Source organism: Jongsikchunia kroppenstedtii DSM 45133, assembly GCF_000380485.1.
Taxonomy (GTDB): Bacteria; Actinomycetota; Actinomycetes; order Mycobacteriales; family Mycobacteriaceae; genus Jongsikchunia; species Jongsikchunia kroppenstedtii.
Map to the genome: position 1 here is coordinate 57,672 of NZ_AQYG01000048.1, position 56,317 is coordinate 113,988.

A 56,317-nucleotide genomic window follows, 5' to 3' on the forward strand; every position below is an offset into this window, starting at 1 on the left:
ACGACTACTCCGGTGAGGTCAACAGTTCGACCCAGCTCGACGAGGTGCTTGTTCCGGGTATCAAGGTCTCCAGTGCCGACCGGGACGGCAAGCCGGCCATCGTCAAGGACGGCGCGGTCGGCGTGCAGCCGGGCGCCCCGATCGTGGTGTCGGCCGTCGACGGCCGACTGACCTCGGTCCGCATCGACAAGGCGGACGGTTCTCCGGTCCGCGGCGCGTTCAGCGAGGGAGGCCGTGTCTGGACCAGTGCGGAGCCGTTCGGCTACAACCGCTCCTACAGCGTGGTCACCGAGGCCCGCAGCGTGGGCGGTACCGCGAAGTCGCGCACGGCGTTCACCACCAAGGCGCCGAACAACTTGACGCAGGCATACCTGACGCCCTCGCCGGGCGAGACGGTCGGCGTCGGACAGCCGGTGTCGGTCAAGTTCGACGAGCCGATCAAGGATCGCAAGGCCGCCGAGGCCGCGATCAAGGTCACGACCGATCCGCCGGTCCCCGGTGCGTTCTACTGGATCAGTGACACGGACGTCCGGTGGCGCCCGGCCGAGTACTGGAAGCCGGGCACCAAGGTGTCCGTCGACGTCCGCACCTACGGAATCGACCTGGGCGATGGCCTATTCGGCCAGGAGAACGTCAAGACGAACTTCGTGGTTGGCCGCAAGCAGATCTCTCGCGTCAGTGACAACGACAAGATCGTGCGCGTCGAGCGTGACGGCAAGGTGATTCGCTCCATGCCGACGTCGATGGGCAAGCCGGGCGACGAGACGGACAACGGCATCTATTTGGTCGCCGACAAGCACGACATGATCATCATGGATTCGTCGACCTACGGCGTCCCCGTCAATTCGTCGAACGGCTACCGAACCCCAGTCAACTACGCGACGCGGATGTCCTTCAACGGCATCTTCTTCCACTCCGCACCGTGGTCGGTGTGGGCGCAGGGCAACACCAACACCAGTCACGGGTGCCTGAACCTGAGCCCCGATGATGCCCTGTGGATCATGGAGAACTCGTTGCGGGGCGACCCGGTGATCGTCACGGACACCACCGGCGGCACGCTCGCCGGCACCGACGGTCTGGGCGACTGGAACATCCCGTGGGAAATCTGGCAGCGCGGTAACGCCAGCTAGTCACGTGGTGACGGGCTGGAGCTCTGCTTCGATGAGGATGGTCGGTACGGTGAGCGCTCGATCGCGCACGGTGCAGACTCGGGTGCCGGGCTTGCGGCCGTCTCGAATCTCCGAGACCGGCACTCCGGCAGCCGTCAGGCGGGCGTGAGTCGCGTCCAGATCGACACTGCGCCAGGCGATACCCCAGATGGCGTCATCCCCAGGGCCGGCCGATGACACCTCCGTGCCCGCGGTGACGAGCAGTTCGAGGAAGCCGTCGCCGCAGCGGAAGAAGAGTTGCCGCATGCCCTGGAACTTCGTCTGGTCCAGCCGCAGATCCAGGCCCAGTCGGGCGCCGAGCGTCGCGACCGCCCGGTCCGGCTTGGCGGTCGTGTACACGATGTGATCGAGGCCGACGATGTCCACCGGCGCCGCGCCACTGCTCAACGGCTCGCCACGGGTCTCGTCGGTGATGGACAGCGTCACGCCGTGGATGCCGACGGCCGGCGCCGGATCATCGCTGAGGGCGAGGCCGCGTCGCCGGAGCAGACGGGTCGACGCGTCCAGATCGTCGACGGTGAAGCGCACGGCTGATGCGCCCGCAGTATCTCCGGAGATGAGTTGCACTGCTCCCGTGGTGGTTTCGGCGTCCACCGCCGGCCCGAACAGGGTGCGATAGGCGGCATCCGCGGCAGTCACGTCCGGTGTGGTGAGTGTGACGCTGTGGAATCCGGTGATGTTCATGGGCTCCATGCAAGCACACGGGCGGTGTCAGGAGACGGCCGATGTCAGGACGGATGCGATGTCAGGACGGATGCTGTGCGGTCGCGTGCGCGATGAAGTCGGCGAGGGTAGAGCTTTGCGCCGAACAACACGGTCTCCCAGAAGTCACACATCACAGGCAGATGAGACTCCAGGCCCTTCGCGCGGATCTCCTGGAACGGTTCGGCGAGAACGTGATCGACCAGCACTCGGCCGTAGAAACGGCGCAGCAGTGCCTCGATGGCTGCGCGATCCGCCAGGTCGGTGCGTTGCTCGAGTGCCCGGAGTGCGTCAGTGCTCACGCGCCGGCTCCGATCGCGGCGAGATGCGCCACGCACAGATCGGGCTGCACGAACGGCTCCAGCCGGTCGACTGTGAGCGGGGCCGACCGGGCCTCGAGTACACCCTTCATCAAGCCGAGATGGATCGGGCAGACCACGGATCGATCGGCGGCACCCATGTCGAGAAAAGGGCAGTGGCGCAGGTTGATTCGCGTGGTATTCGCTGCAGACTCCGGTGCGAACCCGAGATCGTCAAGAACCCGCACCAGTTCGGCGGCGGCCGCACCCGCGTCGGGGTTCTTGGTCGGCGACGACGTCAGCCCGCGACCCCACGATCGGCCGGCTTCGATGGCGCGAGCGGTGCCGCTCGGCTCGTCGGCGAGCTGGGCGATGAGGATGTCTGCGAGCAGGCGATAGTTGCGCGGCCCGGCCGGATCCATGCCGCGGTGGGCGCGGAACATCTGGGCCGGCCTACCGGGGCCGGTCGGCCCGGCCTCGACGCGTTCGGCCTGGCCGTCGGCGAGGAGGGCCTCCAGGTGGAACCGGACGGTGTTGGGGTGCACAGCCAGCTGTTCGGCGATCTCCGCGATGCTCATCGGCGCCCGCGCATCCCGGAGCGCGGCCAGTACCCGTGCTCGGCGGCCGGTGCGTGCGGGCTGTGGCGTCATTGCGTCATCACCTCGATTCGCGGCCCGACAGAGTCCTGGAGGAGCGCAGCTCTAGTTTATACAAATCTAAATTGTATAAACTAGGCAGGCGTGGTCCGGGAGCCTGATCAGCGTGATGCGGCGTCGGGCGCTCACGACGCCATCTTCGGTGGACTTCGGTGAGGTGCGTCAGCGACTCGGGATTGCATGTCGATGAATTTGTCGCGTGAGCAACGGGTTTCATGCCAGCGGGCCGGCCGCGGAGACCGCTGGCGAAGCGTCGGGCTAGTTGAGCCAGTCGGCCACGCCGCCGTGACCGGAACATGTGCCCTTGTGATGCTGTGAGAACGACCAGTCGCCGTCGCGGCATTGTGCCGTCGCCCCGGCCGGCGGACTACCGCCGCCTGCTTGCGGGTCGGGGACGCAATTGCCGTCTGAATTGCTGTAGTCCCCGGCGGGGCAATCGGATATGCCGCTGTCGGCGTTCGCAACTGCTGGGGCCACGAGAAGCGCCCCACCCAAGGTTAATGCTGCGATGAAACTGACCATGGTTCGTTTCATGGTCGCCCCCTGACCTGGTGTAATGCTCGACTGAGCATAGCGCCGGCCAGGCCAGCACGAACACAGCGCGTGTTGTGCGCGATTGATGTGAATCGGCACCGGGCAAGGATCACTTCCGCCCGGAAACGAAATGAGCGGACCGCCTCGGCGAGCCGCTCATTTCGAAGTTTGGGGTGGACGACGGGACTCGAACCCGCGACAGCCAGAATCACAATCTGGTGCTCTACCAACTGAACTACGCCCACCATCGACCCCGTTGCCGGAGCCAGGGAGTTACTTTAGCGTCTCTGCGGTCGCGATTGCCAATCGATACCGTCAGGCCGGTCCGAGCTGCCCGACGGCGGCGTCGATACTGTCCTGGTCGGGTCCCGGGTCGGCGACGAAAGCCGTTGCGCGGTAGTACTTCAGCTCGCGAATTGATTCGCGGATATCGGCGAGCGCACGGTGCGCGAGACCCTTTTCCGGCTGGCTGAAGTAGATCTTCGGATACCAGCGCCGGCAGAGTTCTTTGATCGAGCTCACATCGATCATCCGGTAGTGCAGAAACGTGTCCAGCTCGGGCATGTCCCGGGCGATGAAACCGCGGTCGGTGGCGATGGAATTGCCTGCCAGGGGCGTCTGCCCGGCGACGGGGATGTGTTCGCGCAGATACGCCAGCACCTGCTGCTCGGCGTCCGCCAACGTCACCGTCGAGGCACGTACCTCCTCCGTGAGGCCGGAGTTCGCATGCATCTTCTGCACCACGTCCGGCATGTTGGCCAGTGCCTCGTCGTCGGCATGGATGACCAGGTCGACGCCCTCGCCGAGAATGTTGAGGTCGCTGTCGGTCACCAGCGCGGCGATCTCGATCAATTTGTCACCGGCCAACGACAATCCGGTCATCTCGCAGTCGATCCACACCAGTTTGTCTTGCACCCGAACAACCATAGGCGACTACGCGATCGGGATAGTCTGCACATCGGTAAATGGCAGTGCATTGTTGGTGAATCACCACCAAGGGAAGCAGGAACGGTATGGCAGACGCATCGAGCGCGGCACAGCAGATCGCAGCGGGTTACGAGACCGGTGGAACGGCTCTCGAGCTCGGCACCGTCGTCGTGAACGGCGAGGTCGATCCGGCCGCCCGGGTGCGGATCCCGCTCGCGATGATGAACCGGCACGGGCTGATCGCCGGTGCTACCGGCACCGGCAAGACCAAGACACTCCAAGTGGTCGCCGAGCAACTGTCGGCGGCGGGCGTGCCGGTCGTCATGGCCGACATCAAGGGCGACCTCTCCGGGCTGTCGGTTGCGGGGGAGTCGAACGACAAGGTCACCGAGCGGGCCAAGGACACCGGCGACGACTGGCAGGGTGCTTCCTATCCGACCGAGTTCGTGTCGCTGGGCACCGGCGGCATCGGTGTACCGATCCGCGCGACCATCACCTCGTTCGGTCCGATCCTGCTATCGAAGGTGCTGGGGCTCAACGACACTCAGGAATCGACCCTCGGTCTGATCTTCCATTGGGCGGATACTCAGGGACTGGCTCTGCTGGACCTGAAGGACCTCAAGGCCGTCATCACCCATCTGACGAGCGACGAGGGTAAAGCCGACCTGAAGGGTATCGGCGGCGTCTCGGCCGCCACGGCTGGCGTCATCCTCCGTTCGCTCGCGAACCTGGAGGCAAACGGCGGCGACACGTTCTTCGGCGAGCCGGAGATCGACCCGGCCGACCTGATCCGGACCGCGACGGACGGTCGCGGTGTCATCACGCTGTTCGAACTCGGCGATCAGTCGGCCCGCCCGGTGTTGTTCTCCACCTTCCTGATGTGGATCCTCGCGGACCTCTTCCAGTTCCTGCCCGAGGCGGGTGACCTCGACAAGCCGAAGCTGGTGTTCATCTTCGACGAGGCGCATCTGCTGTTCGCCGACTCGTCGAAGGCGTTCGTCGAGCAGGTCGTGCAGACGGTGAAGCTGATCCGTTCCAAGGGCGTGGGCGTGTACTTCTGCTCGCAGATGCCGACCGACATCCCGAACGATGTCCTGTCGCAGCTGGGTGCCCGCATCCAGCACGCCCTGCGCGCCTTCACCCCGGACGATCAGAAGGCTCTGAGCCGCACGGTGAAGACCTACCCGAACACCGACGTCTACGACCTCGAAAAGGATCTGACGGCACTCGGGATCGGCGAAGCGATCGTCACAGTGCTGTCGGAGAAGGGGGCCCCGACGCCCGTGGCGTGGACGCGGCTGCGGCCGCCGCATTCGCTGATGGACACGATCGGCGACGACAAGATCAAGGCGGCCGCCGCGGCCAGCTCACTGCAGGACAAGTACGGCGAGACGATCGACCGCGAGTCCGCCTATGAGAAGCTGAACGCGAAAATGGCTGCGGCCCAGCCGGAATCCGGTGACGGCGCCGCGCCGGCCGGTGATTCGCCGTTCGCGGGCGCCGAGGGCAATGCGACGGCGACGGGCAGCACGCCGCGCGGCAAGAAGCAGGAGGAGGGCGCCGTCGAGCAGGTGATGAACAACGCCGCCGTCAAGAGCTTCATGCGGTCCGCGGGCACCGCCATCGGGCGCGAGATCACCCGGTCGCTGTTCGGCGCCGCGCGGCGCCGCTGACCGTCAACAACAACGGGCCGACTCGAACGAATCGAGTCGGCCCGTTGGTCATTGAGCGTGGCGACTACTCCGACGGCCCGACCTGTCCCCGGAATGCCTTGCCCGCCACGAATGCCGAGATCTTGCGGGGCGCGTAGGCGGCCGCGGTCGAGATGGCTTTGCTGAACGTTCCCGGCACGATGCGCTGCTTGTTGCGTTCGAGCGCGTCGATGCTGTCGCGGGCGGCCTTGTCGGCGGGGTACCAGGCGAAATCCGGCACGCCCTCCATGTCGGTGTTGCCCTCGGTACGCACCGGGCCGGGTGCCAGCAGGGTGATGTTGACACCCTTCTCGGCGACCTCGACGCGCAGGGCCTCGGCCAGGTTGTTGACGAAACCCTTTGTGGCCGAATAAGTGGCGTTGCCAGGGATCGGCAGATTGCCGGCGATCGAGCCGACCATCAGGATGCCGCCGGAGCCGCGCTTCACCATCTGCGGCAGCACCGCGAGCGTCAGCTCATGCGTCGCAACGGCATTGACGCGCACGATCTGCCGCTCGAAATCGTGGTCCAGATCGACGATGTCGCCGAAGCTGCCGACACCTGCGTTGTTGCAGAGCACCGACACCTCGGTGCTCTGCAACGTCGACACCACGTTGGCGAGTGACTCGGGATCGCCCAGATCCGCGGCGAGGACGTCGGCGGTGACGCCGAACCGCTTGTGCAGGTCATCGGCGAGCTCGGTGAGCTCGGCCTCGCGGCGGGCGATCAGCAGCACCGAGTGGCCGCGACGGGCCAGTTCGGTGGCGAGCTGACGCCCGATACCGGCGGAGGCGCCGGTGATGACGGCACGTGCGGACGCGGACGGAGCAGGGATCGGCATGCGCTAAATGCTAACGGCTAGCTGGCGCCAGCTGAACTACCGGCTGCGTTATGACGAAGCCCCGCATACAAAAGCGGTATAGCGGGACTCCGCCAACCTTGCCGGATCGTCCAGGGATCGCCAGCTAGATGCTTGCGGCGAGCTCGGTGCCTTGGCGGATCGCCCGCTTGGCATCCAGCTCGGCGGCCAGATCCGCACCGCCGATCACATGCGTGGTCACGCCGGCGGTGGTCAACGGGTCGATCAGGTCGCGTACGGATTCCTGGCCGGCGCACAGGACGATCGTGTCGACCTCGAGCACCCGGGCGTCCTTGTCCTCGAAGCTCAGGTGCAGGCCCTGGTCGTCGATCTTGTCGTAGCGGGCGCCGCTGATCTGTTCGACACCCTTCATCTTGATCGTCGCCTTGTGCACCCAGCCGCTGGTCATGCCGAGGCTCTTGCCCTGGCTGCCCGGCTTGCGCTGCACCAGGTACACCTTGCGGGCGGGCGTAGTCGGGCGCGGCTTGTCGACGAAACCGGGGACGGTCATGTCGTCGGTGACACCCCATTCCTGATTCCATTCCTTGACGTCCAGGGTTGGGGAGTCGTCGACCGTCAGGAACTCGCTGACGTCGAAACCGATTCCGCCGGCACCGATTACGGCGACGGTCTTGCCGATCTCCTTGTGGCCCAGGACCGCATCGGCATAGGTGACCACCTTCGGATGGTCGATGCCGGGGATGTTCGGGATGCGCGGCGTGACGCCGGTGGCGACGACGACCTCGTCGAACTTCTCCGCGATCAGCGTATCGGCGTCGACGCGGGTGTCGAGATGCACGGTCACGCCCTTCACCTGGAGCTGGCGCGTGAAGTAGCGGATCGTCTCGGTGAACTCCTCCTTGCCGGGAATCTTTGCGGCGATGGAGAACTGGCCACCGATCGACGATCCGGCCTCGTAGAGATGCACCTTGTGGCCGCGTTCGGCTGCCGAGACGGCGGCAGACAGGCCAGCCGGACCGGCGCCGATGACCGCGACGCGCTTGGCCGTCCGGGTCGGCCCGAGCGTCAGCGTGGTCTCGCGACCCGCGCGCGGGTTCAGCAGGCAGGAGACCTTCTTGCCGACGAAGGCGTGATCGAGGCAAGCCTGGTTGCAGGCGATGCAGGTGTTGATCTCGTCGTCGCGGGCGTCACGGGCCTTGTTCGCCAGCTCCGGATCGGCCAGCAGGGGACGCGCCATCGATACGGCGTCGACGCGACCGCGTTCCAGCACGGCTTCGGCCAGATCCGGGGTGTTGATGCGGTTGGAGGCGATCAGTGGGATCGACACCTCCTCGCGCAGCTTCTCGGTGTAGCCGACGAAGGCGGCGCGCGGCACGGAGGTGACGATCGTCGGGACCCGGGCCTCGTGCCAGCCGATGTCGGTGTTGATCGCGTCGACGCCATGCTCTTCGAGTTTGCGTGCCAGCAAGGCGATTTCGTCCCAGGTCTGGCCTTCGCTGACCAGGTCGGCGATCGACTGGCGCATGATCACCATCAGATCCTTGGGTGCCCGCTTGCGGATCTCCTTGACGATCTCGACGACCAGGCGCTGCCGGTTCTCGGTGGATCCGCCCCACTTGTCGGTGCGCTTGTTGGTGCGCTCGCACAGGAAGGTGTTGATCAGGTAGCCCTCGCCGCCCATGATCTCGATGCCGTCATAGCCGGCCTCGGCGGCGAGCTTGGCGCAGTGGCCGTACGACCGGATCGTCTGCCGGATGATCAGCTCGTTCATCTTGAGCGGCTGGAACGGGTGCACAGGCGACTTCTCCCAGCCGACGCTGACCTTGACCGGGGTGTATCCGTATCGGCCGGCGTGCAGGATCTGCAGGGCGATCTTGCCGCCTTCGGCGTGCACGGCATCGGTGTACTTGCGATGCCGCTTGACCTCCATCTGGTTGGTCAGCTTGCCGCCGAACGGCATCAGCAGTCCCAGGCGGGTCGGGGCGAAACCGCCGGTGATGATCAGGCCGACGCCGCCGCGTGCGCGTTCGGCGTAGTACGCCGCGAGCTTGTCGGCGTCCTTGGCGCGATCCTCCAGGCCGGTGTGCATCGACCCCATGACGATGCGGTTGCGCAGCGTCGTGTTGTTGATGGTGAGCGGCTCGAAGAGTTTGGGGTACTTCAGACTCATCGGATGGGGCCTTCCTTGTCAGGGCTGATGGAAGTGGAATTCAGTTATCGCCGAAGTCGGGCTTGGAGCGCGTCGATGACCTCGTCGCACCAGTCGAGGAACGCGGTCTGGACCGCGATGCCACCGCGCAGCACCAGGTACTGGTTCAGTCGGCGGCCGGTGAGTACGGACGGGTCCGGATAGTCGTCCTTCTCGAACTCCTGGTACAGCCGTAGACGCGCGGTATGGATCTCGCGGTGGCGGCGCATCTCCTCGATGACCACGTGCGGGTCGCCGTGTTCGGCGGCGCGTAGTTTGACGCTGAGCTCATCGCGCAACCGGTAGGGCTCCGTGGGTGATTCCACCCACTCGCGCAGCGCTTTTCGGCCCGCATCGGAAAGCTGGTACACCTTCTTGTCGGGCCGGCCGTCCTGAGGGATCGACTCGAATGTGACGAGGCCTTCGGAATGCAGCTTCTTGAGCGTGCGATAGATCTGCTGGTGCGTCGCCGACCAGAAATGTCCGATCGAACGCGTGAACTGCTGGCCGATCTCGTACCCGGATCCCGGGCGTTCGGCTAGCGACACCATGATTGCGTGCTCCAAGGCCACAACAGCAGCTAACCATGCACCAGTGCACTATGCAACTGTGTGCATAGTGCACTGGTGCATTGTCAGGTCAGACTGCGCGGCTCGAATGGTGCAGCACGACCCGGATGTTGCCCTCCGATTCGCAGACGGCGTAGCCGAAGGCCTTGCCGTAGATCTCCCAGGACTGAGCGTCCGGCAGCGGCGGCACGACGATGCGGTGCCCGCTATCGAACTCGACGGTCAGCGTGCCGTCCTCGTCATAGTCGGCGCTGGTACAGAGCTTGCCCGCGAAGGTGAAGAGCGGGCGCTGCGGATCGATCACCCGCGTTGGGTCGATCTCGACGACCTCGCTCGGCATACCGCCGACGGCCGGCAACGACATCTGCATCGGCGCCGTGATCACCAGCTCACAGTGGCCCTGCCCCTCGATCAGGACGGCGTCGTCGAACCCGATCCGGGTGACGCGCAGTCCGGTCATCCACATGTTCATTGCTGCCTCCCGACGGATGTGCCCTGTCCAGTGCCTGCCTGGTTCCTGTGTCTGCCTGATTCCCAGTGTCTGCCTGATTCGAGGCATCGACAAGGTGTCGCCCGGAGCCCGCCGCGGCCGCCGGCGGCGTGCGGGTCGGCCGGTAGGTTGTTCGGCATGTCTCGCTACCTGGTCGTCGCGGCCACCGCGGCGGAGTCCGCGCATGTCCCGGACGGTTTCGAGGTCTTGATCACCGGGATCGGGAAGGTGGCGGCGACCGCGGCATTGACTCGCCGGCTCGCCGCGGAGGTCGATGTCGACGGGCTGGAGATCATCAATCTCGGGACGGCCGGCGCGCTTCGCGACGGGCTGACCGGGCTGTTCGAAGTCGGCTCGGTGCTCAATCACGAGATCAGCGCGGACGCGCTGCGCACGCTGGGTTACGACGCGCGTGAGCTGCTCGTCGTGGGCGACACCGACACGGCTCTCGCCACCGGCGATGTGTTCGTCACCGACCCCGCCGTCCGGGATCGGCTGGCCGAACGGGCCCACCTCGTCGATATGGAGGGCTATGCCATCGCCTATGTCGCCGGCGAATTCGGTGTACCCGTGCGGCTGATCAAGCATGTGTCCGATGCTGCCGACGCCGGGGCGATGGAGTGGGTGTCCGTGGTCGATGCCAGCGCCCGGGTGCTCGGGGACTGGGTGGCGCAGAATCTGCGCCGCTCCGGATAGCGGCGTCTGCCGCCGTTAGCGCAGCAGCCGATCGAAGGTACCGGCCAGTCGTTCGACGATGCTCGCGTCGGCGACCAGGCCATCGGCGATCGCGCTGCGCGGCACCGTGATCGAGTCCGACAGCACGATCCGCGCGCCGGCGTACGTGAGCACGATGCGCAACGATTCGTGTGCGTCGCGGGCACCGGTCGGGCCGGTGGAGACATTGATCCAGCCGACCGGCTTGCCGCTGATCGAGCGCGGGTCGTTATCGCCGATCAGCCATTCGAGCAGATTCTTGAAGGCGCCGGGCAGCGCGCCGGCGTACTCGGGGGTGCAGATCAGCAGGGCATCGGCGGCGTGGACGGCGTCGCGCAGTTCTTGCACCGGCGGCGGCAGGGGATCGCGGTCGAGGTCGGGATCGAAGTACGGCAGCGCGGCGGTCCCGGAGAATAACTCCGCCGTGGCATCGGCCGGTGCCAGTGCTGCGACGGTCCTCAGCAGCGCGGTGTTCGTGGATCCGCTGCGCAGGCTGCCGGAGATCAGCAGGGCTCGGTGAGCTGTAGACGGCATCTGCTCACCGTAGCCACCCCCGGGCGGCGTGCCTGGCGAGGATGTCTGCGCATCGTGCCGCGGATGGCTATCCTCGGCGTCTGGCGGGTGATCGAACCAAACCCGACATATCAACCACCGCAGGAGAATTCATGCCCACCAGCAATGTCCGGATCTCGACCGCCGACGGCGACTGCGACGCCTTCGTCGCCTATCCGGATGACGGCCGGCAACATCCGGGTGTGGTGATGTACATGGACGTCTTCGGGCTGCGGCCGGTGCTGTGTCAGCTGGCCGAAGAACTGGCGTCGCACGGCTACTACGTGGTGGCGCCCAACGTCTTCTATCGACACAGCGCTGCGCCCGTGGTCGAGCTCCCCGAGTTCATCGACGCCGAGAGCCGGCCGCTGATAGTCCAGCAGCTCATACCGTTGCTGCAGGCGTATAGCACCGATGAGGTGCTGCGCGACGCCGATGCCTTCGTCGAATACTTGACGAACTGCCCGGAGGTCAGTGCCGGACCGATCGGCGTCGTCGGCTACTGCATGGGGGCCGTGCTCGCGATGCGGACGGCGGCGGCACATCCGGGTCGAGTGGCAGCGGTCGGCGGCTTTCATCCGGGCCGGTTGGTCACCGACGCGGCTGACAGCCCGCATCTCTCGATTCCCGATGTGCGGGCGGCGGTCGACCTTCGATTCGCCGAGGGCGACATCGCGCCCGAGACGCTGGCCGTGCTCGAGCAGGCCCTGGACGCGGCCGGGGTCGCGTACTCCTGCGCGACATATCCGGGCGCGCATCATGGGTACACGATGTCGGATACCGGCGCATTCGACGCGGATGCGCGGCAGCGGCACTGGGATGATCTGCTTGCACTGTTCGGGCGCACCTTGTCCGCGAGCTGAGGCCTAACGCAGATCCCGGCGCCGGAACGCAGTCAGTCCGACCGCGATCAGCACGACGTCGATGAACAGCAGCCACAGGACCGGCGTCAGAGTGAACGACGCGCCCGGCACCCGGGGAGTGTGAGCGAACGGTTCGAGGTCGAGAATCCATTGCGGGACACCGGAGATCGACCCGAGCAGGAACAGCGCGACGAATGCGACCAGCACGCCCCAGGCGGCTGTGGCGAAGCGTGGGGCGAGCCCGAACAGCAGGGCGGCCGCGCCGGTGAGCATCCAGATCGCCGGCAATTGCACCGCGGCGGCGCCGAGTACCCGGGGCAGTTTGCCGCTGATGTCGGATGCCGCTATGCCGTAGGCGATTCCGGCGACCAGCCCGCCCGCCAGCATCGCGACCGCCGGGCCGATGATGGCCAGGACGAGATGGCTGCCCGCCCAGCGGACCCGCCCGACCGCGCCGGAGAGCACCAGCTCGCCGCGGGTGTCGGCTTCCTCGCTGTGCAAACGCAGCGTGGACGAGATGGTGATCGCCGCCGCGCCGATCGCCAGCATGGTGAACGCGATCGTGATGAACGAGTCCTCCAGAAGCTGTGATCCGCCCATCCGATTGACGATGTCGCGCACGGTGTCGTTGTCGCCGATCTCGTCGCCGATTCCGTGGACAACGCTGCCCATCAGCAAGGCGTACAGGCAGATTCCGAGAGTCGACGCGATCAGCATGCCGCGCTGTAACCGCCAGGACAGTCCGAATGGCCCGCTGAGGGTGCCGGGTGCGGTGGGCGATCCGAGCCGCTCGGCGATCACCCCGGCGCCGACATCACGGGTACGCAGGATGCCGTACGCGACGACGGTCAGCACGATCGTCGTGACGAGATGCAGGGCGAGCACCCACCAGCGGTCACCGGCATACGGTCGAACCTGTATGGACCAGCCGAGCGGCGACAGCCATGAAAGCGTTCCGGAGCCCACGTCGCCGACGGCGCGCAGCGCGAAAGCCGCACCGAGAACAGCGAATGCGATACCTCGGGCCACCCGGGCGCTGGCACTGAGCTGTGCGGCGACCGCCGCCACGGCGGCGAATACGAACCCCGACGCCGCGAGGGCGAGCCCGAATGCCACCGACCCGGCATGCGGGACGTCGGTCGTGAACAGCATCGCGGCTGCGATGGCGCCGGTGAGCAACGATGCGCCGAAGCCCACGATCAACGCGGCCGTCAGCCCGGCGTAGCGGCCGATCGCCGTCGAGTCGACCAGCTCGGTGCGGCCGGCCTCCTCGTCGGTGCGGGTGTGGCGAATGACGGTGAGGATCACGGCGATAGCGATGATCGTGTAGAAGATGCCGGCTTTCCAGATGCCGACCGCGCCGAGACTGTCGTCGTAGACCGGGCCGTACATCGCCCGCTGTGCCGGGCTGCCCATGATCGAATGCGCGAGGGATGCCAGGCCGGCCGGCGTCGAGTAGGCGCTGTCCGTGGCGCCGATGTAGACCGGCGCCACCGGGACCGATAACAGTAATACCCAGAGCGGCAGGACGATACGGTCGCGGCGCAGCGCCAGCCGCAGCAGCAGGGTCGTGCCGGCCAGGTCGAGGATGTGTGCGACGAAGGCTCCGGGTCGTGACCGCGTCGAGACCGCGACGGTGCTCATGCCGGCGCCTTCTCGCCGGCGGGTGCGGCGTCGTCGGCCTCATAGTGCCGCAGAAACAGTTCTTCCAGAGTGGGTGGTTGACTGACCAGGCTGCGGACGCCGATGTCGCCGAGGGTCCGGATCAGCGCGCCGAGGTGGTCGGCGTCGACCTGGCAGTGCAGCGTGCGGCCGTTGATGGAGATGTCGTCGACGCCATCGAGCTGACTGAGATCGACTGAATCGCTGAGCATTTCGGCGCTGATCGAGGTGCGGCTCAAGTGCCGCATGGCGGACAGGTCGCCACTCTCCACGGTCTTGCCGGCACGGATGATGGTCACGCGCTGACACAGCGCCTCGACCTCCGACAGGATGTGACTCGACAGCAGGACGGTGACGCCGCGGGCGGCCGCCTCGGTGACGCACTCGCGGAAGACCTGCTCCATCAGCGGATCGAGCCCGGATGTCGGCTCGTCGAGCAGTAGGAGGCTCGCGTTCGAGGACAGCGCCGAGATCAGGGAGACCTTCTGCCGGTTGCCTTTCGAGTAGGTGCGGGCCTTCTTGCGCGGATCGAGGTCGAACCGCTCGATGAGCTCGGCCCGGCGCGCCTGATCGATGCCGCCGCGCATTCGGGCGAGCAGGTCGATGGTTTCGTCGCCGGATAGCGTCGGCCACAGCGTGACATCGCCTGGAACGTAGGCGATCTCGCGGTGAAGGTTGACCGCGTCGGCCCACGGATCGCGGCCGAGGATGCGGACCTTGCCGGACGATGCACGGAGGATTCCGAGGAGTATTCGGATGGTCGTCGACTTGCCGGAGCCGTTGGGGCCGAGGAAGCCGTGTACCTCGCCCTCGTTGACCTCGAGATCCAAGCCGTCGAGCGCGTGCACCTCGCCGAAATGCTTGTGCAGATTCTGAACATCGACGATGGTCGTCATCGATCCTCCTGGTCGGTGGTCTCGTGATTGATTGTGTCGCTGGCTGTTTCGGCGCGCTGTTGAATCATGGTGTCGAGGAAAGTCGAGTCGATGAACAGCCCCTCGGTGTACAGCTCCAGTGCCGGAAACATCGTCTCGTCGGTGAGTTCACGCACCACCCGGGCCCAGTCCACAGGCCCGTCCTGGTCGGCGCGCATCTGCAGAAACAGCAGGGTGCTGCCGAGTGATTGCATGCTGAGATAGCGGGCGCGGGCGGCCGGATCCCGGCTTGGGCGGAGCGTTCCGGCGGCGACGCCGTCCGCCAGGTACCGCTCGGTGACACCCACCATGTGCTCGAACATCGAGCGCCCGAGCGGCCCGCCCGCCTGATAGCTGCGGATGATGTAGGCGATGAAGGGCGCGTATTCCTCGACTTCTGCCAGCTGACGTAGCAGGCCGGCGGCGCTCGGCCTCGTCAGTGACTCGGTCTTGACCACCCGAATGCGCTCGATGACGTATGCTTCGCATTCCGTGCGGAGGCCCTCTTTCGAGCCGAAATGGTGGTTGACCAGGCCCGGCGAGACCCCGGCGGCGGTCGCCACGGCGCGTACCCCGGCCGTGAATCCCTGTTCGCCGAACACTGTGATCGCGGCGTCCCGAATGCGGGCGCGAGTCGTGAGATCGCCGGACGTTCCCTGACGAGGAGACGCGGTTGAACGCATGTTCAAGACATTAAACAAGTGTTCAATCGAACGCAAGGGTTCGCGGGAGCAACTGCCCGGGTCGCGACGCGCGTCGGCGATGGCGATGACGCGGAGTGGGCCGCGCTGAGCCGTGCCGGTGGTTCTCCTATGAGGCGGCTTTCGTCACCAGCGCGCGGATCGTGTCCTCCGTCGGGGCGTCGAGGGCGGTCACGTTCCATACGATCGGATGCATCGTGGCGCCCTCCTCGTATGCGGGGTTCACCGATTCGCCGAAGCCGAACGCGATGAAGTCCTTGTCCGTCTTGATGTAGCAGATGTCCTTGCCGTCCTTGACGTAGAACGGGATTCCCCATCGGACAATTGGCTCCAACGACGGAGCGCTTTCGCGGATGATGCTGTGCAGCCGTTCGCCGATCTCGCGGTACTGGGCGGGGGCATCGCCGAGCTTCGCGAGGACTGCGCTGTCGCCCTTCTTTGTGAACATGGTTGTCGATGCTCCTTTGACGTCGTGGCCTGGGCACTCCAAGTTAGTCTGCGGCGCCTGGTCCGGGTAGCAGGTCGATGTCGTTGGCGTGCATGGGTTCTCCGCAGTCCGCGCAGCGCAGGTCGACGGTGCTGATGTGTCCGCACGCGTGATGCCGGTACAGCACCGGGGGGCCGGCCTCGCCCGCCATCCAGCGGTCGCCCCACCCGGCCATCACCATCAGCAGGTCGACGAGTTCGGTGCCTTTGTCGGTCAGGTGGTACTCGTACCGCGGCCGGCGGTCGTAGGGGCGGCGTTCCAGGACGCCGTGCTCGACCAGGTGATTGAGGCGCTCGGTCAGCACCTTGCGGGAGATGCCGAGGTCGGCCTGGATGTCGTCGAATCGGTGCATGCCGACCCAGACGTCGCGCAGGACCAGCGGCGACCACGGCTCGCCGATGACGCTCATGGTCCGCGCGATGGAGCAGGCCATCTCGCTGAAGTCCGTTCGTTGCATCGGTCCGGGCCTTTCGATTCGGGGTTCCTTTACGAAACTCTACCTGCTAACGTGACAGAGTCTCTTCGAGAAACTCAGAAAGGTGTCAGCGATGAGCAAGGTCTTTACCTCGATGGCGGTGTCCGTCGACGGTTACATCACCGGGCGCGATCCGCGTCCGGGACACGGTCTCGGCGACGGCGGAGAACTCTTCGACTGGTATTTCAGCGGTGACACGCCGAGCACAGTCTTCGACGGGTTCCGTCTGTCTCGGGAAAGCGCGTCGCTCTTCGACGCGCTGGCCGACCGGGTAGGAGCAAGCGTGGCCGGCCGCAACACCTATGACGATTCCGATCGCTTCGGTGACAGCGGCGCGCCGCACCCGGCCGCGCCGCTGTTCGTGCTGAGTCACCGGCCGGCACCGCAGATGGTGGGGTCTGCGCAAGGCGGGCGTCAGACGCTGGTCGCCGGCGGGATCGAGGAGGCGATCACGGCGGCAAGCGAGGTCGCGGGCGGCAAGGATGTCGCGCTGATGGGTGGCGGCGTCGTCACCGAGGCGCTCAAGGCGAACCTGGTGGACGAGGTCATCCTGCATCAGGTTCCGGTGCTGCTCGGCGCGGGCCGGCCGTTCTTCCAGGAGCTTCCGGCACACATCGAGTTGCGCCTGGTCGACGCGATTTCCGCGCCCGGCGTCACGCATCTGCACTACGAGGTGCGGCGATGATGCTCGAACCGGAGGTGCGTGAAGTCCTCGACGGCGCATCGATCGCTCATCTGGCCACTGTGCTCGCCGACGGTTCGCCGCATGCCGTGCCGGTATTCGTCGGCACCGACGGCGACCGCATCGCGGTCTTCACCGATCCGGAGTCGTTCAAGGCCCGCAACCTGCGCCGCGATCCGCGCATCGCGCTCTCGATCGCTCCGGCCGATAATCCGTTCAATCCCATAGCGATTCGCGGTCGTGTGGTCGACTGGATCAACGGTGAACAGGCTTGGCAGATCATCGATCGGATCGCCATGAAGTACACGGGACAGCCGTACTCGCGAGAGCTGCGTCGGGCGGTCGCCCTGATCGAACCCGACTGGCAGTCGATCGGCGTTCGCTAGCAGGTCCTGTCCGCAGGTGGTGCCTGCGATCATCAGTCCGCGAGATCGTCGAGGTGCCGGCGAAGAATATCGAGCGACTCGGTAGCCGCGTCGGCGTCCCAGAGGGCGTGGATGGCGGTGCCGTCCAGCAGGGCGTGGAGTCGTCGCGCCTCATCGTCAGGGCCGCGGTCGCCGCCCAGCGCACCCGCTTCGTCGAGGATCGTGATGGCCAGCCCGCACGCTTCGCCGACCGCGGCGTTCAGCCGGACTGCGGTCGGGCGCAGGGCGGGGTCCGTGAGGGCGAGGACACCCAGTTGGGTCTGTGCGACCAGCTCGGTTCGCCGTTCCCGGTCGAGGGGGAGAAGCTGCGACAGGATCGCCTCGACCAGCGGGCGCCCGCGCAGTCCCGGTGAGAGTGCCGCGATCCGGTCGCGGGCCTGCTTCTCGATGATGTCCAGGCAATGCTCGCGCAGCGCGTGCTGGGTAGGAAAGGCGCGGCGCAATGAGGCGGTCGCGATCCCGGCCTCCTCGGCGACGCCGCGGACCGAGAGCCCGCCGAGGCCGTCTCGCTCGAGGACCCGCATGGACGCAGCGGTGATGTCCGCGCTGCGGGCCTCCGGATCGATGAGCTTGGGCATGCGACTCAGCTTAGGGACGCCGGCGTGCGCGGTTCTGCGCGATCCTTCTTCGGCCAGATCGTGTAGCTGACCGCCCAGAGGACGTCGACGACGAGGATGATGCCGACGATGCGGAAGTTGGTCGTCAGCTCGCGCGTCCGCTCGGTGTCGTCCACCAGCACGATCAGCCCGCCGGAGATGCCCGAGGCGATCGCCGCCATGAGCAGGGTGCGCAATACGTCCTTCCAGCATTTCAGCGTGTAGGCGGTGCCGCTAAGTCGTTGTGGCGCAGGTCCACCCGCGAAACGATGGACGAATCGGATGTCGGCCCAGGCGACGATCTGTGGCCCGTACGCGACCGAGAAGGCGATGTAGATCGCGGCGAGACCGTGCTGCCACGACGCGGTGCCGCCGTTGAAGAGATCTACTGCGACACAGATCAACAGGAACAGATCGATCGCGGGTGCGGCGATGAGCAGCGCGGCGCCCAGCTTCGGGCGGCGCAGCAGATAGCGGGCGATGAGGCCGGCCACAAGCGTCACCCAGAATCCGATCTCGCATACCGCGATGAGCACTGCGATCATGTCGGCCTCCGATCGTCCGCAGTTTAATTAACACAAGTGTACTCACAAAAATATGTATAGCGCCAAGCGGCAGAGGGCGGGAGGTTAGAGTGAGTGGTCTGCCTCCGTAGCTCAGTGGATAGAGCGACCGCCTTCTAAGCGGTTGGCCGCAGGTTCGATCCCTGCCGGGGGCGCCGAGTCGAACGCCGAAATATTCGGTAGCGTGCATGCGAATTCTCCGTCAGTCTGATTGACGGCCGTCTCGATCGTGACGGCCGGGTGATCGAAACCGGTTGCCCAGCAAAGAGACTGAAGGAGAAGTCGATGACACCGCACGCGGTTGAGGGGCGCAAGCTGCTCAACTTCGCATCCCAGATCGAAGACCTGACGCTGGAGCAGGCCAAGCAGACGGCGGAACTGCCGTTCATCTACCCGCATGTGGCGTTGATGCCCGACGCGCATTTCGGGCGGGGATCGGCGGTGGGCACCGTCATCCCGACCCTGGACGCGGTGATCCCCGCCGCGGTGGGCGTGGACATCGGCTGCGGCATGGTCGCCGTCCGGACGACCGCCGGCGCCGACAGGATTGCGGGCCTCGATCTGGGGGCGTTGCGGAAGTCCATCGAATCGGCGATTCCGCTCTCGCCCGGCAACAACAACCGATCACTGAGTCGGTTCGCGTTCACGGCCGAGCGGATCGCGGCGCTGGAGGAGCTCGCCGAGTCGAACGAGGTCGATCTGGCGCATTCGCGGAAATGGCGGTTCCAGCTGGGGTCGCTCGGCGGCGGCAACCACTTCATCGAGCTGTGTCTGGATCAGGAGGACCGGGTATGGCTCTTTCTGCATTCGGGTTCGCGCGGGGTCGGTAACCGGATCGCGCGCAAGCACATCGCGATCGCGCAGAAACTGTGCGCGCAGTGGCACGTCCAGCTGCCCAACGAGGACCTCGCCTACCTGCCGGCTGGGACCGCCGAGCTCGATGCGTACCTGCGTGATCTCGAGTGGGCGCAGCGTTTCGCCTTCGAGAACCGCGCTGAGATGATCGACCGGTTCCGGCAGGCGTTCGCGCACTGGATCGGTGCCGACGATCCGGCATCGGTCGAGGTCGAGCGGGTCAACTGCCATCACAACTACACGGTCCGCGAGACGCACGCGGGCCAGGATGTGTGGCTGACCCGTAAGGGTGCGGTCAATGCTGCGGCAGGCGTTCGTGCCGTGATCCCGGGATCGATGGGAACGCGGTCGTATGTCGTGCGCGGCAAGGGCCATACCGGCGCGCTCTGCAGCGCACCGCACGGTGCCGGGCGTCGGATGTCGCGGAATGCGGCCCGGAAGCGGTTCACCGAGGCCGACCTCGCCGCCGCGATGGTTGGCATCGAGTACCGCCATGGCGCGGCGTGGATCGACGAGATTCCGCAGGCCTACAAGGACATCGACGTCGTGATGGCCGACGCTGCCGAACTCGTCGAGGTGGAGTACGAACTGCGACAGATCCTCAACGTGAAGGGGACCTGACCCCACGTCGAGATCCCGCGGCTGAGACCCGCGCCACCACTCGGTGGCGCGGGTTTTCGCCGCCGACCTGCACCGGCCTACCCTGGAGGCCATGTCAGACGCCGCCGTCACCAGGCGACCCGGGGGCCCCGCGCCGGACGCCTTGGATCGCCCCATCTCGTCGATCGCCTGGGGCCTTGGCTGGGCGATCGCCTGGGTGGGCGGCATCGTCGGGATCATCGTCACCGCGTCCACGGTGTCGAGCACCCGACTCGCCGGCATCATCGACCCCGGCTGGATTGTCACCTATGGGATGCCGACCGTCCAGATCATCGGCGAGATCGGAGTGGTGGCGGCGATCGGCGGCGCATTGTTCGCGGCCTTCTTCGTGCCACCGCAGCCGGACGGTGTGCTCGATGTCGGCGGCTTCCAGGCCATGCGGTTCGCGACGGTCGGCGCGCTCGTGTGGACGGTCGCATCGCTGCTGCTGGTGCCGCTGTCGTTCTCGTACGCGACCAGTCGCTCGCTGAGCTATGCCATTGCACCGGCGCATTGGGGTACCGTGCTCGACCAGGTCGCCGAGTCGCGATCGTGGCTGTGGACGGCGGGATTCGCCTTGCTGGCCACGGTGCTCGGCCGGGTCGTATTGCGCTGGGGCTGGGCAGTTTTCATGCTGCCGCTGGCGCTGCTGAGCCTCATGCCACTGGCGCTCTCGGGCCACTCGTCGACCGGCGGCGACCACGACATTGCGACGAACTCCCTGATCCTGCATCTCATCTCGGCGACGCTGTGGATGGGCGGATTGTTCGCCGTCGTCGGTTATGTCTTCACCGGCGGTCGCTACGCCGAGCTGGCGGTACGACGGTTCTCCCGGATCGCCTTCTGGGCGTTGATCGTCGTCGGCGTCAGCGGCGTCATCAACGCGCTGGTCCGGATGGATTGGGACCAGCTGTTCTCGGAGACGTACGGCTGGCTGGTGTTCGGCAAGATCAGCGCACTGGTCGTGCTGGGCGGCTTCGGTGCGATGCAGCGCAAGCAGATCATCCGCCGCCTGGCCGACGGGCCGGTCGGGCGTGCGCTCTTCGTTCGGTTCGCCGCCGTCGAGCTGCTGGTATTCGGCGCGACCTTCGGCCTGGCCGTGGGGCTGTCGCGGACGCCGCCACCCGGCAGCGACTCGCTGCCGAGTATCACGAAGGTCGCGCTCGGCTTCGATCTGAACCAGCCGGCCAGCGTCGGACGGATTCTCACCGAATGGCGATTCGACCTGGTCTACGGCACCGCGGCGATCGTGCTGGCGATCGTCTACCTGCGCGGCGTCATCCGGTTGCGCCGTCGCGGCGACGACTGGCCGATCGGCCGCACGGTGTCGTGGCTGGCGGGCTGCCTGATCCTGCTCTTCGCGACGTCGTCCGGCCTGGGCAAGTACTCGACGGCGATGTTCAGCATTCACATGATCGAGCACATGGTGCTATCGATGCTGGTCCCGGTGCTGCTGGTGCTCGGCGGGCCGATCACGCTGGCGCTGCGGGCGCTCCCGGTGGCCGGCAAGGACGCCCCACCCGGCCCCCGCGAATGGATCAACTCGGCGCTGCACAGCAAGTTCTCACAGGTCATCACCAACCCGATTCTGGTCGTGGTGCTGTTCATCGGCAGCTTTTACGTGCTCTACCTGGGCGGCCTGTTCGGCGACGTGGTGAAGTATCACTCCGCGCATGTGCTGATGAATGCGCACTTCCTGCTGTCCGGATACCTCTTCTACTGGCTGGTGATCGGGATCGACCCCGCGCCGCGCACGTTGAGTCCGGTCGCGAAGGTCGGAATCGTGTTTGGCTCCTTGCCGTTTCATGCGTTCTTTGGTGTCGCGCTGATGATGACCGACACAGTGATCGCGAAGTCGTACTACAGCTCGCTGCATTTGCCGTGGTACATCGACCGGATGTCCGACCAGCGGCTGGGCGGCGGAATCGCCTGGGCCGCAGGCGAAGTGCCCTTGGTGCTGGTGATGCTGGCACTGCTCGTGCAGTGGCGCCGGCAGGATGACCGGGCCGCTAAGCGATTCGACCGTCGCGAAGATCGTGACGACGATGCGGAGCTGGCGAGCTACAACGCAATGCTGCGGCAGATGGCGGGGCGTTCGGCGGCGGCGACGCCGGACGAGGCGCCGGTCACCCAACCGCAGGAACCGGTCACCCAACCCCAGACCGCCGACGAGGCCTCACGCGAATCATCCTGATCCGCCCGGTTATCCACAGTTTTCTCCTTCATCCACAGACGGCCGATTTTCGGCCGGTGGCGTCGGGATCGCAGTGCACGCTGATGACACCGCATCCGATAGCGAAGGAGCACGACAATGCACGAGACATTCACGGCGGTAGTGGGCACCGTTCTCAACGAACCGCGCCGGCGCCGCACGGCATCCGGTGACGAGATCATCTCGTTCCGGATGGCCAGCAACTCGCGGAGGTTCGACCGGGAAACTGGCCAGTGGGTCGACGGCGCCAAGCTGTATTTGACGGTCACCTGCTGGAAACGGCTGGTCGCGGGGGTCGGCGCGGCCATCGCGAAGGGGCGTCCGGTGATCGCCTACGGGACCATTCGCACCAACGAGTACACGACGTCGGACGGTGAGAAGCGCGCCGACCTCGAAATGTCGGCCCACGCGGTCGGCATCGATCTGGCGCGCGGATGGGTGACCTACCAGGGGCCGATCCGGCTGGGGGACAACGGGCAACCGATTGAGGTCGGCCAGCCGGAAACACCGGCAGATGCTGCCGCGTCGCCTCTCGAGGTGGCGGCGACGGCTGCCTGAGCTGCGGTGTGCCGCGTGGTGGCGGGGGCCGCGCGGCACACCGAGACTCGCCTTGATTCCGGTCTTTCGATTCTCCTGCTAACGACCAGGTGCCGACTTACGATGCACAAATCGGACACAAACGACAATGCGGTACTGACGAAAGAGGGATGACATGCTGAAACGAGCAGCTGTGTGGGCCGGCGGACTTGCCGGCGCGGCGGCGTTGACGCTGGGCCTGGGCGCAGGCACCGCATCGGCGGCACCGATTCCCGTCTATCAAGTTCCGGCCACCGGACTTGCTGTGAGCGGCCTGGTCGTGCCGGGGCCGTGGTTCGTGAACATCCACGCCGAGACCACGAATATGCCCGGTCAGGTCGCCTTCTCGGCGCCGACGACTCCCTATTACTGCTCGGCCAGTTCTGCCGGGGCGCTGGTGCGTATCGACTACATCAACCTGAGCCGGGGCAACGCCGGTTCGGTCATGGTGAAGCCCTGCTACAACTTCCTCGACCCCACGCCGTTCGTTGCCAACGCGAATACCGGCAGCGGGCAGATCGCATTCACGACCAACATCGTCCCGTCGAAGTACTCGCCTCGCGCCGGGCAGCCGGCAATTCCGGGTGGCGGCACGCTGAACGTCGGCTGACGCAGCACCGGGCGGAGACATATCGCGGCGGCCGCGGAGGCACTTGTGCGGTCGGTGGTAGACGACCTCGACTACGCGCTTGACGGACTTGTGCGGGTGGTGGAACAGCTCCGCCGCGACGACTGGCGTCGTCCGACGGTGTGCGTCGGGTGGTCGGTGAGTGATGTTCTTGCCCATATCGTTTCGGTTACGCGCAAGTTCACGGTGTTCGCGGCCGGCGTCACTGATTCGCCGCGAGGCAGGGTTCTTGATGTGGCCGATTCCGATCTACCGCAGGTGCTCGTCGAGGCGGCCACTGACAGTGCACGGGCGTGGGGCCGGTGCGACTTCACCCGCACCTGTCACCTTCCGTTCGGGTCATTCGATGCCGACGCGGCGGCTGCGATCAACATGATGGACGTGCTGGTGCACACCTGGGATATCGCCGAGGCGGTCGAGGCGGACTACACGATGCCGCCGAGACTTGTCCTGCCTGCGATCGAGATCGCGCAACGCGTGGTTACCCCGGAAGCGGTTGCCGCTCGACAGTTCGCCGCTGCGGTACGGCTGACCGCCGCAGACTCACCGGAAGCCCGGTTGTTGGCGATGACAGGCCGAAGGCCGGTCCGATAGGGGGTGGTGTGCTCGACCCTGGATGGGTTATCGCCGGTGCTGCACTGAGCCTGGTCGGAAGCATCTCGTACGCGTACGCGACACTGATCGGCGCGGCGCGTCCGAACGTTGTGACCTGGTCGCTGTGGGCGGCGGTACCGATGGTGGCCTTCTCGGCTCAAATGGACTCGGGGGTCGGCCTGCCCGCGCTGATGACACTGTCGGCAGGTGTCGGCCCATCGATCGTGCTGATATCGGCGCTACTGTCGCGACATATGCGGGTACGAGTCGGAGTATTCGACGTGGTGTGCGGGGTAGTCGCGACGAGTGCGGTGGTCGTCTGGCTGGGGCTGGGGCGGGCGCCGGTGGCAGTCCTGGTCGCGATCGTCGCGGATTCGGTCGCTTTGCTGCCGACTTTGAGGAAGGCCTGGCGCGACTCAGTTTCAGAGCGGATCGAGTTCTATGCGCTGGTCGCCGTGGGTGCGGCCATCACTCTGTTGACGATAACGAGTTGGGGTCTGCAGGAATGGGCGTTCGCCGCCTACCAACTGGCGGCGTGCATCATTGTGATCGGTGTTCTCGCACGCGGCCGACTGCACATCGGTGAGTCACCGGATACGCGGTCGTACAGCCTCAAGCGTCGCGGCGGACGGTGAGTCGGCGCAAAAACGGCGGCGTGTTCGGGGTCTCTACACTGGATGCCTGTTGTGCGTTGCGCGCTGAGGAGAGGTAAAGCCATTGGCTGAATTTATTTACACGATGAAGAAGGTGCGTAAGGCGCACGGCGACAAGGTGATCCTGGACGACGTCACGATGTCGTTCTATCCGGGTGCCAAGATCGGCGTGGTCGGTCCGAACGGCGCCGGCAAGTCGTCGATCCTGAAGATCATGGCCGGCCTCGATCAGCCGTCCAACGGCGAGGCGTTCCTCGATCCCGACGCGACCGTCGGCATCCTGCTGCAGGAGCCCCCGCTCAACGAAGAAAAGACCGTTCGCGAGAACGTCGAAGAGGGCATGGGCCAGATCAAGGTCAAGCTCGACCGCTTCAACGAGGTCGCCGAGCTGATGGCCACCGACTACTCCGACGAGCTCATGGAAGAGATGGGCAAGCTGCAGGAGGAGCTGGATCACGCCGACGCGTGGGATCTCGACTCGCAGCTCGAGCAGGCGATGGATGCGCTGCGCTGCCCGCCGGGCGATACCCCGGTCACGAACCTGTCCGGCGGCGAGCGGCGACGCGTCGCGCTGTGCAAGCTGCTGCTGCAGAAGCCCGACCTGCTGCTCCTCGACGAGCCCACCAACCACCTCGACGCGGAGAGCGTGCTGTGGCTCGAGCAGTTCCTGGCGTCCTACCCGGGCGCCGTGCTCGCCGTCACCCACGACCGGTACTTCCTCGATCATGTCGCGCAGTGGATCTGCGAGGTCGACCGCGGCAAGCTGCATCCGTACGAGGGCAACTATTCGACCTATCTCGAAAAGAAGGCCGAGCGTCTCGAGGTGCAGGGCAAGAAGGATCAGAAGCTGCAGAAGCGGCTCAAGGAAGAGCTCGCCTGGGTGCGTTCCGGTGCCAAGGCCCGGCAGACCAAGAACAAGGCTCGTCTTGCCCGGTACGAAGAGATGGCGACCGAGGCCGAGAAGACCCGCAAGCTCGACTTCGAGGAGATCCAGATCCCGACGCCGCCTCGTCTCGGCGACGTCGTGGTCGAGGTGAAGAACCTGGACAAGGGCTTCGACGGCCGCGTGCTGATCAAGGATCTGTCGTTCACCTTGCCGCGCAACGGCATCGTCGGCGTCATCGGCCCCAACGGTGTCGGTAAGACCACGCTGTTCAAGACGATCGTCGGACTCGAGGAGCCGGACTCGGGTTCGGTGAAGGTCGGCGAGACCGTCAAGCTCAGCTACGTCGACCAGGACCGCGCGAACATCGATCCGAAGAAGAACGTGTGGGAGGTGGTCTCGGGCGGCCACGACTACATCGAGGTCGGACAGAACGAGATGCCGTCGCGGGCGTACGTCAGCGCGTTCGGCTTCAAGGGACCCGATCAGCAGAAGCGGGCGGAGGTGCTCTCGGGCGGTGAGCGCAACAGGCTGAACCTCGCGCTGACCCTGAAGGAGGGCGGCAACCTGATCCTGCTGGACGAGCCGACCAACGACCTCGACGTCGAGACCCTGAGCTCGCTGGAGAACGCCCTGCAGAACTTCCCGGGCTGCGCCGTGGTCATCAGCCACGACCGCTGGTTCCTCGACCGCACCTGTACCCACATCCTGGCGTGGGAGGGCAATGTCACTGAGGGACAGTGGTACTGGTTCGAAGGCAACTTCGAAGCGTACGAGGCCAACAAGGTCGAGCGACTCGGCGCCGACGCGGCTCGGCCGCATCGCGTGACGCACCGCAAGCTCACTCGCGGCTGACCGCGGTCAGTAGGCTCGCCATCCCGGCGCCGCAGGCGGCGACGGGTTAGCTGCTGGTGGCGCCCCGAATGGCCAGACCGCCGCGCAGAGCGTTTGCGAACGCTCGCGCGGCGGTGCCGGCTGTGGGCGCCGACGCCAACGACAGCGATGTCCGTGCCGAACCCTCGATCCGGATCGCGACCAGGTCGCTGCCCGCGAGCATGGATGCGGTCAACACGGCCTTGCCGACTCCGTGAGATGCCAAGGCGATCAATGCTTCAGGCGAGTGCGCCTCGACCGCCGGCACGACGTCCACACCGCCCGCAGCACAGGTCTTTATCAGTGCGCTGCGCACTCCGGTGCCATTCGGCAGCGTCAGCACCGGTTGCCCGACGAGCCGCGCCACGGGTAGGGACCGCCGATGTGCCCACGGGTCCTGCTGCTGAACGCCCACGGCCAGCGGTTCGTCGACGATCGGGTAGACGTCGAACTCACTCGGCAGTGGACCGGCGTGGGCGACCAGGGCGACGTCGATGTCGCCGGCGAGGAGCGACTGAATCAGCATGTCGGAGTTGCCTTCGCGGGCGCTCACCGCGATATCCGGATGCTCGTCGCGAAACGCGGCGAACGCGGACAGATAGCCCGGGATCGTGCAGCCGACGACGGTGCCCACCCGAACCTCGCCGCGCACGAGCCCGGCGAGATCGGCTGCAGTGGAGTCGATCTGGCTGACGGCCGCCAGAGCGGCACGCGCGTGCGGCAGCAGCGCCGCGCCCTCGCTGGTGGGCGTGGCGATCCGGGAACCGCGGGCGAAGATTCGCACGCCCAGCTCGCGCTCGAGCTTGGCGACCTGTGCCGACACGCCCGACTGACTCACGTGCAATGACTGTGCGGCCGCGGTGAACGAGCCGCGCCGGGCGACCTCGACGACATAGCGCAGCTGATGCAGTTCCATAACCAATGATTGTAGGAACTATCTGAACTATCTGTTAGACATATGTGTCGATCGCGGTGACCATGAAATGCATGACAACCAGTGCCAGCCCTCGCCCGACAAGCCCGCGTGAGATCGCCGAGCTGTATTTCGCCAGCTGGGCCGCCGGGGATCCGGAACCGCTACGTGAATTCCTCTCGCCCACAGTGACATTCGACGGGGCGCTCGGATCGACCAGAGGCCCCGACGAGTTCCTGGCCGGGTTGGCGGGCATGTTCGCCGCCACCACCGCCAATGAGGTGCGCCTGCGGCTTGCCGACGACGCCGACGTCGTCACTTGGTCGGAGCTGCACATCGCCGGCGGCCCGCCGATGCAGGTCGCCAACTGGACACATGTGGTCGACGGTCTGATCGCCGCTGTTCGTGTCACTTTCGATCCCCGGCCGATGCTCTCCGGCGACGCGGGCCAATGACGCGGCGCCATAGGGCCCGGGTCGATTTGATGTCCCGATTGACGGAATGCTGACTCGATTGCGCACACGCGCCGTCGGCGGTGCCTACCATCGCTGCTAGGGACTGCGGACTGAGTCCCGTGCAGCGACGGAGGTAATCCGGTGGCCCGAGACTCAGAACCCGATCCCCACCCCGGCGGGTATTTTCACCGGGACGATGCCGCGCCGGAACGCCGCGCGCGGTTCGACATCCATTCGGAGATGGCCGCGCGCCGGGCTCCGGGCACCATCGAGGTCCGCGGTCGTACCCGCGACGATGCGGGTGTCGACGTCTACGCGGTCGCCGACGACATGCCGCTGCTCGTCGAAGGTGTGCTTTCGGCACTGCATGATTCGGGGCTGAACATCGTCGACGTCGAGCATCCGGTGATTGCGGGGGAGTCCTGGATCTGGGCGCGCACCGACGCGGCCGGAGGCACCGTCGATACCGACGAGATCGCGCGGCGGGTGCGTGCCGTCCTCGGTCGGGTACAGGCGGTCGATGAGGACCTGTCCACCCTGCGACAGCATCTGGTGACGCTCGCGGACGAGCTCGAACCGCATGTGGGCGCGCCCGGGCTCGAGGTCAACGCCGAACACGTGGCCCTGTTGCGCTGGCTCGCCGACAACAGGTTCACTCCGTTGGGCGGCGCACCCGAGAGCGGCGAGGGTCCGCAGCTGGGCATCTGGCGAACGAGCCCCGACGAGGTCGACCGTCCGGGCGACCCGCCGTTCCGTCCGCTGTCCATCGAGCAGATCTATCTGCCGACGGGTGTGCATCGGTCGGACTACCCCTATGCCGTGCGGGTCACCAGGTATGGGTCCGACGGGTCGATCGTCGGTGTGTACCGATTCGTCGGCTGGTTCACGGTCACCGCGGAGAACGCCGACATCACCGAGATCCCGATGGTCTCCCGCCGCGTCGCCACGGTCTTGCGTGACGCGGATGTCCTGCCCGACAGCTACACCGGCCGCATGATGCTGGAGCTGATGCAGGTATTCGGGCGCGGCGATCTGCTGACCACCAGGTCCGACGAGATCGTCCGGATCCTGCATGACGTGCTGGCGGCCATGCCGACGCGCGAGCTGCGGTTGTTCCTGCGGCCGGAACCGGGCGGCCAGGTGATCACGGCGCTCGTCTATGTGCCGCGCGACCGGTACACCACCAAGCTTCGACTCGAGCTGCAGGATCTGCTGGCACAAGAGCTTTCGGGATCGTCGCTCGAATACACGGCCCGCGTGGGCGAGTCTGTGCTCGCGCTGCTGCGCGTCGTGATGCGAGTCCCGGCCGACAAGCATGCCGACGTCGACACGCTGGACACGGGCGGCACCCGGCAGCAGCAGATCCAGCAGGTGCTGACGCTCGCGGCCCGCACGTGGGACGAGCGCGTGCGCGACGCCGCCGCGCAGGACGACGTCGATACGGACCTGGTCGGACGGTATCTCGCCGCTCTGAACGACCGCTACCGGACCGATCGACTCCCGGAGGATGCACTCGCGGACATCATGGCCGTCCACGCCCTGTCCGAGGGGCAGCTGGGCGTTCGGGTCGGGCAGAACATGGCCAAGGTCGCGACGATGGAGGAGGTGCCGCACGACCTGCGCTGGTCGTTCACCTTCTATCAGGCGGGCCAGCATGCGACGCTGTCCGACGTGCTGCCGGTCCTGCAGAGTCTCGGCGTGCAGGTCCTCGACGAGCGGCCGTACCAGTTCGAGCGTCCGGACGGAATGCGCTGCTGGGTCTATGAATTCGGTATCGAGCTGCCCGAGGATCTGACGCCGTATCCGATCGACGATCCCGACCATGAGATCCGGTTCGCCGAGGCCTTCGCGCAGATCTGGCGCGGTGAGGCCGATATAGACGTCTTTAACGAATTGGTGCTCCGCTGCGGCATCTCCGGACGTCAGGTGGCGATGCTCCGGGCATACGGCCGGTATTTGGCTCAATGCGGATTTCCGTATCGCACCGCCAATCTGGCGAAGACACTCGGGGAGCATGTCGTACTGACGCGCGGGCTCGTCGACCTCTTCGCGCGGTCGTTTGATCCGAGTACGGCGAATGACGCTGAGCGCGAGCGGATTCTGGGGCAGCTGTCGGCGGACATCGGCGAGATCATCAGTCTCGACGTCGACCGTATTCTGCGCGCATATGTCTCGGTGATCACCGCGACGGATCGGACCAACTATTACAACGATCACGCGGTGCTGTCGTTCAAGTTGCGGCCCGGGGATATTCCGCAGACCCCGCTGCCGCGGCCGTTGCACGAGATCTACGTCTACTCGCCGCGCGTCGAGGGTGTGCACCTGCGGTTCGGGGCGGTGGCGCGCGGCGGGCTACGCTGGTCCGATCGACTGGTCGACTACCGCACCGAGATCCTCGGCCTGGTCAAGGCACAAGCGGTGAAGAACGCGGTGATCGTGCCGGTCGGTGCCAAAGGCGGGTTCATCGTCAAACGGCCACCGAACCCGACCGGCGACGCGGCCGCCGATCGGGAGGCACAGCGTGCCGAAGGCGTCGCCTGCTATCGGCTATTCATCTCGGGTCTGCTGGATATCACCGACAATCTCGACCCGGCCACCGGCAAGACGATTCCGCCGGCCGGGGTGCGGCGGCGTGACGAGGACGACGCCTACCTCGTGGTGGCGGCGGACAAGGGCACGGCCACCTTCTCCGACATCGCCAATTCCGTTGCCCAGCAATACGGTTTCTGGCTGGCCGATGCATTCGCGTCCGGTGGTTCGGCCGGTTACGACCACAAGCAGATGGGTATCACCGCGCGGGGGGCGTGGGAGTCGGTGAAGCGGCATTTCCGCGAGATGGGTATCGACACCCAGCGCGAGGAGTTCACCGTCGCGGGCATCGGCGACATGAGCGGCGACGTGTTCGGCAACGGCATGCTGCTGTCCCCGCATATCCGACTGGTGGCCGCGTTCGACCACCGCCACGTATTCCTGGATCCGGATCCGCTGCCGCAGAAGTCGTTCGATGAGCGCGCCCGAATGTTCGCGCTGCCGCGATCGTCGTGGGCCGACTACGACGAGACTCTCATCAGTGCGGGCGGCGGGGTCTGGCCACGCGACCGGAAGTCGATTCCGGTCAGTCCCGAAGCCGCCGCGGTGCTGGGGATCGACCCCGAGATCACCGAGATGGCGCCGCCAGATCTGATCAAGGCGATTCTGCTGGCGCCGGTGGATCTGTTGTGGAACGGCGGCATCGGCACCTACATCAAGAGTTCGGCCGAGACGAACGACGAGGTGGGGGACAAGGCCAACGACGCAATCCGGGTGAACGGGAATCAGCTGCGGGCCAAGGTCGTCGGGGAGGGCGGCAACCTCGGCGCCACGGGCCGTGGGCGTATCGAATTCGACCTCGCGGGCGGCCGGATCAACACCGATGCGATGGACAACTCGGCCGGCGTCGACTGCTCCGACCATGAGGTCAATATCAAGATCGCGCTGGCGTCGGCGATCTCCGCCGGGCTGCTGCCCGATGCGGAACGCAATGGGGTGCTCGCCTCGATGACCGATGAGGTCGCCGACCTCGTTCTGGCCGACAACATTTCGCAGAACGCCGAGCTGGGCGTGGCCCGGGCGACGGCGCTCGACCGCGTGGAGGTGCACGCGCGGCTCCTGGCCCAGCTCGCCGGCGACTACGACGTCGACCTCGAACTCGAAGACCTGCCGACCCCCAGGCAGCTGCGCAAACGCGTCGATACCGAGGGACGGGGACTCACGTCGCCGGAGCTAGCGACGCTGATGGCGCACGTCAAGCTGACGCTGAAGGCCGAGATGCTCTCGACCGATCTCGCCGACAATCGGCTGTTCGCCGACCGGCTGCTGAACTACTTCCCGCGCCGACTGCAGACCGACTACCCCGAGCAGATCCGCGGGCACTCGTTGCGGCGCGAGATCGTTGCGACGGTCCTCGTCAACGAGGTGGTCGATCAAGGCGGCATCACCCATGCGTTCCGCCTGGCCGAGGGCAGTGGCACCGGGCCGATCGACGTGCTGCGGTCGTATGCGGCGATCACCGAGATCTTCGGGATGCCCGAACTCTGGGAACGTATCGATGCCGCGCCGGTGGGCGTCGAGACGATCGCCGACATGCGTAATCATGTGCGCCGCTTGCTGTTCCGGGCCTGCCGATGGGAGCTGGCGAATCGGCCGCAGCCGTTGGCGATGGGCGCGGAGATCGCGCGGTACCGGGATCGCGTCGAGCGCTACCGCGAACGGGTGCCGCAGTGGTTGTGCGGCGGCGCAGCGGCGCGCGTTGCGGACCGGACCCGGAGTCTGGTCGAGGCCGGCGTCGATCCGGGCCTCGCGGCCGAGGTGTCGGTGAGTCTCGACGAGTTCAGCCTGTTGGACATCGTCGACATCTCCGAGATCAACGAACGCCGTATCGATGAGGTCGGTGCGCTGTATTTCGCGCTGGCGGACCGGCTGGCGATGGATCAACTGTTGCACGCGGTCACCCAACTCGACCGAAACGACCGGTGGCACGCACTGGCACGCTTGGCATTACGTGATGATCTGCAGGGTGCGGTGCGAGCGCTGACGCAGCGTGTTCTGGAGATCGGTCTGCCCGACGAGTCACCTGAGGTGAAGATTCGCGACTGGGCGTCGTCCAACGCGTCCAGCATCGGTCGGGTCGAATCGACCCTCGCGGATATCCAGGCCACAGGCAGCCTCGATCTGGCCACCCTCTCCGTCGCGGCGCGCCAGATCCGCAGTCTCGTCCGGTGATCTCCCGATGGGTTTGAGGGTGGTCCCTACGATGGAACGATGAGCCAGAACCGTTTGACGTTGTCCGACGTCCGCTCGGCGCCGGATATCGCGGCCTTCCTGGGCACATCCCTGCGCGCCGGCGGCCCCGGCGTGGTGCGCATGAAAGAACGGCCCGACGGTCTGCTCGGGCTCTGGGTGACCACCGGGTTCGAGGTGCTAGCCACCCGCGCCACACCCGCGGAGATCTCGTCGGACGATCTGGTGGTAGACGCGCAGTCACTGCGAGACATGTTGCGGACCAACGGTTCCGAGGAAAGCATCGACGTCGGGATGTCGGTGGCGAGCGCCTGGACCGGGGCGTTGCCGCCCGACGGCGGGTATACGCGGATCGACGACGTCCCCGCGCGCGTTCTGGTGCAGCTGGCGCGCGACGGCGCCGAGGTCGCCCGGACCGAGGGCGGTCCCAAGGGGCCGCCGGCATCGCTGCTCGATCAGTCGGTGCTCACCGTGACCGGTTCGGCCGGTGCGCAGCTGGAGATCCCGATGCGCGCGGTCTTCGCGCTGAGCGCCATGGGTTTCATACGCCTGCCCGGTGGGGATGCGATCACCGAGAACACGGCCGTGGACGAGGTGGCTGCCGACGAGCCGGTCCGCGTGTCGATGGCGGGCAGCTGGGGGCGGCTCGACGCCCGCTACGGCTCGATCTACTTCCGGCGGCCCGGTGGCCTGACCCTGAGCGTGGTCTAGGCGCCCCGGTCGGCGGCTGCGGGCGGGACGAGCCATGCGGCTGAGTCGGGCGGCAGCAGCCCCTCGCCGGTCAGCGGGCTGCTCGACAGCAGCGGTGTGCCGGGCGGCAGGCCGATCGGTTCGGTACCGGCGTTCACGACGCAGATCAGGCCGCCCGCGCTGCGCCGAAATGCCAACGCGTCCGGACGGGATCCGTACCAGTCGATCGAATCGCCGCTGAATTCGCTTCTGCTCTTACGCAGTTCGATGGCTGTCCGATACAGCGACAAGGTCGAATCGGCGTCCTCGAGCTGCGCCTCGGTGGTCAGCGATGCCCAGTCGTCCGGCATGGGCAGCCAGGTGTCGGCGCTGGTGCTGAACTCATACGGCGGCCGGTCGCCGCCCCACGGCAGCGGAACTCGGCAGCCGTCGCGGCCGCGATCGGTGTGCCCGGACCGTTCCCACACCGGATCCTGCAGCGCCGAGTCCGGCAGGTCGACATTCGGCAGGCCGAGCTCGGCGCCGTTGTAGATGAATGCCGTTCCGGGCAGCGCCAATTCGACCAGGATGAGCGCTCGCGCCCGCTTCGTGCCGATGTCGCGGCCGGCGTCCGCGTCGGCGCCCTTGGCCAGCCGCGTCACCTCGCGGTCGACGTCATGGTTGGACAGCGTCCACGTCGGCACGGCGCGGACCGCGTGGACGGCGGCCAGGGATTCGTCGATCGCCGTGCGGATGCGCGCCGCCGACCACGGCGCCTCGGCCAGCGCGAAGTTGAATCCGAGATGCAGCTCGTCGGGCCGCACGTATTGGGCGAATTCGCTGCCGTCGCGGACCCAGATCTCGCCGATCGCCACCGCATCCGGGTAGTCGTCGAGGACGCGCCGGATCTTGCGGTGAATGCGGTGCACGCCGGGATTGTTGAATCGGATGTCGTTTTCGTCGCCGGTCAGCAGTTCTACGACCGATCCGTCGGGGGTGGCCGGCATGTCGGGCAGGCCAGGGGGTTTGGCCATGCCGTGGGCGACATCGATGCGGAAGCCGTCGATCCCGCGGTCCAGCCAGAAGCGCATCGTCTTCTCGAGGTCGGCCCACACCTCGGGGTTGTTCCAGTCGAGGTCGGGTTGTTCGGGCGCGAACAGGTGCAGGTACCACTGGCCGGGGCTGCCGTCGGGCTCGGCGATCCGCGTCCACGCCGATCCGCCGAAGATGCTGCGCCAGTTGTTCGGTGGTTCGGCGCCTGACGGTCCGCGACCGTCGCGGAAGATGTAGCGCTCGCGCGCCGCGCTGCCGGTCGGACTCCGGAGGGCCTCCTCGAACCAGGGATGCTCGCGACTGGTGTGGTTCGGCACCAGGTCCATGACGACTTTGATGTCGCTGTCGTGGGCCGCCGACAGCAGCGCGTCGAACGCCGCCATCCCGCCGAACAGCGGGTCGATGTCGCGGGGATCGGAGACGTCGTAGCCGTGGTCGGCCATCGGGGAGCGGGTCACCGGTGACAGCCAGATGGCATCCACCCCAAGCAGTTCCAGGTAGCCGAGGCGATCGGCGACACCGAGCAGGTCGCCGACGCCGTCGCCCGACAGGTCGGCGAACGAGCGCGGATAGATCTGATAGAAGACCGCGTCCGCCCACCACCGTCGGTCGGAGCGATCGGCGGCAGGCGATTCGGTCATAGCGGAGAGTTCACCAGCATTTGCGCCGCCGAGTCCATGTATTCGACAAGACGGGAGCGATGCTCGTCATCGAGGCGGTCGGAGTCGATCGAGGCGATCGCCGTGTGCATGCAGCGCAGCCACGCGTCGCGTTCGAGCGGGCCGATCTTGTACGGCATGTGGCGCATCCGCAGCCGGGGATGCCCGCGCTCCTCGGAGTACGTCCGGGGGCCACCCCAGTACTGCTCGATGAACAGTAAGAAGCGACGCTCGGCGGGGCCGAGATCCTCCTCGGGATAGAGCGGACGCACGATCGGGTCGGCGGCGACTTCCTCGTAGAAGCGGCCGATCAGCGCCGCGAAGGTGTCGTGGCCGCCGACCGCGTCGTAGAAAGTCTGCTCCTGTTCGCTCACAGTCGCCATTGTTCCATCGCGATCGGGAACGGACCGCGCGGCCGGGTGGGCGCGTGAGGGCCGGACCGTCGCCGCAGGCGTCCGGTTCGCCGACTGTTCATCGAACATCCTGCTGATAAATGCAGATATTGCCGTGCATGGAGGCCGATGGCGTGATCAACTAGCCGTGGCGCGGCCGCCCGGTGCGGCGATGCCGGGGCGCGCCACGCACCGAAGCGCAGATGATCGAAGGCACGTCAGGATGAAGCGAAACCGACCGCATCCGACCAGACCTGCGGCCGTGACGGAACTGCATGTCGCACGTCCGCAGCCCGCAGGCCTCGGGCAGCGACGAGTGCTGCTGCTCAACGCGACCTATGAGCCGCTGCATGCGATCAGCGGCCGTCGAGCGATCGTCCTGTTGCTCCGTGAGCGTGCCGAGGTGCTGCATACCGAGACCGCCGGCGCCCAGGTGCATTCGGCCGGACTCACCCTCGACATGCCGTCGGTGATCCGGCTGCGCACCTACGTCAAGGTCCCGTTCCGCTCGGTCGTGCCGCTGACCAGGGCCGCGCTGATGCATCGCGACGGGCACCGGTGCGGATACTGTGGCGGACGCGCGGACACGGTCGACCACGTGGTGCCGCGCAGCCGAGGCGGGGAGCACAGCTGGGACAACTGTGTCGCATGTTGCGCCAGTTGCAACCATCGCAAAGCCGATCGGTTGCTCTCGGAACTCGGCTGGACTCTCACCACCAAGCTCGCCGCGCCGAACGGCACGCAGTGGCGCCTGCTGTCGACGGTGAAGGACGCGGCTGCGATCGATCCGACGTGGACGCAATATCTCAATGCCGGGGCTGCGTGACTCTACGACAGCCCGTCGGATAGATTTCAAGGGAACATTCCCTGTGTTTGCGGACTCCCCGTGTTGCGGAAGGTAAGGGCGAAGTGGAAAGTCTGATTGTTCCGATCGGCATGCCGGTCACGATTATCACGATCGTTTTCGTGCTCGCGTGCGTCGTGTCCATGTTGTTCGCCCGCGGTTCGAAGTACCCCAAGCAGCAGACGTACTCGCTCGATCAGAAGTGGACGCATGAGCCGCTGCTGCTGAGCGCGACGGAGGACGGGCCGGTCGCCGCGCCTGAGCACGGCCACGGCGACATCGAGATCGGAGGCTCGGCTCATGGCAAGTGGTGATCACGGCGGGTTCTCGCTCCCGGCGCACATCGACCCGAACAATCTGCCCCTGGGCACGGCCATCACCACCAGCGGCCGCCTGTCGATCGCGCGGCAGCCGGGTGCTGACGTGACGACGCCGCCGTTCACGACCAAGGAACTCGTCGCCCTCGACGAGACCCTGTCGAAGGCGAGCGACGAGGCGCTGGTGCGGTTCTCGATCTACATCGGCGACCTGGGCGATGACGCCGTCGCGGGTGCCGAGAAGGTGCTGCCCGGTGTTCCGGAACCGGAACATGCCGCGCTGCTGGCCGTTTCGCCGAATTCCAAGGATGTCGTCGTGGTGTCCGGCGCCAAGGTGGCCGACCGCGTGAACGATCGCGTCGCGCAGCTGGGTGTCACGGCCGCGATCGCTGGCTTCCGCTCGGGTGACCTGGTCGACGGTCTGGTCTCCGGTATCCGGGTGATGGCCAACGCCGCCAAGCGTTCCTGATTCGGACGCAGTCCACTAGCTGACGGACGAACCCCGCAGGTGAGACCTGCGGGGTTCGTCGCATTCTGGACGCGTGGCGCTAGCTCGCGTCGTACCGCCGGTTCCGCAGCGATCGGACGACGCCGTCGCGTCCCTCTGAGATCAGCCGTCGCAGGGCGGGCGGGTGATCTCCGGCGAGAAAGTCGTCGGCGGCCGCGATGGCGGCATCGTCGATGGCCCAGCCCGGGTAGAGGCCGACGATGACCGACTGGGCGACCTCGCTCGTGCGTCGATCCCAGACGTCCTGCGCCGCGGCGAAGTATTGCGCCGTGTACGGGGTGAGGAGCGATTCCTGGCCCGCCCGCGCGAAGCCGCCGATCACGGCGCGGCCCAGGGTGTTCGACAGCTCGTCGTCGAAGACGGCCTGCTGCCAGGCCGCCGCCTTGGCCTCGGCCGACGGGCGTGCGGCCCGGGCGGTGGCGGCTCGCCGTTCGCCGGTGGCCGTGTTGTCGCGGCCGAGTTCGGTGTCGATCACCGGCGTCTCCGCGGATTCCGCGTCGATGCGCCCCGCCGCCGCGAGCGCCGTGACCAGCGACCAGCGCAGGTCCGTGTCGATGACCAGGCCGGGCAAGTCGACCGATTCCGGTGCGGCCCCGGCGACCAGCTCGGCGAGCACGCCCACCACATCGTCGGGCAGCACACTGGACAACAGCGTGTTGACGAATGCCAGCTGATGATCGGAGCCGGCATCGGCGCCGCGCGCGAGTTCGAGCAATCGCCTGCTGAAGGTCGGCCAGCCGGTCTGCGCCGCCCACTCGGGGTGGGCATAGGAGCCGATCGCCGTCTGTGCCTGCAGCAGAACCCGTTGCACCACACCGATTTCGGACTCGGCGCCGATGCCCTGCTGTACCAGGGCGGCGAAGTCGCGGGCCCGCATCTGCGCCTGTCGCGTCATCTCCCAGGCCGCCGACCACACCAGCGTCCGCGGCATCGAGTCGGCGATATCGGCGATCCGGCTGGTGGCCACTGCCAGCGAGTCGTCGTCGAGGCGTACCGAGCAGTAGGTGAGGTCGTCGTCGTTGAGCAGCACCAGCTTCCCGCGCGAACTGCCGACGAGCTCGTCGACGCTGGTGCGCTCGCCCTCGACATCGAGCTCGACCCGCTTGACGCGCACCAGCTTTCCCTGATCGTCGTCGTACACACCGACCGCCAGACGATGCACTCGCGTCTCGCCGGCGCCGGGCGCGGCACCCTCCTGCACGATCTCGAAGCGGGTGAAGTTGCCGTCCGCGTCCACGTCGAAATCGGGTCGTAGCACGTTGATGCCGGTGGTCTTGAGCCACTGCGTGCCCCAGTCGGACAGATCGCGTCCGGACGAACGCTCCAGCGCACCAAGCAGATCCGCGAACGTGGCATTGTCGAACTGGTGCGCGGCGAAGTAGTCGCGCAGGCCGGCGAGGAAATGATCGAGCCCCACGTAGGCGACCAGCTGCTTGAGGACCGACGCCCCCTTGGCATAGGTGATGCCGTCGAAGTTGACCTCGACGGCGGCCAGGTCGGGGATGTCGGCGGCGACCGGGTGCGTCGACGGCAGCTGGTCCTGCCGGTAGGCCCACGACTTCTCGACGTTCGCAAACGTCGTCCAGGCGTTCTTGTATTCGGTGGCCTCGGCCTGACATAAGACCGAGGCGAAGGTGGCGAAGGACTCGTTGAGCCACAGGTCATCCCACCACTTCATGGTGACCAGGTCGCCGAACCACATGTGCGCCATCTCGTGCAGCACGGTCTCGGCGCGGCGCTCGTACAGGTACCCGGTGACCTTGGACCGGAAGACGTAGTCCTCCAGGAATGTCACGGCACCGGCGTTCTCCATCGCGCCCGCGTTGAACTCGGGGACGAAGAGCTGGTCGTACTTGCCGAACGCATAGGGGATTCCGAAGTTCTGGTGATAGAAGCCGAAACCCTGCTTGGTCTCGGTGAACAGGCGGTCGGCGTCCATGTGGTCGGCCAGCGATGCGCGGCAGTAGATGCCGAGATCGATGGTGCCGTGCTCGTCCGTGTACTGATCCGTCCACTTCGCGTACGGACCGGCGATGAGCGCCACCAGGTAGGTGCTCATCAGTGGGGTAGTGGCGAAAACGAAGCTGCCGGAACCGGACTCGGCACTGGGGGCGCCGTTCGAGATCACCTGCCAGTCGGCGGGCGCCTGCACCCGCACGTCGAACGTCGCCTTGAGGTCGGGCTGATCGAAGCAGGCGAACATCCGCTTGGCGTCGGCGGTCTCGAACTGGGAGTAGAGGTACACGGCCTGATCGGTCGGGTCGACGAATCGATGCAGGCCCTCGCCGGTGTGCGAGTACACGCAGTCGGCCACCACGGTCAGGGTGTTGTCGGCGGCGAGCCCGGTGAGCGCGATGCCCGTTTCCTCGTCATAGCCGGACACGTCGACCGGGTTGCCGTTGAGCGTCGCCTCGTGCACCGTGGCGGCGATCAGGTCGATGAAGGTGTCCGAACCCGGCGTGGCGCTGAAGGTGACCGTGGTGGTCGAGCGAAAGTGCTTGTCACCCTGGCTCGTCGCGTCCGGGCGCAGGTCCAGGTCGATCGTGTAGTTGGTGACCGAGACGGTCTGGGCGCGCTGTTGCGCGGCGTCCCGGGTCAGGTTGGGCGCTGCCATGTGTTCTCGCATTCGCTCGCGGGGATCTCGTCGTCACCACCGTAGTGGTCACGCGCTCGGGGTGGGTCGGCTCGTGAACGGTTGTACCTTGGGACGTATGAGTAACCGAGACCGCGCAGACTTCTGGTTCGACCCGCTTTGCCCGTGGTGCTGGATCACCTCTCGATGGATCCTCGAGGTCGAGAAGGTTCGTGACATCGAGGTGAATTTCCACCTGATGAGCCTGGCGGTGCTCAACGAGGGCAAGGACATCCCGCCGGAGTACGCCGAGAGGCTGGCGCGGGCCTGGGAGCCGGTGCGGGTGATCGCGGCGGCGCAGGCGCAGCGGGGCGACGAGATCCTGGCGCCGCTGTACGAGGCGATGGGCACCCGGATCCACAACCGCGGCTATGACGATTTCGCGCCGGTCATCAAGGAATCGCTGGAGGAGCTCGGCCTGCCCACCGAGCTCGCCGCCGCGGCGAGCTCGACCGAATTCGACGAGGCGATCCGGACCAGCCACCATCAGGGCATGGACAAGGTCGGCGACGATGTGGGCACCCCGACGATCCACATCAACGACACCGCATTCTTCGGGCCCGTGCTCTCGCGCATTCCGCGCGGTGAGACGGCCGGACAGTTGTGGGACGCCTCGGTGACGCTCGCGGGTTACCCGCATTTCTACGAGCTCAAACGGACTCGTACCGAGGATCCGGAATTCGACTGAGTCGGAGCTCCGATCGGCTGCTGACCCCGGCGCACAATTGGCCCGACGACCTGCAACAATTGTCGCCATGCGCGTATACCTGGGAGCGGACCACGCCGGATTCGAGACGAAGAATGCCATCGCCGAGCATCTGAAGGCGGCCGGCCACGAGGTCATCGATTGCGGCGCACACGCCTACGACGCCGACGACGACTACCCGGCCTTCTGCATCGACGCGGCCCGCAAGGTGGTCGCCGATCCGGGCAGCCTGGGCATCGTGCTCGGCGGCAGCGGCAACGGCGAGCAGATCGCGGCGAACAAGGTGCCGGGCGCTCGCTGCGCGCTGGCCTGGAGCGTCGAAACCGCGAAGCTGGCCCGCGAGCACAACAACGCGCAGCTGATCGGCATCGGCGGCCGGATGCATCCGCTCGAGGAGGCGCTCGCGATCGCTGACGCCTTCCTGGCGACGCCGTGGTCGGAGGCGCCGCGCCACCAGCGCCGCATCGACATTCTGGCCGAATACGAGACCACCCACACCCCGCCGCCGGTTCCGCAGGCGTAGCGCCGTGCCCGAGGGCCACACGCTGCACCGACTGGCCCGCGACCACAAGAAGCGCTTTGCGGGTCAACAGGTCTCGGTGACCAGCCCGCAGGGGCGGTTCGCGGTCGAGGCGGCGCGATTGGACGGCCGCGAGTTCGTCGGCGCGCAGGCCTGGGGCAAGCACCTCGTCCATGAGTACGCCGGGGGACTGCTCGTCCATGTCCACCTCGGTCTGTATGGCGCGTTCACCGATCACCCGGTGCCGCTGCCCGATCCGGTCGGGCAGGTGCGCATGCGGATCGTCGGTGCACATACCGGCACGGACCTGCGCGGCCCGACCGCGTGCGAGATCTACAGCGCCGCAGATCTTTCCGCACTGACCGATCGGCTCGGTCCGGACCCGCTGCGGCGCGACGCCGATCCGGCTCGGGCCTGGGCACGGATCTCCCGATCGGGTCAGCCGATCGCGCAGCTGTTGATGGACCAGAAGGTGCTCGCCGGCGTCGGCAACGTGTATCGCGCCGAACTGCTGTTCCGCCACCGCATCCCACCGATGACGCCCGGCCGAGAGCTATCGGAGGCGCAGTGGAAGGCGATGTGGGACGACCTCGTCGCCCTGATGCGGATCGGCGTGCGCAAGGGTCGCATGCATGTGGTGCGGCCCGAAGACGACCACGGCGCGCCGTCGTATGCGCCCGACCGGCCGCGCACCTACGTGTACCGCCGGGCGGGCGAACCGTGCCGGATCTGCGGTACACCCGTCATGCTGGCCGAGCTCGCGGCCCGCAAGCTCTACTGGTGCCCGTCCTGCCAGGCTGCGGGCTGATCCGGGCGGCCTGACGCAGGCGGACGGCGCGCTTGTCCGGTGCGATCGTGACAGATGCGGGACAGTTATCGCATGGACCATTTCGATCTGCTTGTCATCGGATCCGGACCGGCGGGACAGAAAGCTGCGATCGCGGCTGCGAAACTCGGCAAACGGGCCGCGGTCATCGAACGCCGCGACATGGTCGGCGGAGTGTGCATCAACACCGGCACCATTCCGTCGAAGACGATGCGCGAAGCGGTGCTGTACCTGACCGGCCTCAATCAGCGGGAGTTGTACGGCGAGTCGTATCGGCTCAAGGACGACATCACGGTCGGCGACCTGTCGTCCCGGACGCAGCACGTGATCGGTCGGGAGATTGACGTCGTACAGAATCAGCTATCCCGCAACCGGGTCCAGATGATCGTCGGCTCGGCTCGCTTCACCGGGCCGCACGAGATAGATGTCGTTACCACCGGCGGCGACCACAAAACGGTGACCGCGGACAATTTCGTCATCGCCGTCGGCACTCGGCCGGCGCGCCCGGAATCCGTCGACTTCGACGGCGCGACCATCGTCGATTCGGATCAGATCCTTGGTATGGACCGGGTGCCGATGTCGATGGTGGTGGTCGGCGCGGGTGTGATCGGCATCGAGTATGCGTCGATGTTCGCTGCGCTCGGCACCAAGGTCACGGTCGTGGAGAAGCGGTCGACGATGCTCGACTTCTGTGATCGGGAGATCGTCGAGGCTCTGCAGTATCAGCTGCGCGATCGCGGGGTCACATTCCGCTTCGGCGAATCGGTGAAGACCGTCGAGAAGCATCCTTCGGGCACCCTGACGATCCTGGAGTCGGGGAAGAAGATCCCGGCCGACACCGTGCTGTATTCGGCGGGGAGACAAGGCGTCACCGACGAGCTGAACGTGAGTGATGCGGGGCTGACCGCCGACGCACGTGGCCGATTGACGGTCGATCCGCACTTCCGCACCGAGGTCAGCCATATCTACGCCGTCGGTGATGTGATCGGGTTTCCGGCGCTTGCCGCCACCTCGATGGAGCAGGGGAGGCGGGCCGCGTATCACGCGTTCGGCGAGCCGGTGGGCGAGTCCGAGGGGGAGCAGCCGATCGGTATCTACTCGATCCCCGAAGTCAGCTACGTCGGCCGTACCGAAGACGAGCTGACGGCTGCCGATATCCCGTTCGAGGTGGGCATCAGTCGCTACCGCGAGTTGGCCCGCGGCGCAATCATGGGCGACGCCTACGGCATGCTCAAGCTGCTGATCGACGCGAATACCCGGAAGATATTGGGCGTCCATGTTTTCGGCAGCAATGCGTGTGAACTCGTGCACGTGGGCCAGACGGTGATGGGCCTGGGCGGGACCGTCGACTACCTGGTCGACGCAGTCTTCAACTACCCGACGCTCTGCGAGGCGTACAAGGTGGCCGCACTCGACGCCGAGAACAAGATGCGCGCGATCAGCCGGGTCTCCACCGTCGGCAACACGGGAGAGCTCGGCCTGGAGAACACCGGATAGCCTCGCTCGACGCGACAGTGGTAGATACATTGGGACATATTGCTGCTATTGTTTCTAACTGCGGTTGTCCCACCAACCTCAACCGCTACCCGGCCCTGTGAGCGGGGCGCTCTCGGGCCGGGTATCTCCAGCCGATCCGGCTGTCTGTGCGAGTCTTTGATGATTCGGATCTCGACGGCAGCTGACCCAAAGGAAAAGGCCAGAAGGCGATGCCTTCTGACCTGCGGAGCGGGTGACGGGAATCGAACCCGCGTAGCTAGTTTGGAAGACTAGGGCTCTACCATTGAGCTACACCCGCGTGCATACGACACGATGGGATCGCCACCGGCCGTGTGCGCAGCAGACTGTACCGCGAACCGGCGTCGGCAACGAAATCGGGTGCGTACGGGCACATGTGCTCAGCTGCTGGCACTCGATTTCTCGCGCTGTGGTCGGGCACGTACTATTTGCGGTTGGCATGCGCCGCGCCTGAATCGCCGGTAGTGCCTGGGGCAGGCCGGAGACCGTTTGTTTGTGACCTGCACCGACGGGATGTGGCGCAGCTTGGTAGCGCATCCGCTTTGGGAGCGGAGGGTCGCAGGTTCAAATCCTGTCATCCCGACCACGCCGATCACCGAAGTCGGTATCCAGTAGGACAACGCATGAGGAGTCAGAGCGCAGTGAAGAGCACCGTCGAGCAGTTGAGCCCGACCCGAGTGAAGTTGAGCGTCGAGGTTCCGTTCGAGGAGCTCGAGCCGGACTTCGCGCGGGCATATCAGTCGCTGGCGCAGCAGGTGCGGATCCCCGGATTCCGGCCGGGCAAGGCGCCGGCCAAGCTGATCGAGGCCCGCGTGGGCCGCGACACCGTGCTGGCGCAGGTCGTCAACGACGCGCTGCCGGCCAAGTACTCGGCCGCCGTCGAGGAGACCGAGACCAAGGCCATCGGCCAGCCCGAGATCGACGTCGCCGACCTCGAGTACGGCCAGCCGGTCAACTTCACCGCCGAGGTCGACGTCCGTCCCGAGTTCGATCTGCCCGAGTACACCGCCCTGTCGGTCGAGGTCGAGCCGGTCAAGTCGGATGACGACGCGGTTGACGAGCAGCTCAAGGCGCTGCAGCAGCGCTTCGGCACCCTCGTCGGTGTCGACCGGGCGGTGCAGGACGGCGACTTCGTGTCGATCGACATGGCGGCCACGGTCGACGGCCAGCCGGTCGAGGAAGCCACCACCAGCGGCCTGTCGCACGAGGTGGGTTCGGGCCAGCTGATCGACGGTCTGGACGAGGCGCTGATCGGGCTCAAGACGGGCGAGGAGAAGCAGTTCGAGACCAAGCTCGTCGCCGGTGAGCATTCGGGCGAGGACGCGACCGTCACGGTCACGGTGAACTCGGTCAAGGAGCGCGAGCTGCCGGCCGCCGACGACGATTTCGCGCAGATGGCAAGCGAATTCGACACCATCGACGAGCTGAAGGCCGACCTGGCCGAGCGCGTCGCGCGTTCGGGCCGCATGCAGCAGGCCGGGGAGGTCCGGGATGCGGTGCTGGCCAAGCTGATCGAGTCGGTCGACATCCCGTTGCCGGAGAAGGTCGTCGACGCCGAGGTCGAGGCGCAGCTGGAGCCGATCTTCCACAGCCTGGGGCATGACGACGAGCAGATCGCGAAGCTCTTCGAGGCACAGGACACCACCCGTGAGGAATTCGAGAAGAAGGCCCGCGAGACCGCCGAGGAGTCGATCACCCGCCAGCTGCTGCTGGACGCGATCGCCGATCAGCAGGAGACCGAGGTCAGCCAGGACGAGCTGACCCAGCAGATCCTGTTCCAGGCGCAGCAGTACGGCATGGCCCCGCAGGAGTTCATCAACCGTCTGCAGCAGGCCGGCCAGGTGGGCGCGGTGTACGCCGATGTCCGCCGCGGCAAGGCGCTGGCGTCGGTGGTGAACAAGGTCGCCGTCAAGGACACCGCCGGGACCGTCGTCGATACCGACGAGTTCTTCGGTGAGCCCGCGAACGAAGAAGACGCAGCCGAGTAATTCTAATTCTTCTGCTGTCAGCGAAGAAGGGCGGTGCCGGGACTCCGGCGCCGCCCTTCTTCGTTAGGGTCGGTGTCAACACCAGACACACCGCGTGTCCCACAAGTAAGGCATTTCCGAGCGAAGGTAGGCATTCGTGACTGAGTTCTCCCCGGCGCATTCGCTGTCGCAATCCTCGTTGTCGCCGACGGCGACGTCCGGCGTCAGCGGCCTGAGTCTGTCCGACTCGGTCTTCGAGCGGCTGCTGCGCGAGCGGATCATCTTCCTCGGCACCCAGGTCGATGACGACATCGCGAACCGACTGTGCGCGCAGATCCTGCTGCTCTCGGCCGAGGATCCGACCAAAGACATTCACATGTACATCAACTCGCCCGGTGGTTCGGTGAGCGCCGGCATGGCGATCTTCGACACCATGCGTCTGGCCGAGTGCGACGTCGCGACCTACGCGATGGGCCTGGCCGCGTCGATGGGGCAGTTCCTGCTCGCCGCCGGGACCAAGGGCAAGCGCCATGCGTTGCCGCACGCGCGCATCATGATGCACCAGGGTTCGGCCGGCATCGGCGGCACCGCGGCTGACATCGCGATCCAGGCCGAGCTGTACGCGTCGACCAAGGTCGAGATGAACAAGCTGATCGCGGAATTCACCGGCCAGACGGTCGAGAAGATCGAGGCCGACTCCGATCGCGACATGTGGTTCACCGCCGAGCAGGCGAAGGACTACGGCATCGTCGACCACATCATCACCCGCCCGGTCCACTGAGCCGCGCTCGAATTCACCGAACCAGGAGCATTTCCATGAACGATTACTACGGCGCCAACGGGCCGCAAGCGCGCTACATCATGCCGGAGTTCATCGAGCGCACGCCGAACGGCGAGCGGGTGATGAACGCCTACGCGAAGCTGTTCGAAGAGCGGATCATCTTCATCGGCACCCAGATCGACCCGGTGCTGGGCAGCGACGTCGTCGCGCAGCTGCTGGTGCTCGAGTCGCAGGATCCTGACCGAGACATCACGATGTACATCAATTCGCCCGGCGGCAGCGTGTCGGACATGCTGTCGATCTACGACGCGATGCAGTATGTCCACTGCGACATCGCGACCATCTGCCCGGGCGAGGCCGCGTCGGCTGCGGCGATCCTGCTGGCCGGCGGAACGCCCGGCAAGCGTGCGGCGCTGCCGAACGCCACCGTGCTCATCCATCAGCCCCGGACCGGCGGATCGATGCGCGGCCAGATCTCCGACCTGGAGATTCAGGCCGCCGAGATCGAGCGGTTGCGCAACAGGCTCGACGAGATCCTGTCGCTGCACACCGGGCAGTCCGTCGAGCAGATCCGCAAGGACACCGATCGCGACAACATTCTGACCGCCGAAATGGCCAAGGAATACGGGATCATCGACGAGGTGTTCGAGTACCGCAAGAAGTCTGCGCTGCGTAAGTAGTCGGCCGCGTCGCCGCCGGCCCGGCTCGAGCGATGCCGGGCAGGCGTGGCCCGACACCCCGGGTTCGGCGTGTCGGTCAGCTTTATCTGTCGAACTTGGGCCTGCTCACGGGTACGGTCTTTGATAGCGGTCCCGCGATGTGGGAACGGGTAGAGGGAAGTAGGTAGCACGGAACATGGCTCGTATCGGTGACGGTGGTGACCTGCTCAAGTGCTCGTTCTGCGGCAAGAGCCAGAAGCAGGTGAAGAAGCTCATTGCCGGCCCCGGCGTGTACATCTGCGACGAATGCATCGACCTCTGCAACGAGATCATCGAGGAAGAGCTCGCCGAGACCAGCGATGTGAAGCTCGATGAGCTGCCCAAGCCGGCCGAGATCCGCAACTTCCTCGAGAACTACGTGATCGGGCAGGACACGGCCAAGCGCACGTTGGCGGTGGCGGTCTACAACCACTACAAGCGAATTCAGGCCGGCGACCGCAAGGACGCCCGCGGCACCGAGACGGTCGAGCTCGCCAAGTCGAACATCCTGATGCTCGGTCCCACCGGCTGCGGCAAGACCTATCTCGCGCAGACCCTGGCCAAGATGCTCAACGTGCCCTTCGCGATCGCTGACGCCACCGCGCTCACCGAGGCCGGCTACGTCGGCGAGGACGTCGAGAACATCCTGCTGAAGCTGATCCAGGCTGCGGACTACGACGTCAAGCGCGCCGAGACCGGCATCATCTACATCGACGAGGTCGACAAGATCGCCCGTAAGAGCGAGAACCCGTCGATCACCCGCGACGTGTCCGGCGAGGGCGTGCAGCAGGCGCTGCTGAAGATCCTCGAAGGCACCCAGGCGAGCGTGCCGCCGCAGGGCGGTCGCAAGCATCCGCATCAGGAATTCATCCAGATCGACACCACCAACGTGCTGTTCATCGTCGCCGGCGCGTTCGCAGGTCTTGAGCGGATCATCTCCGATCGAATCGGCAAGCGCGGCATCGGATTCGGCACCGAGGTGCGCTCGAAGGAAGAGGTCGACACGATCGATCACTTCGCCGAGGTGATGCCGGAGGATCTCATCAAGTTCGGGCTGATCCCGGAGTTCATCGGCCGGCTGCCGGTCGTCGCCTCGGTGACCAACCTCGACAAGGACTCGCTGGTGTCGATCCTGTCGGAGCCGAAGAACGCGTTGGTCAAGCAGTACGCCAAGCTCTTCGAGATGGACGGCGTCGAGCTGGAATTCAAGCAGGACGCCCTCGAGGCGATCGCCGATCAGGCCATCCACCGTGGTACCGGAGCCCGTGGCCTGCGCGCCATCATGGAAGAAGTGCTCCAGCAGGTCATGTACGACATCCCCAGCCGTGACGATGTCGAGAAAGTCGTCGTCACCGGGGAGACCGTGCGAGACAACGTGCTGCCGACCATCGTGCCGCGCAAGCCGAGCCGCGACGAGCGTCGCGACAAGTCCGCCTGACTTTCTCAGCGCTCTAGTAATTCACGGCGGGGGCTGCAACACCTGTGGCGGTATCACGCCGATTGATCATTTGATGTGCGTTGCTGGCCGCAGTCCCATCGAGCCGGAACTGTCGGTTGGCTGCGCGACGGCCCGTCGCGAAAGTTAGCTTGGGACAAGACTTTTCGCATATGCGCGATTTGAGTAATTCATCTCTATGGGTTGCGCAACCCACTTCCCGGTGAGTGGGCATATTTCTCAGATCGCCATTTTTCTGTGAGTAGCCTCACGCTGCGCGCGACCCACGGAGGGCGGCGTAGCAGACATCGGCCGACCGGCCGACTGCGTCGGAAGGGGACTATTCATGGCATTACGCGCCTTACGCATTGCCGCCGGGGCAACGATGGCTTTATCTATCGGCTTGATCGCACCGTTGGCGGTGCCGACCGCCTCGGCGACACCGGCCGGTGCCGGTGCATCGATGGGCATCACGCCGGCGAACGCCCGAGACATCGGTGGCTACGACGGGCTGTTCGGTTCGACGGTGAAGACCGGACTTGTCTACCGGTCGAACGCGATGACCAACCTCAATGCTGCTGACCTGGCGAAGTTGGCCACGACCGGGATCACGGACATCATCGACTTCCGCTCGCCGGCGGAGGCCGCGGCGGCACCGGATTCACTGGTTCCGACCGCCTCGAACACCAAGCGTCCGATTTACGATCCGAGCAACGACTTCTACGCGTTGGTCGGAAGCATTCTTGCCGGAGGCGCCAGCAACATCCAGGCGAAGCTCGGCAACGGCGGCGGAGCGACGATCATGGAGAACTACTACCGCTGGGTTATCGCCACTCCCGGCCCGACCGCGCGCAATCAGCTCGCGGCGACGTTCAAGGAGGCCGCCACCTCCCCGACGCCCATCCTGTACCACTGCACCTCGGGCAAGGACCGCACCGGCATGATGACCGCGATCCTGTTGACTGCACTCGGGACCCCGAAGAATGAGGTCTACGAGGACTACCTGAAGTCGAACGCGAACCTGGCGGCATCGAACGCGGCCACGATTGCGGGGCTTGAGGCGGGTTACCATCTCGACGCCGCGACAGCGCATCTGATGGACCCGATTCTGGGTGTGCAGGCCAGCTTCCTCGATGCGGCCTTCGATCAGATGAACAAGTCGTTCGGGTCGTTCGCCAACTTCGTGCGTACCGGGCTCGGCATCGACGATGCCACGCTGGCCGCGCTGCGGAAGAAGATGTTGAATTCGCCGGGCAACTCGGGCGGCGGGGCCTTCGGCTCGTCGGCCGGCAACGGAATCGGTTTCGGTTCCTGATCGACCGAATTCAGTAGCACACAAGGCCGGTGGGCCGGACTCGATGAGTTCGGCCCACCGGCTTTTGTGGTGTTCCACCAGATGGGTAGTTGTGCCGAATTGTGGTAGTTGCGTGAGTAGCGTCACCCCTCACGCGACCGACCCGGTCGCGTGACGAATGTCGGCCGATCGGTCGGCACTGGAAGGGGAACTATTCATGTCGTTACGCGCCTTACGCGTTGCCGCCGGGGCAACGATGGCTTTATCAATCGGATTAATCGCGCCGCTCGTGGCGCCGACAACCGCCACGGCGGCGACCGGGGGAGCATCCCTCGGCATTTCAGCAGTCAATGCTCGTGACATCGGTGGTTACGACGGGCAGTTCGGTTCGAAGGTTCGTACCGGCCTGGTATTCCGTGCGAACGCGCTGAACAACCTCAACGTGGCCGATCAGGCCAAGCTGGTGTCGCTCGGGATCAAGGACATCGTCGACTTCCGCGCACCCTCTGAGGTGGCGGCCAGCCCGGACGTGATCCCGGCAGGCATCACCTATACCAAGCGGCCGATCTGGGACACGTCCAACGACTTCTACGCGATGGTGAACGGCTGGATCGGCGGTGGCCCGACCGTGCAGCAGGCCCAGATGGGCAACGGCAAGGCGGCCCAGATCATGCGCGACTACTACCAGTGGATCATCAAGACTCCGGATCAGCGTGCCCAGCTCGCGGCGACGTTCAAGCAGATCGCCACTTCCCCTAACGGTCTGCTGTACCACTGCACCTCGGGCAAGGACCGCACCGGCATCATGAGCGCGATCCTGCTGACCGCGCTCGGTACGCCGAAGAACGAGGTCTACTCGGACTACCTGCTGTCGAACGATCGTCTGAAGGCCAGCAACGACGCGACCCTCGCACAGCTGCAGGCCGCCCATCTGGTGACCGACCCGTCGCTGTGGTGGCCGATCCTGGGCGTGCAGGCCGACTACCTGGATGCCACGTTCGCTCAGATCAATCAGTCCTTCGGTTCCTTCGACAACTTCGTCCGGACCGGACTCGGCGTCGACGCGACGACCCTCGCGGCGCTGAAGAAGAAGATGCTGACCACGCCCGGCAACGGTGGCGGCGCCTTCGGTTCGTCGGTCGGCAACGGCATCGGGTTCGGTTCCTGATCAACCCGTAGCAATGATCGATGTCGCCGGTGGGTCGGGCTCAATGAGTCCGGCCCACCGGCCTTTTCGGCTTGCGCGGGTCGTACACGATTCGGCGATACCGGCCCCATCGTGGGGACTGCGCGGGCAAGATGGCTGGCGTGACTGAAACGGTGCGCCCTGCGGCGCTGATTCTGGCCGGGGGCGCCTCCAAGCGCATGGGACGCGACAAGGCGGCGCTCGAGTGGGACGGCGAGCCACTGCTGGAGCGGATCGCGCGGATCGCCTCCGAGAGCTGCGAACCGATCTATGTCGTCGCTCCCGAGGATTCGGCGGCGTCGCGGCTGCGCGGCACGGGACCGACGCCGGTCACCTGGATCACCGACGAGCAGCCGGGCATGGGCCCGCTGGGCGGCTTGGCCGAGGGGCTCGCCGCGGCCGAGGCCGACGGCGCTGAGCTCGCATTCGTGTGTGCCACCGACATGCCGCTGATCGGCACGGGGCTCATCGATGAGCTGCTGGTGGCGCTCGGCGAGTCCGACGATGCCGCGATCGCGGTCGATGAACAGCGCAGCCATCCGCTGGCCGGCGTGTACCGGACGCGATGCGCCGCGCAGCTGCGTGAGCTGGTCGCGGGTGGGGAGCGGCGGATGCTTGCGGCGGTCGATGTTCTGCGAACCCACCGCGTCACCGTCAGCGACCCGGACTGGCTGACGAACATCAACGCGCCGGAGGATCTGCACCGCCTGCGGGCCAGCTGACCGCAGCTCATAGAATTGCCTGGTGACCGAAACCGCTGCCACGCGTCCTGACCTGCCCGCGACCTGGGAACCGGGTGAGTATGAGAGCGACCTGTACCAACAGTGGGTAGACGCGGGTTACTTCACCGCCGATGCCGCCAGCGACAAGCCGGCGTTCTCGATCGTCATCCCGCCGCCGAACGTCAACGGTTCGCTGCACATGGGCCATGCGTTCGAGCATGTCCTGATGGATGCGCTGAGCCGGCGTCGCCGGATGCAGGGCTACGAGGTGCTCTGGCTGCCGGGAATGGATCACGCCGCGATCGCCATGCAGGCGATGGTCGAGAAGCAGCTCGTCGCGGACGGATCTTCGCGCCACGACCTGGGCCGTGACAAGTTCATCGAACGCGTCTGGCAGGCCAAGGAGGAGATCGGCGGCACCATCGGCGAACAGATGCGCCGCCTCGGCGACAGCGTCGACTGGTCGCGCGAGCGTTTCACCATGGACGAGGGCCTGTCGCGGGCCGTGCAGACCGTCTTCAAGAAGATGTACGACGACGGGCTGATCTACCGGGCCGAGCGCCTGGTCAACTGGTCGCCGACGCTGCGGACCGCGATCAGCGACATCGAGGTGAAGTACCAGGAGGTCGACGGCGAGCTCGTCAGCTTCCGGTACGGATCGCTCGATGACGCCCAGCCGCACATCGTCGTCGCGACCACCCGGCTCGAGACGATGCTCGGCGATACCGCGATCGCGGTGCATCCCGACGATGAGCGGTACCGGGATCTGGTGGGGACGTCGCTGGAGCATCCGTTCCTGGATCGACGGATTCCGGTGATCGCCGACGACTACGTCGATCCCGAGTTCGGATCGGGCGCGGTGAAGATCACCCCCGCCCATGACCCGAACGACTTCGCGATGGGGCAGCGGCACGACCTGCCGATGCCGACGATCATGGACGCCACCGGCACCATCGCCGACACCGGAACCCAGTTCGACGGTCTGGACCGGTTCGAGGCCCGCAAGGCAGTCCGTGAGGCGCTCGCGGAGCAGGGACGCATCGTCAAAGAGGTTCGGCCGTACCGGCATTCGGTCGGCCACTCCGAGCGCACCGGGGAGCCCATCGAGCCGCGGCTGTCGCTGCAGTGGTGGGTCAAGGTCGACACCCTGGCGAAGGCCGCCGGCGACGCCGTCCGCAACGGCGACACCGTCGTGCACCCGAAGTCGTTGGAGCCGCGGTGGTTCGGCTGGGTCGATGACATGCACGACTGGTGCATCTCGCGTCAGCTGTGGTGGGGTCACCGCATTCCGATCTGGTACGGCCCGGACGGCGAAGAGATCTGCGTCGGACCCGACGAGCAGGCGCCCGAGGGGTATGTGCAGGACACGGACGTTCTCGACACGTGGTTCTCGTCTGGCCTGTGGCCGTTCTCGACGATGGGCTGGCCGGATGACACGGCCGACCTGCGCAAGTTCTATCCGACCTCGGTGCTGGTCACCGGCTACGACATCCTGTTCTTCTGGGTCGCCCGGATGATGATGTTCGGCACCTACGTCGCCGACACGTTCGGCGATCGCGACACCCCCGTGCCGTTCCGGGATCTGTTCCTGCACGGCCTGGTTCGCGACGAACGCGGCCAGAAGATGTCCAAGTCCAAGGGCAACGGCATCGACCCGCTCGACTGGGTGCAGAACTATGGCGCCGACGCCCTGCGGTTCACTCTGGCGCGCGGTGCGCGGCCGGGCGCCGACCTGTCGGTCGGCGAATCGAATGCCCAGGATTCGCGCAACTTCGCGACGAAGCTGTTCAACGCCACGAAGTTCGCGCTGATGAACGGCGCCCGGGTGGACGAACTGCCGTCGCCCAGCGAACTCACCGACGCCGACCGATGGATCCTGGGTCGGCTGGAAGAGGTTCGGGCCGAGGCGGATTCAGGCCTGGAATCGTATGAGTTCGGCAAGGCCTGCGAGGCGCTCTACCACTTCGCGTGGGATGAGTTCTGCGACTGGTACCTGGAGATCGCCAAGGTGCAGATCGCCTCTGGTGCAGCGGATTCCACCGCGATCGTGCTTGGTGTGGTGCTCGACAAGCTGCTCCGGCTGCTGCATCCGGTGATTCCGTTCGTGACCGAGACCCTGTGGCGCTCGGTGACGGGCGGCGAGTCCGTGACGATCGCGCAGTGGCCGACGCCCGACGCCGAACCGGTGGACGCCGCGGCCGCGGGCCGCATCACCGACATGCAGCGGCTGGTCACCGAGATCCGCCGGTTCCGCAGCGATCAGGGACTCAAGCCGGGACAGCGGGTGTCGGCGCGCATCGTCGGCCTCGACGCGGCCGGGTTGGCAGAACAGGCGGCCGTGATCGACGCGCTCGCCAAGCTCAATCAGCCGGATGAGGCGTTCACGGCTACGGCGACGGTCGAGGTGGCGCTGTCGAGCGGAGTCACCGAGGTACAGATCGACACGTCCGGCAAGGTCGACGTGGCGGCCGAGCGCAAGCGGCTGGAGAAGGACCTCGCGGCGGCCCGCAAGGAGCAGGCCGGCTGCGAGGGCAAGCTCGGCAACGAGCAGTTCCTGTCGAAGGCGCCCGACGCGGTGGTCGACAAGATTCGGACCCGGCTCGCGGTGGCCATCGCCGACGTCGAGCGGATCGAGCGGCTTCTGGACGGGTTGCCCGTCGCGTGACTGAACCGGTAGATCCGAAAGACACGGCCCGGCAGCGGGATTCGGCCGATGATCTGGCCGAGCTGGCCGTCGTCGAGGCCGAGCTGGATCAGCGCTGGCCGGAGACCAAGATCGAGCCGTCGCTGACCCGGATCACGGCATTGCTCGATCTGCTCGGCTCGCCGCAGCGCGGCTATCCGACGATCCACATCGCCGGCACCAACGGCAAGACGTCGGTGACCCGGATGATCGACGCGCTGCTGATCGCGATGCATCGCCGGACGGGCCGCTACACCAGCCCGCATCTGCAGTCGGCGACCGAACGGATCGCCATCGACGGCGCGCCGATCTCCGCGCGCGGCTATATCGACACCTACCGGGAACTGCTGCCGTACATCGAGATGATCGACGATCGGTCGACCGACGCCGGCGGTCCGCGGATGAGCAAATTCGAGGTCCTCACCGCGATGGCCTATGCCGCCTTCGCCGAGGCGCCGGTGGACGTCGGCGTGATCGAGACCGGACTCGGCGGCAGGTGGGACGCCACCAATGTGATCGATCCGCAGGTCGCCGTCATCACCCCGATCGACATGGACCACGCCGACTATCTCGGCGACACGATCGAACAGATCGCGGGGGAGAAGGCCGGCATCATCAAGGCGGCCGCGGCCGATGCGCTGTTTCCGAACGACCCGGTCACCATCATGGCGCAGCAGCGACCGGAGGCGTCCGACGTACTGCTGCGGGCCGCGGCCGAGGCGGAAACAATTGTGGCGCGCCAGGGTTCCGAGTTCGACGTCATCGAGCGACGAACTGCGGTCGGTGGTCAGGTGCTGACACTGCAGGGCCTCGGCGGGCGATACGAGGACGTCTTCCTTCCGCTGCACGGCGAGCATCAGGCGCGCAACGCATCGGTCGCGCTGGCCGCGGTGGAGGCCTTCTTCGGCGCGGGCGCCGACCGCCAGCTCGACACCGAGGCGGTCCAGGCCGGATTCGCGTCGGTCACCACACCCGGTCGGCTGGAGCGAGTTCGTTCGGCGCCAACGGTTTTCATCGATGCCGCGCATAATCCGCACGGTGCCGCCGCCCTGGCCGCCGCGCTCGCCGACGAGTTCGACTTCCGTCGGCTGATCGGCGTGATCGGGGTGCTGGGCGACAAGGACGTAGCGGGGATCCTCGCCGCGCTGGAGCCGACGTTCGATTCGATCGTGCTGACGCACAACGGTTCTCCGCGAGCGCTCGATCCGGAGCGACTCGCCGACCTGGCCGAGCCGATCTTCGGTGAGGACCGCGTGGTCGTCCAGCCGTTCCTGCCGGATGCGGTGGAGACGGCGATCGCCATGGCCGAGGAACTGGCCGACGAGGGGGAGCCGATCTCCGGTGCCGGCGTCGTCATCACCGGGTCCGTCGTGACCGCCGGTGCGGCCCGCTCGCTGTTCGGAAAGCTGCCCCAATGAATCCCACGCCAAGTAGACGAGGTCGGACCCTGTGACTGAATCGAACTCGGACGCACCGAAGTTCACGCCGCCGCCGAATGACCCCTGGAAGGGTTTGCGGGGCGTGATGGCGGGCACCCTCATCCTGGAGGCGATCGTCATCGCCTTGGCCTTCCCGATCGTCGCGAAGGTCGGAGGCGGCCTGACGGTCGCGTCCGGCACGTATCTCGGGGTGCTGGTCGCCCTGCTGGTGCTCGGGTCGGGTGTTCAGGGTCGACCGTGGGCGCTGCAATTCAATCTGGCGCTGCAGGTGATCGCGATCGCCGGGTTCGCCGTGCACTGGGCGATCGGCGCGGTGGGCATCTGTTTCGCCTGCGTGTGGCTGTACATCGTGTATGTCCGGCGCGACGTGATGCGGCGGATGGAACGCGGCGAGCTGCCGGGCCAGGAGCCCATCGAATAGTCCGTCGGGACCCTGCGGGCCGCAGAACCGGCACCGCTACGCTGTGCGCCATGACTGAACGCAGCCTGGTACTCATCAAGCCCGACGGCGTCGAGCGCGGACTGACCGGCGAGATCCTCGCCCGGATCGAGCGCAAGGGACTCACCCTCGCGGCGCTCGAGCAGCGCTTGGTGACCGACGAGGTCGCGCGGGCCCACTACGCAGAGCACGACGGCAAGCCCTTCTTCGACTCGCTCCTCGAATTCATCACCTCCGGCCCGGTCGTCGCCGTGGTCGTCGAGGGGCCCCGCGCGATCGCGGCGTTCCGGCAG

Annotated in this window: 55 protein-coding genes and 4 tRNA genes (2 of these 59 only partly in view); 36 read left to right on the forward strand and 23 right to left on the reverse strand. The window is 66.3% G+C overall.

From position 1 onward, the window contains the following. Positions 1 to 1,130, forward strand: the 3' portion of a protein-coding gene (locus G341_RS0112820; protein WP_018179549.1) for a L,D-transpeptidase. The gene continues 79 nt to the left of window position 1, outside the view; the window shows 1,130 of its 1,209 coding nt (coding positions 80-1,209); its start codon lies beyond the left edge, outside the window; the stop codon is at positions 1,128 to 1,130. On the opposite strand, the gene G341_RS0112825 is transcribed toward G341_RS0112820, so the two are convergent. The 6 genes from G341_RS0112825 to orn all read right to left on the reverse strand — a co-directional run bounded on the left by G341_RS0112825 (position 1,131) and on the right by orn (position 4,275). Further along, positions 1,131 to 1,853 carry a VOC family protein gene (locus G341_RS0112825; RefSeq protein WP_162140715.1) on the reverse strand — a complete coding sequence of 241 codons (723 nt, stop codon included), beginning with the start codon at positions 1,851 to 1,853 and terminating at the stop codon, positions 1,131 to 1,133. It lies immediately after the preceding gene. Between the two features lie 44 nt (positions 1,854 to 1,897). Then, complete coding sequence (locus tag G341_RS22005) at positions 1,898 to 2,173, reverse strand: globin family protein (RefSeq protein WP_018179551.1); 276 nt, start codon at positions 2,171 to 2,173, stop codon at positions 1,898 to 1,900. Then, a complete protein-coding gene (locus tag G341_RS0112835; RefSeq protein WP_018179552.1) occupies positions 2,170 to 2,820 on the reverse strand; it encodes a helix-turn-helix transcriptional regulator in 651 nt (216 codons plus the stop codon). The genes G341_RS22005 and G341_RS0112835 overlap by 4 nt, the downstream gene beginning before the upstream one ends. 264 nt (positions 2,821 to 3,084) lie before the next feature. Beyond that, positions 3,085 to 3,360 carry a DUF3761 domain-containing protein gene (locus G341_RS23525; RefSeq protein WP_187329180.1) on the reverse strand — a complete coding sequence of 92 codons (276 nt, stop codon included), beginning with the start codon at positions 3,358 to 3,360 and terminating at the stop codon, positions 3,085 to 3,087. 169 nt (positions 3,361 to 3,529) lie between these two features. Continuing rightward, positions 3,530 to 3,605: transfer RNA gene (locus tag G341_RS0112840), tRNA-His, on the reverse strand. 70 nt (positions 3,606 to 3,675) lie between these two features. Then, the gene (orn, locus tag G341_RS0112845) at positions 3,676 to 4,275 is read right to left on the reverse strand and encodes an oligoribonuclease (RefSeq protein ID WP_026303620.1); all 600 of its coding nucleotides are present in this window, start codon (positions 4,273 to 4,275) and stop codon (positions 3,676 to 3,678) included. A gap of 98 nt (positions 4,276 to 4,373) precedes the next feature. On the opposite strand from orn, the gene G341_RS0112850 reads away from it, so the two are divergent. Then, complete coding sequence (locus tag G341_RS0112850) at positions 4,374 to 5,960, forward strand: helicase HerA-like domain-containing protein (protein WP_018179554.1); 1,587 nt, start codon at positions 4,374 to 4,376, stop codon at positions 5,958 to 5,960. 64 nt (positions 5,961 to 6,024) lie between these two features. Here G341_RS0112850 and G341_RS0112855 read toward each other — a convergent pair whose 3' ends face one another. From G341_RS0112855 to G341_RS0112870, 4 genes are all read right to left on the reverse strand, one after another. After that, a complete protein-coding gene (locus G341_RS0112855) occupies positions 6,025 to 6,819 on the reverse strand; it encodes an SDR family NAD(P)-dependent oxidoreductase (protein ID WP_018179555.1) in 795 nt (264 codons plus the stop codon). A 124-nt stretch (positions 6,820 to 6,943) separates the two neighbouring features. After that, positions 6,944 to 8,968, reverse strand: coding sequence for an NADPH-dependent 2,4-dienoyl-CoA reductase (locus tag G341_RS0112860; protein ID WP_018179556.1), 2,025 nt, complete (start codon positions 8,966 to 8,968; stop codon positions 6,944 to 6,946). A gap of 44 nt (positions 8,969 to 9,012) precedes the next feature. After that, positions 9,013 to 9,558: a PadR family transcriptional regulator gene (locus G341_RS0112865; RefSeq protein ID WP_018179557.1), complete on the reverse strand. Its 546-nt coding sequence runs from the start codon at positions 9,556 to 9,558 to the stop codon at positions 9,013 to 9,015. 67 nt (positions 9,559 to 9,625) lie between these two features. Further along, positions 9,626 to 10,027, reverse strand: coding sequence for a DUF6188 family protein (locus G341_RS0112870; RefSeq protein WP_018179558.1), 402 nt, complete (start codon positions 10,025 to 10,027; stop codon positions 9,626 to 9,628). Positions 10,028 to 10,183: 156 nt separating this feature from the next. Between G341_RS0112870 and G341_RS0112875 the strand changes: the two genes are divergently transcribed. Beyond that, the gene (locus G341_RS0112875) at positions 10,184 to 10,741 is read left to right on the forward strand and encodes a nucleosidase (RefSeq protein WP_018179559.1); all 558 of its coding nucleotides are present in this window, start codon (positions 10,184 to 10,186) and stop codon (positions 10,739 to 10,741) included. A gap of 15 nt (positions 10,742 to 10,756) precedes the next feature. Here the strand turns inward: G341_RS0112875 and G341_RS0112880 are convergent, their stop codons facing one another. After that, positions 10,757 to 11,293, reverse strand: a complete 537-nt coding sequence (locus tag G341_RS0112880; RefSeq protein ID WP_018179560.1) for an NADPH-dependent FMN reductase — start codon at positions 11,291 to 11,293, stop codon at positions 10,757 to 10,759. Between the two features lie 131 nt (positions 11,294 to 11,424). On the opposite strand from G341_RS0112880, the gene G341_RS0112885 reads away from it, so the two are divergent. Then, positions 11,425 to 12,174 carry a dienelactone hydrolase family protein gene (locus G341_RS0112885; RefSeq protein ID WP_018179561.1) on the forward strand — a complete coding sequence of 250 codons (750 nt, stop codon included), beginning with the start codon at positions 11,425 to 11,427 and terminating at the stop codon, positions 12,172 to 12,174. A 3-nt stretch (positions 12,175 to 12,177) separates the two neighbouring features. On the opposite strand, the gene G341_RS0112890 is transcribed toward G341_RS0112885, so the two are convergent. The 5 genes from G341_RS0112890 to G341_RS0112910 form a co-directional block, all read right to left on the reverse strand. Beyond that, complete coding sequence (locus G341_RS0112890; protein ID WP_018179562.1) at positions 12,178 to 13,818, reverse strand: ABC transporter permease; 1,641 nt, start codon at positions 13,816 to 13,818, stop codon at positions 12,178 to 12,180. Continuing rightward, the gene (locus G341_RS0112895; RefSeq protein WP_018179563.1) at positions 13,815 to 14,732 is read right to left on the reverse strand and encodes an ABC transporter ATP-binding protein; all 918 of its coding nucleotides are present in this window, start codon (positions 14,730 to 14,732) and stop codon (positions 13,815 to 13,817) included. Before G341_RS0112895 ends, G341_RS0112890 begins: the two co-directional genes overlap by 4 nt. Beyond that, a complete protein-coding gene (locus G341_RS0112900) occupies positions 14,729 to 15,433 on the reverse strand; it encodes a TetR/AcrR family transcriptional regulator (protein WP_018179564.1) in 705 nt (234 codons plus the stop codon). Before G341_RS0112900 ends, G341_RS0112895 begins: the two co-directional genes overlap by 4 nt. Positions 15,434 to 15,560: 127 nt before the next feature. Further along, positions 15,561 to 15,899 carry a DUF1801 domain-containing protein gene (locus G341_RS0112905; protein ID WP_018179565.1) on the reverse strand — a complete coding sequence of 113 codons (339 nt, stop codon included), beginning with the start codon at positions 15,897 to 15,899 and terminating at the stop codon, positions 15,561 to 15,563. Positions 15,900 to 15,942: 43 nt separating this feature from the next. Next, positions 15,943 to 16,395 carry a winged helix-turn-helix transcriptional regulator gene (locus G341_RS0112910; RefSeq protein ID WP_018179566.1) on the reverse strand — a complete coding sequence of 151 codons (453 nt, stop codon included), beginning with the start codon at positions 16,393 to 16,395 and terminating at the stop codon, positions 15,943 to 15,945. 91 nt (positions 16,396 to 16,486) lie between these two features. On the opposite strand from G341_RS0112910, the gene G341_RS0112915 reads away from it, so the two are divergent. Further along, positions 16,487 to 17,098 (forward strand): dihydrofolate reductase family protein, encoded by a 612-nt coding sequence (locus G341_RS0112915; protein WP_018179567.1) that lies wholly within the window; start codon positions 16,487 to 16,489, stop codon positions 17,096 to 17,098. Beyond that, a complete protein-coding gene (locus G341_RS0112920; protein ID WP_018179568.1) occupies positions 17,098 to 17,481 on the forward strand; it encodes a TIGR03618 family F420-dependent PPOX class oxidoreductase in 384 nt (127 codons plus the stop codon). Before G341_RS0112915 ends, G341_RS0112920 begins: the two co-directional genes overlap by 1 nt. A 32-nt stretch (positions 17,482 to 17,513) precedes the next feature. Here G341_RS0112920 and G341_RS0112925 read toward each other — a convergent pair whose 3' ends face one another. Together G341_RS0112925 and G341_RS0112930 are read right to left on the reverse strand one after the other, a co-directional pair. Continuing rightward, entirely contained in the window at positions 17,514 to 18,098 is a 585-nt protein-coding gene (locus tag G341_RS0112925) for a TetR/AcrR family transcriptional regulator (protein WP_018179569.1), read from the reverse strand. A 5-nt stretch (positions 18,099 to 18,103) separates the two neighbouring features. Next, a complete protein-coding gene (locus G341_RS0112930; RefSeq protein WP_018179570.1) occupies positions 18,104 to 18,661 on the reverse strand; it encodes a hypothetical protein in 558 nt (185 codons plus the stop codon). A gap of 100 nt (positions 18,662 to 18,761) precedes the next feature. On the opposite strand from G341_RS0112930, the gene G341_RS0112935 reads away from it, so the two are divergent. The 8 genes from G341_RS0112935 (at position 18,762) to ettA (ending at position 26,574) form a co-directional block, all read left to right on the forward strand. Continuing rightward, positions 18,762 to 18,834, forward strand: a tRNA-Arg gene (locus tag G341_RS0112935). Positions 18,835 to 18,964: 130 nt separating this feature from the next. Continuing rightward, entirely contained in the window at positions 18,965 to 20,155 is a 1,191-nt protein-coding gene (locus tag G341_RS0112940) for an RtcB family protein (protein ID WP_018179571.1), read from the forward strand. Between the two features lie 91 nt (positions 20,156 to 20,246). After that, positions 20,247 to 22,367: a bifunctional copper resistance protein CopD/cytochrome c oxidase assembly protein gene (locus G341_RS0112945; protein WP_018179572.1), complete on the forward strand. Its 2,121-nt coding sequence runs from the start codon at positions 20,247 to 20,249 to the stop codon at positions 22,365 to 22,367. A 117-nt stretch (positions 22,368 to 22,484) separates the two neighbouring features. Further along, positions 22,485 to 22,943, forward strand: coding sequence for a single-stranded DNA-binding protein (locus G341_RS22010; protein ID WP_018179573.1), 459 nt, complete (start codon positions 22,485 to 22,487; stop codon positions 22,941 to 22,943). A 154-nt stretch (positions 22,944 to 23,097) separates the two neighbouring features. Beyond that, complete coding sequence (locus G341_RS0112955; RefSeq protein ID WP_026303621.1) at positions 23,098 to 23,571, forward strand: hypothetical protein; 474 nt, start codon at positions 23,098 to 23,100, stop codon at positions 23,569 to 23,571. A 45-nt stretch (positions 23,572 to 23,616) separates the two neighbouring features. Then, a complete protein-coding gene (locus G341_RS0112960; protein WP_018179575.1) occupies positions 23,617 to 24,183 on the forward strand; it encodes a TIGR03086 family metal-binding protein in 567 nt (188 codons plus the stop codon). 8 nt (positions 24,184 to 24,191) lie between these two features. Then, a complete protein-coding gene (locus G341_RS0112965) occupies positions 24,192 to 24,818 on the forward strand; it encodes a hypothetical protein (RefSeq protein ID WP_018179576.1) in 627 nt (208 codons plus the stop codon). Between the two features lie 82 nt (positions 24,819 to 24,900). After that, positions 24,901 to 26,574, forward strand: coding sequence for an energy-dependent translational throttle protein EttA (ettA, locus tag G341_RS0112970; protein WP_026303622.1), 1,674 nt, complete (start codon positions 24,901 to 24,903; stop codon positions 26,572 to 26,574). A gap of 46 nt (positions 26,575 to 26,620) precedes the next feature. Here the strand turns inward: ettA and G341_RS0112975 are convergent, their stop codons facing one another. After that, positions 26,621 to 27,508 (reverse strand): LysR family transcriptional regulator, encoded by an 888-nt coding sequence (locus G341_RS0112975; RefSeq protein ID WP_018179578.1) that lies wholly within the window; start codon positions 27,506 to 27,508, stop codon positions 26,621 to 26,623. 71 nt (positions 27,509 to 27,579) lie between these two features. On the opposite strand from G341_RS0112975, the gene G341_RS0112980 reads away from it, so the two are divergent. From G341_RS0112980 to G341_RS0112995, 3 genes are all read left to right on the forward strand, one after another. After that, positions 27,580 to 27,960 (forward strand): nuclear transport factor 2 family protein, encoded by a 381-nt coding sequence (locus G341_RS0112980; RefSeq protein ID WP_043451534.1) that lies wholly within the window; start codon positions 27,580 to 27,582, stop codon positions 27,958 to 27,960. A gap of 240 nt (positions 27,961 to 28,200) precedes the next feature. Further along, the gene (locus G341_RS0112990; RefSeq protein ID WP_018179580.1) at positions 28,201 to 32,721 is read left to right on the forward strand and encodes an NAD-glutamate dehydrogenase; all 4,521 of its coding nucleotides are present in this window, start codon (positions 28,201 to 28,203) and stop codon (positions 32,719 to 32,721) included. 39 nt (positions 32,722 to 32,760) lie between these two features. After that, the gene (locus G341_RS0112995; protein WP_018179581.1) at positions 32,761 to 33,450 is read left to right on the forward strand and encodes a DUF8185 domain-containing protein; all 690 of its coding nucleotides are present in this window, start codon (positions 32,761 to 32,763) and stop codon (positions 33,448 to 33,450) included. Here G341_RS0112995 and G341_RS0113000 read toward each other — a convergent pair. Together G341_RS0113000 and G341_RS0113005 are read right to left on the reverse strand one after the other, a co-directional pair. After that, positions 33,447 to 35,102, reverse strand: coding sequence for a glycoside hydrolase family 13 protein (locus G341_RS0113000; protein WP_018179582.1), 1,656 nt, complete (start codon positions 35,100 to 35,102; stop codon positions 33,447 to 33,449). The two genes, G341_RS0112995 and G341_RS0113000, sit on opposite strands and share 4 nt — an antisense overlap. Then, positions 35,099 to 35,503, reverse strand: a complete 405-nt coding sequence (locus G341_RS0113005) for a globin (protein ID WP_018179583.1) — start codon at positions 35,501 to 35,503, stop codon at positions 35,099 to 35,101. Before G341_RS0113005 ends, G341_RS0113000 begins: the two co-directional genes overlap by 4 nt. A 232-nt stretch (positions 35,504 to 35,735) precedes the next feature. Between G341_RS0113005 and G341_RS0113010 the strand changes: the two genes are divergently transcribed. The 3 genes from G341_RS0113010 (at position 35,736) to G341_RS0113020 (ending at position 37,142) form a co-directional block, all read left to right on the forward strand. After that, complete coding sequence (locus G341_RS0113010; protein WP_018179584.1) at positions 35,736 to 36,338, forward strand: HNH endonuclease; 603 nt, start codon at positions 35,736 to 35,738, stop codon at positions 36,336 to 36,338. A gap of 83 nt (positions 36,339 to 36,421) precedes the next feature. Further along, on the forward strand, positions 36,422 to 36,670 hold the full coding sequence (gene ctaJ / locus G341_RS0113015; protein ID WP_026303624.1) for an aa3-type cytochrome oxidase subunit CtaJ: 249 nt from the start codon (positions 36,422 to 36,424) through the stop codon (positions 36,668 to 36,670). Next, positions 36,657 to 37,142, forward strand: a complete 486-nt coding sequence (locus G341_RS0113020) for a DUF5130 domain-containing protein (RefSeq protein WP_018179586.1) — start codon at positions 36,657 to 36,659, stop codon at positions 37,140 to 37,142. Before ctaJ ends, G341_RS0113020 begins: the two co-directional genes overlap by 14 nt. A 79-nt stretch (positions 37,143 to 37,221) precedes the next feature. Here the strand turns inward: G341_RS0113020 and pepN are convergent, their stop codons facing one another. Continuing rightward, the gene (pepN, locus tag G341_RS0113025; protein ID WP_018179587.1) at positions 37,222 to 39,795 is read right to left on the reverse strand and encodes an aminopeptidase N; all 2,574 of its coding nucleotides are present in this window, start codon (positions 39,793 to 39,795) and stop codon (positions 37,222 to 37,224) included. A gap of 97 nt (positions 39,796 to 39,892) precedes the next feature. Here pepN and G341_RS0113030 point away from each other — a divergent pair, with 97 nt between their 5' ends. The 4 genes from G341_RS0113030 (at position 39,893) to sthA (ending at position 43,362) form a co-directional block, all read left to right on the forward strand. Next, positions 39,893 to 40,501, forward strand: a complete 609-nt coding sequence (locus tag G341_RS0113030) for a mycothiol-dependent nitroreductase Rv2466c family protein (protein ID WP_018179588.1) — start codon at positions 39,893 to 39,895, stop codon at positions 40,499 to 40,501. 67 nt (positions 40,502 to 40,568) lie between these two features. Then, complete coding sequence (locus tag G341_RS0113035; RefSeq protein WP_018179589.1) at positions 40,569 to 41,042, forward strand: ribose-5-phosphate isomerase; 474 nt, start codon at positions 40,569 to 40,571, stop codon at positions 41,040 to 41,042. Positions 41,043 to 41,046: 4 nt separating this feature from the next. Further along, positions 41,047 to 41,847 (forward strand): Fpg/Nei family DNA glycosylase, encoded by an 801-nt coding sequence (locus G341_RS0113040; RefSeq protein WP_018179590.1) that lies wholly within the window; start codon positions 41,047 to 41,049, stop codon positions 41,845 to 41,847. Positions 41,848 to 41,919: 72 nt separating this feature from the next. Then, positions 41,920 to 43,362, forward strand: coding sequence for a Si-specific NAD(P)(+) transhydrogenase (sthA, locus tag G341_RS0113045; RefSeq protein WP_018179591.1), 1,443 nt, complete (start codon positions 41,920 to 41,922; stop codon positions 43,360 to 43,362). A 227-nt stretch (positions 43,363 to 43,589) separates the two neighbouring features. Here the strand turns inward: sthA and G341_RS0113050 are convergent. Beyond that, positions 43,590 to 43,660: transfer RNA gene (locus G341_RS0113050), tRNA-Gly, on the reverse strand. A 229-nt stretch (positions 43,661 to 43,889) separates the two neighbouring features. Between G341_RS0113050 and G341_RS0113055 the strand changes: the two genes are divergently transcribed. The 12 genes from G341_RS0113055 to ndk all read left to right on the forward strand — a co-directional run. Continuing rightward, positions 43,890 to 43,966 (forward strand) — tRNA-Pro (locus tag G341_RS0113055). A 55-nt stretch (positions 43,967 to 44,021) separates the two neighbouring features. After that, positions 44,022 to 45,368 (forward strand): trigger factor, encoded by a 1,347-nt coding sequence (gene tig / locus G341_RS0113060; RefSeq protein ID WP_018179592.1) that lies wholly within the window; start codon positions 44,022 to 44,024, stop codon positions 45,366 to 45,368. A 136-nt stretch (positions 45,369 to 45,504) separates the two neighbouring features. Then, the gene (locus tag G341_RS0113065; protein ID WP_018179593.1) at positions 45,505 to 46,128 is read left to right on the forward strand and encodes an ATP-dependent Clp protease proteolytic subunit; all 624 of its coding nucleotides are present in this window, start codon (positions 45,505 to 45,507) and stop codon (positions 46,126 to 46,128) included. A gap of 35 nt (positions 46,129 to 46,163) precedes the next feature. Then, positions 46,164 to 46,808: an ATP-dependent Clp protease proteolytic subunit gene (locus G341_RS0113070; RefSeq protein WP_018179594.1), complete on the forward strand. Its 645-nt coding sequence runs from the start codon at positions 46,164 to 46,166 to the stop codon at positions 46,806 to 46,808. Between the two features lie 175 nt (positions 46,809 to 46,983). Continuing rightward, positions 46,984 to 48,264, forward strand: coding sequence for an ATP-dependent Clp protease ATP-binding subunit ClpX (clpX, locus tag G341_RS0113075; protein ID WP_018179595.1), 1,281 nt, complete (start codon positions 46,984 to 46,986; stop codon positions 48,262 to 48,264). Between the two features lie 400 nt (positions 48,265 to 48,664). Then, on the forward strand, positions 48,665 to 49,576 hold the full coding sequence (locus tag G341_RS0113080; RefSeq protein ID WP_018179596.1) for a tyrosine-protein phosphatase: 912 nt from the start codon (positions 48,665 to 48,667) through the stop codon (positions 49,574 to 49,576). A 268-nt stretch (positions 49,577 to 49,844) separates the two neighbouring features. Continuing rightward, positions 49,845 to 50,723: a tyrosine-protein phosphatase gene (locus tag G341_RS0113085; RefSeq protein WP_018179597.1), complete on the forward strand. Its 879-nt coding sequence runs from the start codon at positions 49,845 to 49,847 to the stop codon at positions 50,721 to 50,723. A gap of 131 nt (positions 50,724 to 50,854) precedes the next feature. After that, a complete protein-coding gene (gene mobA, locus G341_RS0113090) occupies positions 50,855 to 51,463 on the forward strand; it encodes a molybdenum cofactor guanylyltransferase (protein ID WP_081622530.1) in 609 nt (202 codons plus the stop codon). 22 nt (positions 51,464 to 51,485) lie between these two features. Then, positions 51,486 to 54,128 (forward strand): valine--tRNA ligase, encoded by a 2,643-nt coding sequence (locus G341_RS0113095; RefSeq protein ID WP_018179599.1) that lies wholly within the window; start codon positions 51,486 to 51,488, stop codon positions 54,126 to 54,128. Then, positions 54,125 to 55,564 carry a bifunctional tetrahydrofolate synthase/dihydrofolate synthase gene (folC, locus tag G341_RS0113100; RefSeq protein ID WP_018179600.1) on the forward strand — a complete coding sequence of 480 codons (1,440 nt, stop codon included), beginning with the start codon at positions 54,125 to 54,127 and terminating at the stop codon, positions 55,562 to 55,564. Before G341_RS0113095 ends, folC begins: the two co-directional genes overlap by 4 nt. A gap of 31 nt (positions 55,565 to 55,595) precedes the next feature. Further along, positions 55,596 to 56,006 carry a DUF4233 domain-containing protein gene (locus G341_RS0113105; protein ID WP_018179601.1) on the forward strand — a complete coding sequence of 137 codons (411 nt, stop codon included), beginning with the start codon at positions 55,596 to 55,598 and terminating at the stop codon, positions 56,004 to 56,006. Positions 56,007 to 56,056: 50 nt separating this feature from the next. Continuing rightward, positions 56,057 to 56,317, forward strand: partial view of a nucleoside-diphosphate kinase gene (gene ndk / locus G341_RS0113110; RefSeq protein WP_018179602.1) — the 5' portion only. It continues 156 nt past the right edge of the window; only the first 261 of its 417 coding nucleotides appear in the window; its start codon is at positions 56,057 to 56,059; the stop codon falls past the right edge of the window.

Excerpts from the sequence above, each read along its gene's own strand:
- G341_RS0112860 (WP_018179556.1), bottom strand. The coding sequence starts at position 8,968 with ATGAGTCTGAAGTACCCCAAACTCTTCGAGCCGCTCACCATCAACAAC.
- G341_RS23525 (WP_187329180.1), bottom strand. The coding sequence starts at position 3,360 with ATGAAACGAACCATGGTCAGTTTCATCGCAGCATTAACCTTGGGTGGG.
- G341_RS0112825 (WP_162140715.1), bottom strand. The coding sequence starts at position 1,853 with ATGAACATCACCGGATTCCACAGCGTCACACTCACCACACCGGACGTG.
- G341_RS0112990 (WP_018179580.1), top strand. The coding sequence starts at position 28,201 with ATGGCCGCGCGCCGGGCTCCGGGCACCATCGAGGTCCGCGGTCGTACC.
- G341_RS0112930 (WP_018179570.1), bottom strand. The coding sequence starts at position 18,661 with ATGATCGCAGTGCTCATCGCGGTATGCGAGATCGGATTCTGGGTGACG.
- G341_RS0112855 (WP_018179555.1), bottom strand. The coding sequence starts at position 6,819 with ATGCCGATCCCTGCTCCGTCCGCGTCCGCACGTGCCGTCATCACCGGC.
- G341_RS0113035 (WP_018179589.1), top strand. The coding sequence starts at position 40,569 with ATGCGCGTATACCTGGGAGCGGACCACGCCGGATTCGAGACGAAGAAT.
- G341_RS0112920 (WP_018179568.1), top strand. The coding sequence starts at position 17,098 with ATGCTCGAACCGGAGGTGCGTGAAGTCCTCGACGGCGCATCGATCGCT.
- G341_RS0112835 (WP_018179552.1), bottom strand. The coding sequence starts at position 2,820 with ATGACGCCACAGCCCGCACGCACCGGCCGCCGAGCACGGGTACTGGCC.
- G341_RS0113030 (WP_018179588.1), top strand. The coding sequence starts at position 39,893 with ATGAGTAACCGAGACCGCGCAGACTTCTGGTTCGACCCGCTTTGCCCG.
- G341_RS0112875 (WP_018179559.1), top strand. The coding sequence starts at position 10,184 with ATGTCTCGCTACCTGGTCGTCGCGGCCACCGCGGCGGAGTCCGCGCAT.
- G341_RS0113000 (WP_018179582.1), bottom strand. The coding sequence starts at position 35,102 with ATGACCGAATCGCCTGCCGCCGATCGCTCCGACCGACGGTGGTGGGCG.
- G341_RS0112890 (WP_018179562.1), bottom strand. The coding sequence starts at position 13,818 with ATGAGCACCGTCGCGGTCTCGACGCGGTCACGACCCGGAGCCTTCGTC.
- G341_RS0113010 (WP_018179584.1), top strand. The coding sequence starts at position 35,736 with ATGAAGCGAAACCGACCGCATCCGACCAGACCTGCGGCCGTGACGGAA.
- G341_RS0112915 (WP_018179567.1), top strand. The coding sequence starts at position 16,487 with ATGAGCAAGGTCTTTACCTCGATGGCGGTGTCCGTCGACGGTTACATC.
- G341_RS0112850 (WP_018179554.1), top strand. The coding sequence starts at position 4,374 with ATGGCAGACGCATCGAGCGCGGCACAGCAGATCGCAGCGGGTTACGAG.
- G341_RS0112870 (WP_018179558.1), bottom strand. The coding sequence starts at position 10,027 with ATGAACATGTGGATGACCGGACTGCGCGTCACCCGGATCGGGTTCGAC.
- G341_RS0112980 (WP_043451534.1), top strand. The coding sequence starts at position 27,580 with ATGACAACCAGTGCCAGCCCTCGCCCGACAAGCCCGCGTGAGATCGCC.
- pepN (WP_018179587.1), bottom strand. The coding sequence starts at position 39,795 with ATGGCAGCGCCCAACCTGACCCGGGACGCCGCGCAACAGCGCGCCCAG.
- G341_RS0112975 (WP_018179578.1), bottom strand. The coding sequence starts at position 27,508 with ATGGAACTGCATCAGCTGCGCTATGTCGTCGAGGTCGCCCGGCGCGGC.
- G341_RS0112895 (WP_018179563.1), bottom strand. The coding sequence starts at position 14,732 with ATGACGACCATCGTCGATGTTCAGAATCTGCACAAGCATTTCGGCGAG.
- G341_RS22010 (WP_018179573.1), top strand. The coding sequence starts at position 22,485 with ATGCACGAGACATTCACGGCGGTAGTGGGCACCGTTCTCAACGAACCG.
- G341_RS0112925 (WP_018179569.1), bottom strand. The coding sequence starts at position 18,098 with ATGCCCAAGCTCATCGATCCGGAGGCCCGCAGCGCGGACATCACCGCT.
- G341_RS0112955 (WP_026303621.1), top strand. The coding sequence starts at position 23,098 with ATGCTGAAACGAGCAGCTGTGTGGGCCGGCGGACTTGCCGGCGCGGCG.
- G341_RS0112995 (WP_018179581.1), top strand. The coding sequence starts at position 32,761 with ATGAGCCAGAACCGTTTGACGTTGTCCGACGTCCGCTCGGCGCCGGAT.
- clpX (WP_018179595.1), top strand. The coding sequence starts at position 46,984 with ATGGCTCGTATCGGTGACGGTGGTGACCTGCTCAAGTGCTCGTTCTGC.
- G341_RS0112910 (WP_018179566.1), bottom strand. The coding sequence starts at position 16,395 with ATGCAACGAACGGACTTCAGCGAGATGGCCTGCTCCATCGCGCGGACC.
- G341_RS0112905 (WP_018179565.1), bottom strand. The coding sequence starts at position 15,899 with ATGTTCACAAAGAAGGGCGACAGCGCAGTCCTCGCGAAGCTCGGCGAT.
- G341_RS0112940 (WP_018179571.1), top strand. The coding sequence starts at position 18,965 with ATGACACCGCACGCGGTTGAGGGGCGCAAGCTGCTCAACTTCGCATCC.
- G341_RS0113005 (WP_018179583.1), bottom strand. The coding sequence starts at position 35,503 with ATGGCGACTGTGAGCGAACAGGAGCAGACTTTCTACGACGCGGTCGGC.
- sthA (WP_018179591.1), top strand. The coding sequence starts at position 41,920 with ATGGACCATTTCGATCTGCTTGTCATCGGATCCGGACCGGCGGGACAG.
- G341_RS0112945 (WP_018179572.1), top strand. The coding sequence starts at position 20,247 with ATGTCAGACGCCGCCGTCACCAGGCGACCCGGGGGCCCCGCGCCGGAC.
- G341_RS0112885 (WP_018179561.1), top strand. The coding sequence starts at position 11,425 with ATGCCCACCAGCAATGTCCGGATCTCGACCGCCGACGGCGACTGCGAC.
- G341_RS0112880 (WP_018179560.1), bottom strand. The coding sequence starts at position 11,293 with ATGCCGTCTACAGCTCACCGAGCCCTGCTGATCTCCGGCAGCCTGCGC.
- G341_RS0112900 (WP_018179564.1), bottom strand. The coding sequence starts at position 15,433 with ATGCGTTCAACCGCGTCTCCTCGTCAGGGAACGTCCGGCGATCTCACG.
- mobA (WP_081622530.1), top strand. The coding sequence starts at position 50,855 with ATGGCTGGCGTGACTGAAACGGTGCGCCCTGCGGCGCTGATTCTGGCC.
- G341_RS0113070 (WP_018179594.1), top strand. The coding sequence starts at position 46,164 with ATGAACGATTACTACGGCGCCAACGGGCCGCAAGCGCGCTACATCATG.
- G341_RS0113020 (WP_018179586.1), top strand. The coding sequence starts at position 36,657 with ATGGCAAGTGGTGATCACGGCGGGTTCTCGCTCCCGGCGCACATCGAC.